General features: G+C 29.2%; 37 protein-coding genes and 2 pseudogenes (1 of these 39 cut by a window edge). 37 read left to right on the top strand and 2 right to left on the bottom strand.

Annotated features, from left to right (window positions below; all coding sequences use genetic code 11):
* The 21 genes and pseudogenes from HMPREF0078_RS02815 to HMPREF0078_RS09260 form a co-directional block, all read left to right on the top strand.
* A protein-coding gene (locus HMPREF0078_RS02815; RefSeq protein WP_004838571.1) for a DNA polymerase III subunit alpha crosses the window boundary here: on the top strand, positions 1 to 2,226 show its 3' portion. It extends 1,224 nt beyond the left edge of the window; 2,226 of the gene's 3,450 nt are visible here — the last part of the coding sequence; its start codon lies beyond the left edge, outside the window; it ends in the stop codon at positions 2,224 to 2,226.
* A gap of 10 nt (positions 2,227 to 2,236) precedes the next feature.
* A complete protein-coding gene (pfkA, locus tag HMPREF0078_RS02820; protein WP_004838572.1) occupies positions 2,237 to 3,196 on the top strand; it encodes a 6-phosphofructokinase in 960 nt (319 codons plus the stop codon).
* 20 nt (positions 3,197 to 3,216) lie between these two features.
* Positions 3,217 to 4,989, top strand: coding sequence for a pyruvate kinase (gene pyk / locus HMPREF0078_RS02825; RefSeq protein ID WP_004838573.1), 1,773 nt, complete (start codon positions 3,217 to 3,219; stop codon positions 4,987 to 4,989).
* On the top strand, positions 4,989 to 6,236 hold the full coding sequence (gene rlmD, locus HMPREF0078_RS02830) for a 23S rRNA (uracil(1939)-C(5))-methyltransferase RlmD (protein ID WP_004838574.1): 1,248 nt from the start codon (positions 4,989 to 4,991) through the stop codon (positions 6,234 to 6,236). The genes pyk and rlmD overlap by 1 nt, the downstream gene beginning before the upstream one ends.
* Before the next feature lie 571 nt (positions 6,237 to 6,807).
* Positions 6,808 to 6,939, top strand: coding sequence for an N-6 DNA methylase (locus tag HMPREF0078_RS09315; protein WP_198482181.1), 132 nt, complete (start codon positions 6,808 to 6,810; stop codon positions 6,937 to 6,939).
* Positions 6,940 to 7,068: 129 nt separating this feature from the next.
* Positions 7,069 to 8,418, top strand: a complete 1,350-nt coding sequence (locus tag HMPREF0078_RS02840) for a hypothetical protein (RefSeq protein ID WP_004838576.1) — start codon at positions 7,069 to 7,071, stop codon at positions 8,416 to 8,418.
* Positions 8,419 to 8,729: 311 nt separating this feature from the next.
* Positions 8,730 to 9,950: an ATP-binding protein gene (locus HMPREF0078_RS02845; protein WP_004838577.1), complete on the top strand. Its 1,221-nt coding sequence runs from the start codon at positions 8,730 to 8,732 to the stop codon at positions 9,948 to 9,950.
* Positions 9,951 to 10,418: 468 nt separating this feature from the next.
* Entirely contained in the window at positions 10,419 to 10,838 is a 420-nt protein-coding gene (locus HMPREF0078_RS02850) for a GNAT family N-acetyltransferase (protein ID WP_004838578.1), read from the top strand.
* A gap of 38 nt (positions 10,839 to 10,876) precedes the next feature.
* A complete protein-coding gene (locus HMPREF0078_RS02855; protein ID WP_004838579.1) occupies positions 10,877 to 11,362 on the top strand; it encodes an NUDIX hydrolase in 486 nt (161 codons plus the stop codon).
* A 115-nt stretch (positions 11,363 to 11,477) separates the two neighbouring features.
* Positions 11,478 to 12,376 (top strand): annotated as a pseudogene (locus HMPREF0078_RS09095) (Abi family protein).
* Between the two features lie 125 nt (positions 12,377 to 12,501).
* Positions 12,502 to 13,647: an AlbA family DNA-binding domain-containing protein gene (locus HMPREF0078_RS02865; protein WP_039920721.1), complete on the top strand. Its 1,146-nt coding sequence runs from the start codon at positions 12,502 to 12,504 to the stop codon at positions 13,645 to 13,647.
* Positions 13,648 to 13,710: 63 nt separating this feature from the next.
* A pseudogene (locus HMPREF0078_RS09375) lies at positions 13,711 to 13,773 on the top strand (23S rRNA methyltransferase); the annotation flags it as partial.
* A 443-nt stretch (positions 13,774 to 14,216) separates the two neighbouring features.
* On the top strand, positions 14,217 to 15,068 hold the full coding sequence (locus HMPREF0078_RS02870; RefSeq protein ID WP_004838583.1) for a hypothetical protein: 852 nt from the start codon (positions 14,217 to 14,219) through the stop codon (positions 15,066 to 15,068).
* 191 nt (positions 15,069 to 15,259) lie between these two features.
* Complete coding sequence (locus tag HMPREF0078_RS02875; RefSeq protein WP_004838584.1) at positions 15,260 to 15,778, top strand: hypothetical protein; 519 nt, start codon at positions 15,260 to 15,262, stop codon at positions 15,776 to 15,778.
* A gap of 301 nt (positions 15,779 to 16,079) precedes the next feature.
* Positions 16,080 to 16,202: a hypothetical protein gene (locus tag HMPREF0078_RS09320; RefSeq protein WP_004838585.1), complete on the top strand. Its 123-nt coding sequence runs from the start codon at positions 16,080 to 16,082 to the stop codon at positions 16,200 to 16,202.
* Positions 16,203 to 16,499: 297 nt separating this feature from the next.
* Positions 16,500 to 16,778: a peptidase gene (locus HMPREF0078_RS02880; protein WP_244261730.1), complete on the top strand. Its 279-nt coding sequence runs from the start codon at positions 16,500 to 16,502 to the stop codon at positions 16,776 to 16,778.
* A 639-nt stretch (positions 16,779 to 17,417) separates the two neighbouring features.
* Complete coding sequence (locus tag HMPREF0078_RS02885) at positions 17,418 to 18,068, top strand: response regulator transcription factor (protein WP_004838587.1); 651 nt, start codon at positions 17,418 to 17,420, stop codon at positions 18,066 to 18,068.
* A 1-nt stretch (position 18,069) separates the two neighbouring features.
* Positions 18,070 to 18,930, top strand: coding sequence for a sensor histidine kinase (locus HMPREF0078_RS02890; protein ID WP_039920441.1), 861 nt, complete (start codon positions 18,070 to 18,072; stop codon positions 18,928 to 18,930).
* Between the two features lie 52 nt (positions 18,931 to 18,982).
* A complete protein-coding gene (locus HMPREF0078_RS02895; RefSeq protein ID WP_004838589.1) occupies positions 18,983 to 19,663 on the top strand; it encodes an ABC transporter ATP-binding protein in 681 nt (226 codons plus the stop codon).
* Entirely contained in the window at positions 19,656 to 22,091 is a 2,436-nt protein-coding gene (locus HMPREF0078_RS02900) for an ABC transporter permease (RefSeq protein ID WP_039920444.1), read from the top strand. Before HMPREF0078_RS02895 ends, HMPREF0078_RS02900 begins: the two co-directional genes overlap by 8 nt.
* Before the next feature lie 67 nt (positions 22,092 to 22,158).
* On the top strand, positions 22,159 to 22,368 hold the full coding sequence (locus HMPREF0078_RS09260; RefSeq protein ID WP_004838591.1) for a hypothetical protein: 210 nt from the start codon (positions 22,159 to 22,161) through the stop codon (positions 22,366 to 22,368).
* A gap of 485 nt (positions 22,369 to 22,853) precedes the next feature.
* Here the strand turns inward: HMPREF0078_RS09260 and HMPREF0078_RS02905 are convergent, their stop codons facing one another.
* Positions 22,854 to 24,341, bottom strand: coding sequence for a helicase HerA-like domain-containing protein (locus HMPREF0078_RS02905; RefSeq protein WP_004838593.1), 1,488 nt, complete (start codon positions 24,339 to 24,341; stop codon positions 22,854 to 22,856).
* Positions 24,342 to 24,721: 380 nt separating this feature from the next.
* Here HMPREF0078_RS02905 and HMPREF0078_RS02910 point away from each other — a divergent pair, with 380 nt between their 5' ends.
* The gene (locus HMPREF0078_RS02910) at positions 24,722 to 25,222 is read left to right on the top strand and encodes a GNAT family N-acetyltransferase (RefSeq protein ID WP_004838594.1); all 501 of its coding nucleotides are present in this window, start codon (positions 24,722 to 24,724) and stop codon (positions 25,220 to 25,222) included.
* 435 nt (positions 25,223 to 25,657) lie between these two features.
* On the opposite strand, the gene HMPREF0078_RS02915 is transcribed toward HMPREF0078_RS02910, so the two are convergent.
* The gene (locus HMPREF0078_RS02915) at positions 25,658 to 26,650 is read right to left on the bottom strand and encodes a helix-turn-helix domain-containing protein (protein ID WP_039920447.1); all 993 of its coding nucleotides are present in this window, start codon (positions 26,648 to 26,650) and stop codon (positions 25,658 to 25,660) included.
* A gap of 160 nt (positions 26,651 to 26,810) precedes the next feature.
* On the opposite strand from HMPREF0078_RS02915, the gene HMPREF0078_RS02920 reads away from it, so the two are divergent.
* The 15 genes from HMPREF0078_RS02920 to HMPREF0078_RS02990 form a co-directional block, all read left to right on the top strand.
* The gene (locus HMPREF0078_RS02920) at positions 26,811 to 28,565 is read left to right on the top strand and encodes an ABC transporter ATP-binding protein (RefSeq protein WP_004838596.1); all 1,755 of its coding nucleotides are present in this window, start codon (positions 26,811 to 26,813) and stop codon (positions 28,563 to 28,565) included.
* Positions 28,549 to 30,270, top strand: a complete 1,722-nt coding sequence (locus tag HMPREF0078_RS02925; protein ID WP_039920448.1) for an ABC transporter ATP-binding protein — start codon at positions 28,549 to 28,551, stop codon at positions 30,268 to 30,270. The genes HMPREF0078_RS02920 and HMPREF0078_RS02925 overlap by 17 nt, the downstream gene beginning before the upstream one ends.
* A 10-nt stretch (positions 30,271 to 30,280) precedes the next feature.
* Positions 30,281 to 30,862 (top strand): MptD family putative ECF transporter S component, encoded by a 582-nt coding sequence (locus tag HMPREF0078_RS02930; protein WP_004838600.1) that lies wholly within the window; start codon positions 30,281 to 30,283, stop codon positions 30,860 to 30,862.
* Positions 30,862 to 31,551 carry an energy-coupling factor transporter transmembrane component T family protein gene (locus HMPREF0078_RS02935; RefSeq protein WP_004838602.1) on the top strand — a complete coding sequence of 230 codons (690 nt, stop codon included), beginning with the start codon at positions 30,862 to 30,864 and terminating at the stop codon, positions 31,549 to 31,551. The genes HMPREF0078_RS02930 and HMPREF0078_RS02935 overlap by 1 nt, the downstream gene beginning before the upstream one ends.
* The gene (locus HMPREF0078_RS02940; protein ID WP_004838603.1) at positions 31,545 to 32,909 is read left to right on the top strand and encodes an ABC transporter ATP-binding protein; all 1,365 of its coding nucleotides are present in this window, start codon (positions 31,545 to 31,547) and stop codon (positions 32,907 to 32,909) included. The genes HMPREF0078_RS02935 and HMPREF0078_RS02940 overlap by 7 nt, the downstream gene beginning before the upstream one ends.
* A 1,085-nt stretch (positions 32,910 to 33,994) precedes the next feature.
* The gene (locus tag HMPREF0078_RS02945; protein WP_004838604.1) at positions 33,995 to 34,423 is read left to right on the top strand and encodes an ArsR/SmtB family transcription factor; all 429 of its coding nucleotides are present in this window, start codon (positions 33,995 to 33,997) and stop codon (positions 34,421 to 34,423) included.
* A gap of 74 nt (positions 34,424 to 34,497) precedes the next feature.
* On the top strand, positions 34,498 to 35,742 hold the full coding sequence (locus HMPREF0078_RS02950; protein ID WP_004838605.1) for an MFS transporter: 1,245 nt from the start codon (positions 34,498 to 34,500) through the stop codon (positions 35,740 to 35,742).
* 294 nt (positions 35,743 to 36,036) lie between these two features.
* Positions 36,037 to 36,312, top strand: a complete 276-nt coding sequence (locus HMPREF0078_RS02955; protein WP_004838606.1) for a hypothetical protein — start codon at positions 36,037 to 36,039, stop codon at positions 36,310 to 36,312.
* An 86-nt stretch (positions 36,313 to 36,398) separates the two neighbouring features.
* Complete coding sequence (locus HMPREF0078_RS02960; RefSeq protein WP_004838607.1) at positions 36,399 to 36,983, top strand: LptM family lipoprotein; 585 nt, start codon at positions 36,399 to 36,401, stop codon at positions 36,981 to 36,983.
* Positions 36,984 to 37,187: 204 nt separating this feature from the next.
* On the top strand, positions 37,188 to 37,913 hold the full coding sequence (locus HMPREF0078_RS02965; RefSeq protein WP_232618485.1) for a hypothetical protein: 726 nt from the start codon (positions 37,188 to 37,190) through the stop codon (positions 37,911 to 37,913).
* A gap of 56 nt (positions 37,914 to 37,969) precedes the next feature.
* Positions 37,970 to 38,305 carry a hypothetical protein gene (locus HMPREF0078_RS02970; RefSeq protein WP_004838609.1) on the top strand — a complete coding sequence of 112 codons (336 nt, stop codon included), beginning with the start codon at positions 37,970 to 37,972 and terminating at the stop codon, positions 38,303 to 38,305.
* 323 nt (positions 38,306 to 38,628) lie between these two features.
* Positions 38,629 to 39,153, top strand: coding sequence for a hypothetical protein (locus HMPREF0078_RS02975; RefSeq protein WP_004838610.1), 525 nt, complete (start codon positions 38,629 to 38,631; stop codon positions 39,151 to 39,153).
* A 17-nt stretch (positions 39,154 to 39,170) separates the two neighbouring features.
* Positions 39,171 to 39,794 (top strand): hypothetical protein, encoded by a 624-nt coding sequence (locus HMPREF0078_RS02980; RefSeq protein ID WP_004838611.1) that lies wholly within the window; start codon positions 39,171 to 39,173, stop codon positions 39,792 to 39,794.
* A 13-nt stretch (positions 39,795 to 39,807) separates the two neighbouring features.
* Positions 39,808 to 41,217 (top strand): hypothetical protein, encoded by a 1,410-nt coding sequence (locus HMPREF0078_RS02985; RefSeq protein ID WP_004838612.1) that lies wholly within the window; start codon positions 39,808 to 39,810, stop codon positions 41,215 to 41,217.
* Between the two features lie 471 nt (positions 41,218 to 41,688).
* The coding region (locus HMPREF0078_RS02990) for an InlB B-repeat-containing protein (RefSeq protein WP_004838613.1) at positions 41,689 to 42,454 on the top strand (766 nt) is incomplete at its 3' end.

Here is a 42,454-nt window from a genome sequence, read left to right on the forward strand (position 1 = left end):
GATAAGGTAGTTGAATATGTATATGAACTTTACGGACGAGATCATGTTTCGCAAATAGTAACTTTTGGTAGGATGCAAGCAAGAAATGCAATAAGAGATGTGGGAAGGGTTATGAATATTTCCTACAATAAGGTCGATAAAATAGCAAAATTAATTCCTCAAGCAATAGGAATGACAATTGATAAGGCTCTTGATTCTACTGAAAAATTAGCTTACGAATATCAAAATGATGTTGAAACAAAAAGAATGATAGATACTGCAAGAAATATCGAAGCCTTACCAAGGCATACATCAATCCATGCAGCAGGAGTTGTTATAAGCAAGGAAATTTTAACAGATATTGTTCCTCTAGCTTTATCAAACGATCAGATAGTTACCCAATTTAATATGACAGAAATTGAAGAATTGGGTTTGTTGAAGATGGATTTTTTGGGACTTAGAAATCTTACGGTAATTCAAGATACAATAAAAGATATAAAGAAAAATAAAAATATAGAAATTGATCTTGGGGCAATTGATGAAAATGATCCAAAAGTTATAAGTCAATTTACCAAGGCTGAAACAGTTGGAATTTTTCAATTTGAATCAGCTGGTATGAGAAATTTTCTTAAAAATTTAAAACCAACAAGATTTGATGATTTGGTTGCGGCAAATTCACTTTTTAGACCAGGACCAATGGATCAAATTCCAAATTATATAAAAAACAAAATAAATCCACAAAATATATCCTACATAGATGATGCCCTAAAACCAATTCTTGAAGTAACTTATGGCATAATTGTATACCAAGAGCAAGTTATGCAAATTGTACAAAAACTTGCGGGATTTTCGCTTGGAGAGGCTGACAATCTAAGACGCGCAATGAGCAAAAAGAAAATGAGCGTAATGGAAGCAAATAGGGAAATATTTGTTCACGGCAAGAAAAATCAAAATGGAGAATACGAAGTAATAGGTTGTGTAAATAATGGAATTTCAGAAATTAATGCCAATAAGATTTATGATGAAATGATTTCTTTTGCAAAATACGCCTTTAACAAATCTCACTCAGCTGCTTATTCCTTGGTAGCTATTCAAACTGCATTTTTAAAATATTATTTTAAAGAAGAATACATGGCTAATCTATTGACTTCAATTATGGGCAACTCTTCTAAAGTTTATTTATATATTTCAGAGGCAAAAAGGCTTGGAATAAAAATTGTTCCACCAAATATAAACAAATCAAAAAGAAGATTTATAGCAAGTGAAAATGAGATAGTATTTGGTCTATCGGCTATAAAAAATGTTGGTGAAAATTTAATAGATTTAATTGTTAATTTAAGAAAAGAGAAAAATTTTAAAAGCTTTAAAGATTTTCTAGAAAGAATTGAGGCAAATGATCCAACAGTTTTAAATAAAAAAGCCTTGGAATCCCTTATAAAAGCTGGAGTTTTTGACTGTATGGGATACAAAAGATCTGAGCTTATGGCAGTCCACGAAACTGCTCTCCAATCAATTCATGATAATGAGAAAGTGAATTTAAAAGGTCAAATGAATTTGCTTGATTTTGACCAAAACAAAGAAGAAATAATAGATGATATAAAATTTCCACCAGTTAATGAATATAAAAATAAGCAAAAATTAAAATTAGAAAAGGAAGTTTTAGGTTTTTATATTTCAGATCATCCCTTAAATTCTTTAGGAAATAATTTGAAAAATTATGTGAATTTTACAACGGAAATTTTAAGTGAGCTAAGACCGGTAGATTTAGATAAATTTGACAATAAAAGTGTAAGGATGGCTGGAATTATTACAAATAAATCTGAAACCATGACAAAAAAAAGCACCTTGATGGCTTTTTGTTCTTTGGAAGATATGTCTGGCTCAATAGATATGATAATTTTTCCAAATATTTATAAAGATGTAAAAAGTATAATTGAAAATGATACACTTGTGATTGTTAGTGGAAATCTACAATCTAGTGATGATGAGTTGAAATTGATTGTATCAAATATAAAAGAAATTGATGAAAATTCTTTTAAAAATTTGTATATAAAAATGGAATATGTAAGGTATAATAAAATACGAAAAGATCTAAAGAGTAACCATGGTAGCACACCAGTGATAATTTATTTTTCTGACAAAAAAAAGACAGTCAAACTTGATAAAAGCTTGTGGATTGACCAAAATTCAGATATAATAAATTATCTGAAGTTGAAACTTGGGAAGGATAATGTTAAATTAATTTAAAGGAGAAACAATGAAAACAATAGGTATACTTACTAGTGGTGGCGATGCACCGGGAATGAATTCAGCGATTAGAGCTGCAGTAAGAACAGCCCTAAACAACGGAATGAGAGTAAAAGGAATAAGAAATGGATATGACGGGTTGATGAAAGGAGATATTTATGAAATGAATGTTTCATCAGTTGCCGATATTATCCATAAAGGTGGTACAATTCTTGGAACTGCAAGATCAACTGAATTTAAAAATGCAGAAGGTCAAAAAAGAGGAGCTCAAATCCTTAAAGATTATGGAATCGAAGGACTAATCGTAATTGGTGGAGATGGTTCTTTTAAAGGAGCAAAGGCTCTTAGTGATTTGGGAATAAAAACCATAGGAATTCCAGGAACAATTGATAATGATATGGGCTATACAGATTTTACAATAGGATTTTTTACTGCAATTGAAACAGTAACTGATGCTATTGGAAAATTAAGAGATACTTCATCATCTCACGGAAGAGCAGTTGTAATAGAAGTTATGGGACGTAATTGTGGAGATTTAGCTTTATTTTCTGGACTTGCTGGTGGAGCAGAATCAATCATAGTTCCAGAACACAAATTTTCAATTGATGAAATAGTTGAAAAAGTAAATCACGGGAGAAAAAGAGGAAAATTACACCATCTTATAGTTCTTGCCGAAGGAGTTGGCAATCCATATACTGTAGCAAAAGAAGTTGAAGAAAGAAGTGGAGTTGAAACAAAAGTTACAGTTTTAGGCCACGTTCAAAGAGGAGGCTCTCCATCTTCAGCTGATAGATTATTAGGTTCTATTATGGGTGCAACAGCAGCAGAATTATTAAACGAAGAAAAAACAAATATAGCTTTAGGCTATACAAATGGAAAAATAAATCAAGTTAGCATAGATGAAGCAGTATCAATGAATTCTGATTTTAATGAAGATCTTTACAGACTTGCTAACAAATTATCTAAATAGGAATAGATGGAGGATAAGTTATGAAACCAGATATATTAAAGAAAACCAAAATTGTATGTACAATAGGACCAGCTTCACAATCTCCAGAAGTTTTGGAGCAATTGATTAAAAATGGAATGAATGTTGCAAGATTAAATTTCTCACATGGCTCTCATGAAGAACATCTTGAAAAAATTAAAACTATAAAAAGAATAAGAAGAAAATTAAATGTTCCTTTGGGACTTATGCTTGATACAAAGGGTCCAGAAATTAGAATTGGAAAATTTGAAGAAAAAGAATATTTCTTGAAACCAGATGATATTTTTACACTAACAACTAGAAATATTGTTGGAAACAAAGATATTGTATCAGTTTCATACGAAGGCTTACCACAAGATGTAGAAAAAGGCTCAATAATTTCAGTAGATGATGGTTTAATTCAACTTGAAGTAATTGAAATTAAAGATGGAACAGAAATAGTTTGTAGAGTACAAAATAATGGAGTAATTTCTAATAACAAAGGAGTAAATCTTCCAGGAAGAGTTACAAACCTACCATCAATCACACCAAAAGATGTAGATGATATTAAATTCGGAATTGAAAACGGCATTGACATGATAGCAGCATCTTTTGTTAGAAAAAAAGAAGACATTTACGATATAAGAAAAGTCCTTGAAGATCATGGCGGAGAAGATATTTTGATTATATCAAAAATAGAATCTCAAGAAGGTGTAGATAATGCTGATGAAATAATCGAAGCGAGCGATGGAATTATGGTTGCAAGAGGAGATTTGGGTGTTGAAATAAGAACTGAGCTTATCCCTCTTGTACAAAAAGAAATAATTAGAAAATGTAATAAGGCAGCAAAACCAGTAATTACAGCTACACAAATGCTAGATTCAATGCAAAGAAATCCAAGACCTACAAGAGCAGAAACAACTGACGTTGCAAATGCAATTATAGATGGAACAGATTGTGTAATGCTTTCAGGAGAAACAGCAGCAGGAAAATATCCAGTAGAAGCTGTTAAAACTATGAGAGATATTTGTATTACAACAGAATTATCAGACGATTTCGAAGAAAATATTTATCAAACAGAAATAGATAGAAAAATTACAACAACAAACGCAATTTCAAAATCAACTTGTACAATAGCAAGTCAATTGAGAGCAAAAGCTATAATTACTTGTACAGCATCAGGAAATACAGCAAAGGCAGTTTCTAAATTTAGACCAAGAACAAATATAATTGCATGTACAATTGATGAAAAAGTTGCAAGAAGATTGTCAGTATCTTGGGGAGTTTATCCAATAATAGTAGAAAAAGCTCACGAAACAGATGAATTAATCGAAAGAGCAATAGTTGGAGCATTAAAAGAAAATTACGTACAAGAAGGAGATTTAACAGTTTTAACTGCAGGAATTCCACTAGGAGTTTCAGGAACATCAAATTTAATTAAAGTTCACGTAATAGGAGATATAATTGCAAATGGAACAGGCGTTGGAAACAAATCCGTTTCAGCAAAAGTTGTAGTTGGTTCAACAAAAGAAGAACTTGAAGGAAAATTCGAAGACGGCGATATAATCGTTGCAAAATATACCGACAAAGATATAAACGAATTTATGGAAAGATCTTCAGGAGTTATTGCAGAAAATGGAGGACTAACAAGCCATACAGCAGTTGTAGCAATCCACTTTGGAATTCCAGCAATACTTGGAGTAAAAAATATTACAAACCTATTAGAAGACGGAGATACAATAACACTTGATCCACTTGGAGGAATAATCTACAAGGGAGAAGCAAAGGTATTATAATGGAAATAAAAAATATCAAAATAATTGATATTCTACAAGACGGTAGGGCAGTTGCAAAAACAGAAAGCAAAACTGCCTTTATAGAAGGCGCAATTTACGGAGAAGTTTGCAATATAAAAGTAAATAATGAAAAAAAGAATTTCTTTGAAGCAGAAAAAACAAAAACTTTAGAGAAATCTCCCTACCTTAGAAAACCACCATGTCCATATTATTATGAATGTGGTGGTTGTTCTATTATGGATATAAATTATAAAAGTCAAATAAAATTAAAGAAAAATTTAATAAAAAATGCCCTATTAAAATCAGCAAAAATAAAAATAGATGATTTAGAAATACTAGAAGGAAAAGAATTTGGATATAGAAATAAAATTAGGTTACAAATAAATAAGAATGGGAAACTTGCCTATAATAAAAAGTATTCCAATGACCTTGTAGAAATAAAAGATTGCCTTTTAGCAAAAGATTTAATAAGAAAAAATCTAGAAAAAATAGAAGAAATCACAAAAGATATTACAAAAAAATATCCAAATAGCCTAGAAGAAATCACAATAAGAGCAAACGAAAAAGAAATACTTTTAAATATAAAAATAAAAGACGAAAAAATAATCCCATATATAAAAAATCAATACAAAAATTCAACTTATAACATAAACCTAATAAATAAAAAAGAAACAATAAATATTTCAGGCAAAAATTATCTTGTTTATAATCTTTTAGGGAAAAAATTTAAAATTACTATGAACGATTTTTACCAAGTAAATGATTATATGACAGAAAAATTATACAAAACAGCCAAAGATTTCTTGGGAGAAAATCAAAAAGTCCTAGACCTATTTTGTGGATCAGCAACAAGCTCAATCGCCATAAACGATGATCATGTTGTAGGAATAGAAATAAACAAAAATGCCATAAAAGATGCAAAAGCAAACGCAAAAGAAAATGATCTAAAAGATTATAAATTCATAGCAAAAAACGCAAACTACATAGACGATAAATTCATAAAAAAAGAAAAAATAGACGCCATAGTTCTAGACCCACCAAGACGAGGATTAGATAAAGAGATAATAAAAACCATAGCAAAAACAAAAATAAAAAAAATAGTCTACATCTCCTGTAACCCACAAACACTCGCAAGAGATATAAAAAGATTCCAAGAAAAGGGATATAAATTAGAAAAAATCAAGGGATGTGATATGTTTTCAGAGACTATGCACGTTGAGATGGTTGCATTGATTGCAAGGGACTAGTCCTGCAGCAAACAATATTGCAACGTCCATGTGAGAGGGCTCCGCAAAGCAAGGCGAAGACGTAGCTGAGCGGCTTAGCCCAGACCACTGAGGCTCTAGTATTGATGACAAGGGAATAGATACCTAAGGGTTCTGAAAGCCTTGAAATCAATAGGTTTATGAATTTTAAACTAGATAATTATATGATTATTTTTTTAGAATAAGTGTTCAAAAATATCTTTCAAATACTTACTTGTAGCAACACTATAAATATTATGAAAGGGTCGTGTCAAAACTTTGGATATTTTGTTAGATTGTGTCAACGGTATGGATGGAGATAAAGTCGGTTTGTAAGTGAAAATTTAATATATGGTATTAATAAAAAATGTGAAAAATAGTAATAAATTCAATTTGTTTTTGATGGATGGTAAAGTAATAGGACGAATTAATTGCACACTGGCTAATTGGACTGGATTAGCTTTTAAAGTGCATAGAACTCATCTATATAAATGTAAAGAGAACGGTGAAATAGTTGATGATACCCTTAAAAAAACCGGATATTTAATAGGCCTTCTTATGCTACAGGTTTTATATTGGGGATGCATTCTTATTACATGATTTATATCATTTGAAGCAATATGGTATTATGACTATAGTTTTACCTCATGGAGTATTATTTAGAGGGAATGCTGATGGAGAAATAAGAAAAAATCTGATAGAATAAAATAAATACAATTATGGAGTTGATAAGTCTATTTGGAATGAGATTCCAATTTATAAGTTACATATGATAACAAAGGGATTTGGTTTATTTGATATTATAGAGCGTATATTCTAACTAAGGAGGCGACATGTGGATTTAAGAGATTTTAGAAAGTGGTTATTGGAAAAAAAACTTCAAGAAGATGAATTATTTATAGAGTCGATAAATTGTTATAATACAAAAGCATACAGAGCAAGCTATCTTTTTTCATATTTAGCTTTTCTTAGAAAGATAACTAATGATGTATTAAAATATAATGGAATTCCTGAAAAGTATTGTCCATTTATTTCTGATGAAACCGAAAGAGAGAAAAAATGGATAAAAGAAATAGAACACTTGAATAATGATAATAAATGGGAAGATAAAATATTCGAATTGATGGAAACTGGAAGTGAAAGGAACATATTTAAAATTCAAGATAATAATAGAACCATATTACAAGATATGAAACATTTGAGAAACTCTGCTGCTCATAATAAGAATCGTAATATTTATGAAAATACAATTTTATCACTTTGGGATAATATTGTATATCTAAACGAATTGTATGTAGTTGGCGGGTCTCTAGAATTGTGGATTAGAAAATTAGATGAGATAAGTAAATATAGTAATTTATTAAAATCGGATATAACAAAACTATCTAATGAGTTATATAATGATTATTTTTTATTTCCTAATGGTTTAAAAAAGAAGGCATTCAAGGATATATCAGATAGAATGATAAAATTATTTACACCTGACTTATCTAATATTTTTAATAAAGATCAATATTCGGATGAAGTGTTAATATTGATTTTTGAAAAAATATTTTCAATAAACAATGCCGATGAATATAAATGGGTTGTTCCTAAATTAGAGGTTTGTTTAACTGTTTGCTTAAAAGAATATAGAATTAATTGTGAAGAAATTGATTATTTGGATGCGTTTAAAGATTTAGGAAATATTGAGATTTTTGATGATAAATCAGAACAAGTTATAATCGGATTTTATAACAAAATTTATAATAAGTTTAAAAAATCTAAAAATAATATCATAAATTATTTTGTTAGAACAATACATAGAAATAGAGAACTTGAATTCAAAGAATTAATAATTGATGATTATAATTTATTGAAGGATGAGACTTTAATTTCAATAATGTTACTTAAAATAAAAAAAATATATACTTATAGAAATTCAATTAATATAATAGTAAGCACCAGTACTTTTGATTACGTCTGTTTTTCAGGCTACTTATCTATTATTTCATTACTGTTTAGGATATATTCATCCATGAGTAATGAGGATTTTGAAAGTCTGGATGAGAAATTGAAAAATGGCTTGGATGATTTTATCGGTAGATGTGAATTATTGTTAGAAACTAATTATAGTGATTCAGAAAATGGAATGCTCTCAATGAAAAAGGATATTGAGGAGTTAAAAAATAGTATAATAAAATAAATTATTAGAGCATCTACTTGAGTAGATGCCTTTTTAATGTTGATTTTTAAGGAGCAATATGGACATAATTAAAAAAATAATTGGAACAATTAAATCAAGGGATAAGCCAAATGATAATATATCTGATAATAGGCATAGATATATTACAGGCATATTATCTATGCTAATAGTGATATTGCTTAACAAACTTTCGCATATTTAATTTTACGTCTAAAATAAGATTAAATAATATATTAGACTATAATTATTATTGATTTACTAATTAATCTCGTCTATAATAAGATTAAACAGTAAAATAGACGGAGGAACGCATGTATTTAAAAAGAGCAATTGAAGATAAATTAAAAGAGACTATTAAACACTATCCAGTAATCTTAGTTACTGGGCCAAGACAGGTTGGAAAGACAACTCTATTAAAGGAGATATCTAAAGATACTCATAAATATATAACTATGGATGATTTGATGCAAAGAAAATTGTTAGATGAAGATTCAAACTTATTTTTTAAAAACAATTCTAGTGCTTTATTATTAGACGAAATTCAATATGTTCCTGACGCGTTTCAAGCAATAAAGCTTAAAGTGGATGATCATGGAAAGCAGGGATACTATTTATTAACAGGTTCGCAATCTTTTTCTTTGATGGAGCATGTGTCTGAAAGTTTGGCGGGGAGAATAGCAATTTTCCAATTGCAAGGTTTATCTTTAAGAGAAATCTTTAAGGCTGAGTTTAATAAGTGTTTTATTCCTAATGAAGAATATTTTTCAGAGAGAGAAAAATCTTTAAGTGTATGTGAAGATATTTGGTCATATATTCACAGAGGATATATGCCTAAATTAAACATCAATGAGGATATAGATTGGAATATTTACTATCAATCATATGTGCAAACCTATATCGAAAGAGATGTAAGGCAGATTACTAAAGTAGGTGACGAGAAAACTTTTATGGATTTTATGATTTCAATAGCATCTCGTTCGGGTGAATTATTAAACTATAATGCCATAGCTAAAGACATAGGGGTAAGTTTGGATACAGTAAAAAGATGGACTTCAATACTAGAAACGTCTGGTATTATTTATTTACTTTATCCATACTCTAATAATCATTTGAAAAGGGCCATAAAAACTCCAAAGGTATATTTTATGGATACAGGGTTATTATGCTATTTAACTAGGTGGTTAACCAAAGAAACTCTTCAATTCGGTGCGGCTGCAGGCAATGTATTTGAAACTTTCGTAATATCTGAAATAATTAAAAGTTATTATAATGCCGGAATATCTAAACCAAGCTTATATTTTTATAGAGATAGAGATCAGAAAGAAATAGACTTAATTATTGAGCATGGAAAAGACTTGTACCCTATAGAGATTAAAATGACTGGAAAGCCTGAAGCGAAAATGGCAAAGAATTTTTCTATATTAAAAAATTTATCGAATATGAATGTTAAGGCAGGAGTAATTCTGTGTCAATATGATAAAAAAATATGGCTAAAAGATGATTTGATTTCAGTACCTATTGAGTATTTATAGTAAAATCTTTTAAAAAAATGTATGGGAATTAAAATTGAAACGTTGAATGCTATATTAGTAATAAAATTAATTGAAGGAATAGAGATAAATTGAATTACCATAATAGTTGAATTTAAGTAAGGAATAAAAATAGAAGTAAAATAAATTAAAGACTCTACATATAAGTAGGGTCTTTTTTTGTGTATAATAAAGTTAATAATTTTGTTTATGATGATGTGGGTTTAGATTATGGAGCAAAATATGATTACTTTGACATGTTTTCGAATACGACATCAACGTAAAAAAGTCCCATGATATGTTTGCCAATACGAGGAAAATATAAAAAAATCAATGATATGTTTACCAAAACGTAAAAATGGACTTTTTACTCATAGTGTTGACTCGAGGCATGTGGAGATGATAGTATTGATGTCCAAAAAGTAAGAATTTGAATTTATAATATAATAGGAGTTTATCTGGAGGTTATGAATGGATTACAAGGAAATATACGCTTCACAAATTGATATTTTGTGGGAACTTCAAAAGCAATATAAAGCAGAAATAGGAGAGGATATACCGAATGATATATCCAAGAAACGTCTGAAAGATGCAATCAGCAAAGGGGAAATATTATTTTTCGGAGCATGGGAAGGTGATGCATTGGTAGGCTGCTGTTCAATAACAGTTGGTTTTTCAACTTTTGACTATATGCCAAGTGGAATATTTGAAGATTTTTTCATATGTCCTGACTTTCGTCATAAAGGAATAGCACGTCAGCTAGTCCAATTTGCATATAGGTCAAGTGCTATAAGTTCAATGACTGTTGCTTGTGCACAATGCGATATAAAAATGTATAAATCACTTGGATTTTCAATTCAGCTTGGAAACCTGTTTGCATTTGAACCATAAGTTACAGTCGTTAGATAAAAAATATAAAGGAGAAAACTATGGAGCATAATTGCGCTATTATTAATGATAAAAAAGCATTTAGATATAGAGCGGCAGCCATCATAGTCGAAGAGGGCTCTGTGCTACTTGCAAGAAATGATGAGGACGACTATTACTACTCAGTAGGAGGTGCAGTCCAAATGGGCGAGACATCAGAAGAAGCCGTGAAGAGAGAAGTATTTGAAGAGACAGGTGTTAATTACAAGGTAGACCACCTTGCCGTCATACACGAGAATTTCTTCATAGGCAGCTCCTGCATAGAAGGAGTAGACTTCCATGAGCTTACCATCTACTACATGATGAAGCCTATGGGAAAAAGAAATTTTACGAGTCAAAGTACTACAGAGACAGGTGCTAAAGAGACAATGCATTGGGTGCCTATAGATGAGCTTGATAAGTGCAAGGCATATCCGACATTTATGAAAGAATATCTTAATTCGGAGCATAGTGGCATAGAGCATATAATTGCAGATGAAAGATATTAATGAAGCTCACCATTATGGCAAGAGCTTGTCCCATAAATATTATTTCATTAAAATTGACAAATAACCGCCAATGATATATTATTATAATTAACAGTACCCGACACGCCTCTTAACAATGCGGACCAAGTCGGGTTTTTTTATTATAAGTAGTAATAGCGTGAAGAAATCTCATCAAGCTCCCATAGATGTAAACGAGCAAATAGAAAATTTAATATCTTTAGATTTACAAATAGAAGATAAAGATTATGCAAAAATTGTGCTTAACAGAGTATCCTATTATAGGATTGTAAAGGCTTATAGTATAACTTTAAAAGAAAATGGGAAGTACATAGAAGCAACTACTTTTGAAAATATAGTTGATCTATATTTATTTGATATGGAACTTAGACATATTCTGTTTTCGTTGATAGAACATATAGAAGTTTATTTAAGAGCTGCAATCACTAATTACTTTTCATTAAAATATGGGAATTTTGGATATAAAGATTTAAGTAACTATAAGAAAAAGAATTTTCAGAAGAGTACCCTAAAGGAATTACAAAGAAAAATAAAAAGAAATAAGAAATCACCATTTATACATAACTTCGAAAAAATTATGAAGGCAGAGAGATTCCATTCTATGCTGCAATAGAGGTAGCAAGTTTTGGCACACTTTCTAAAATGTACAAGAATATGGAGAATGAAAATAAGAAAGAAATTGCCAAAGAATTCGAGGTTGATTATATTTATTTAGAATCTTGGATTGAGAACTTGTCTTATGTCAGAAATATATGTGCTCATTATGGCAGATTGTACGGAGCTAAATTAACCAAGACTCCAAAGTTGTATAAAGAATATTTAAACCAAGGAATATCTAATAACACCATTTTCGCTAGTATTATTAATTTGAAGATACTGGCTAATCAAGAGTATTATGAGAAATTTTATAGTGACTTATTAGAAATAATTAATAAATATGGATCAGTAGAATTAAAGCACTTAGGATTTATAGAGAAATGGGAAAGCATTCTTTAATGATTTCAGAATAAACCAAAAGAATAATTACTGAAAAGCAGCTCCAAGTGAGCTGTTTTTTACATAATATAGGATGGTATAATAAAATCAGCAAAAATAGTAATGGAGGTGATTTTTTGACAGGTATGGAAAAAATTATAGATTTAATTAACTTAAAACAAGAAGGTAGTTATTGGGATTTTAAGAAAGAATGGTATAAATCTGAAAACAAAGACAAACAAGATTTACTCCATGATATTATTTGTATGTCTAATAATTTGGAAAGTAAGGATGCAATTATAATAATTGGAGTCGATGAAGATGACAACTATAACATTAGGGATGTAAGTGAAGATGAAGGAAGAAGAAATACCCAAAACATAGTTGATTTTCTAAAAGACAAAAAATTTGCGGGTGGTTTAAGACCAACGGTATATGTAAAAAGCTATCAAATATTAGGTAAAACAATTGATGTAATAGTGATATTGAATGACAATAACACACCATATTATTTGACAGATAAGTTTCAGGGAATTAGGGCGAATTATATTTACACGAGAATTCAAGATACTAACACACCTATAGATAGATCAGCAGATTTAGATAAAGTTGAATATTTGTGGAAAAAACGATTTGGATTAACTCAAACAGTTTTAGACAGATTTGAGATTTATCTTGAGGATTATGAAAATTGGAATGATGGTCCATATGGTGAAATGCAAAAGTACTACAAGTATTTTCCAGAGTTCACTATCGAATATAAGAGTGATAGAGATGAAAGAGATGGGTATGAATATTATCTTTTTTCTCAAACAGATTCAAGACCACATTGGTATGATATAAAATTTAAATATCATCAGACATTATTGAAAGAATTAGGTGGGGTTGCTTTAGATGGAGGTAGGTACTTCACGCCTTGCCCTGAAATAGATGGAATTACATTAGACAAAAACAAAAGCTTTAGTTGGGATTTTTCATATAGATATTTTACGAAAGGAACTTTTTTTTACAAATTAAATCAGTTTTTCTTTTATCAAGAATCCTTCAGTGATAAGTTCTCTAGACAGGAATTCTTTGAAGTAGTACTATTATTTGAATCGGAAGAAGAGCGTATTGAATTTAAAGAATTTGTTAGGAATAATTGGTATAATAGAAAAAAATATTTAAAAAATGTACACATGCCAAATATTCCGAATTTTCCACAGTACAAAGAGGGGGCATTTGTTGAAGAATATGAAAATGCATTAGTTCTCAATAAAATGTTAGAAGAATTTAGAAATAGTGCAGAATAAATATGTTCCCACATACGAGGCTTTTGAAAAGTTTCAAAATTTATCCATACTGACCACTCAAGGCACGTGGAGACTGTAGCACTTTTGTCTAAACTTGATGTCGATAAACATATAAGTGTTAAAATATAGCTGGATTTGACAAGTGCTGAAATTAAAGCAAAATATAAGCAAATCAAAAAGATGTACTGTTTGGATGATAGAAGTACAGAATGAACAAAAAAATTACTAGCATTTATGATATATGTAGAAGATAAAATCAAGTAATATTGTTTGACGAAGAAATAAATCAACAATTTATTTATTTTGAAAAAGTGAGTGGATTATTGGAGAAATTTGTTTATTTTGCAATTATCATTATGACAATAATTACAAGAGAGTATACAAAGTCTTTAACTCGACGCGGATGAATTTAATGACCTATAACATATTAAGGGTATTGATCGTAGCATTTTTAATTAGATATATTTTTTGTATAGCATAAAAATAATATGTGGTAAAACTATAGTGATGGTCTGTTTGATGAAAGTACCATAAAAAGTAATATTTTAATTCCCCAACGGAGGAGGAAAATGCAAATGTTTAAGCGTGGCATAGGAATTGTAGCAATATTTATAATGATATTATGTTTAGGGGGGTGCAGAATGAGTGCGAATTACACAAACAATACGGAAACAAAGGACCAGAATGTGGTTTTAACCGACCAGCAGAAAGAGATATTAACAAAGGAAGAACTTCCGCTTGATTACAGCCAACTTACCGGCAAACAAAAGATTTATCTTAGTATGGCGGACTATATGCTGACATATGTAAATGAGAAATATGCGCCGTATGGAGTGCATTTTACATATATTGCCTATCATCATCCGGAACTGCTGGATAAGGAAGCGCGCATATTGATTGTTCCCGACGGATATGACCCGGAAATTGATACGGTTGAAGTGTCGAAAAAGGATGGAAATTATGAGGACGACTATTTGGATTTTGCAGTACGAATTGAATTTGAAAAGTTGCTTAATAAACATTTTGCGGAGTTTTTGCCGGAAGAACAGTTTCGTGTGTATGTATCGAGTCTTGATGTTGGAGATGTGAAGACGGAAGAACTTACAAAATTGAATGAAGATTTTTTAATGCAGCACACTATTTCAAGGATAGGGGCTTACATCCTTATCTCGGATGAGATTTGTAAAACGGATGATGAACTGATGAAATTTACGACAGAGTTTTTTACGTGGATGAAAGAAAATAAGTTTTATGGCGGTCCGTGGGTGGAAGTGTGTAGAAACGAAAGATTTACATCTTCTGAACATAAGGATTTTTCGGAGGTAAGGGAAGGAAGAATAGCATTTGCGCTTGGAACTGTTCGCAAAGGTCAAGAATTTGATATTGAAATACGTGGCAGTGTTGAGCAAGGAGGAAAATAACAATGAATGGTAACGTATTAACAGATGAAGAATTGATGCTGTTAGAGCAAAATAGAAAGCTATAATCAGAGGAAAGTTAACACTGATAAATTTCTAAAAATTTTCTTAAAATAATCAATAATTCAAATTCCAGTTTGTAGAACTCAGTAAAACAAATTCTGATTGATGTGGCAATAAAGGAGTGAAATAAAATGATTTACGAACCCGAAAATCTAAAAAATAAAAGAGCAATATATGAAAAAAGAGATAAATGGCTTATCCGATTGGCCTTGCTATTTTGGGCGGTACTGCTATTTATTTATGTGAACATAGCTCCCTATGTAAAATCAACAATTGGCTTTTTAGGCGTTATCGTTGGTGGTGTTGTTATTACTATTGTTTATTTCTTTACTGTATTCTTTGTTTTAATGCTTAGAGGACGTCAATTCAGAAAACTGAATAATGATATTGTAAAAGAATATCAAGAAAACAAAAACGGAGAAATCTTTTTAGAAAAACTTCTTGCAATGGATATGAATCCTAAAGATATGAAAGATGAAATGATATGGTATCTTAATATTGCAACTGCATTTAATGTATTAGGTAAACGAAATGAATGTATTGCTTTATATAAACAATTAGAAGAAGTTGCAACAGAAAAAGAGAAAGAATATATTCAAAATAGCATCAAATTTGTGCAAGAACAATCAGAAAAAGACGATACTCATTAAGAGTCACAATAAAATTAAGAAAGACAGAAGATAGTCAGATGTTTTGTACTATTCCCCATGTTATTTTTATTGTAATATCAAGGCTCATTCAATCGTGGTAAAATAAATGGTTTTTCTATACTTTAAAACGCTTGAGAGTGTGGTATTGATGCCAATGAAATAGAATAACAAGATATAAAAGTGTTGAAACAGGTGGCTTTTAGGATGTTTTAAAGAAATCTTAAAAGCTATTTTTCTATTATATCTAAAGAAATATTTATGCGAGTCCCAGAAGAAAATGATAGACGAGCTAATATGGTAAGTGGCAAAGGAAAGAGAAGAATTAATTCAAGCAAATACACACTTTCAAGTATTGTCTACAGCTCTAAATGCAGGGATATCTAAAAGCATTAAATTAAAAGAAATAATAAAAAAGAATATTTAAAAAGCCATCACGAGTGATGGAAGTAGCCAGATAGAAGAAATAGAAGAAATCACAATAAGAGCAAACGAAAAAAGAAATACTTTTAAATATAAAAATAAAAGACGAAAAAATTATCTCATATATAAAAAATCAATACAAAGATTCAACTTACAACATTAACCTAATAAATAAAAAAGAAAAAATAAATATTTCAGGCAAAGATTATCTCATATATAATTTATTAGGAAAAAAATTCAAAATATCTATGAACGAATTTTACCAAGTTCGAGAAAAATGTTGAAGTATCCAACTGAACTTATGCCTGAAATTGTTAGTGGTACAAAAAATGAAAATGCAGCCTATGTGTTTTCTGATTTTTATATAAGCAATGAAGATATTGAAGATAGTGAATTATCATCAATATTTGAAACATTTGCAAAGGGCGGAATTTATAAAGATTGTTGTTTTGGGAACTCATGTACACATGCACTGGTTAGACAAAAAAAGCTTATGAATAGAAATATTGAAAAATCAGAAGGGATAACTTTCATTGTAGGAAAATTAAAAGAGCCATATATAGTGCAAGTAATAGGTTAAATAAATGATGAATTGCAAATAATATTGCGACACCTAAACCAAACTAAGTTCGTGCATAAATAAATCAAATGGAGTTGGGTCTGTAAATAATTTTGTGTATCAACCTAAATCCTGACATGATATGTACCCTCTTTACTGGACAAACCAGTAAGGAGGGTATTTTTATGAAATATATCTATGAGTTTAAAAAGAACTGTATAGAATTATACAAACAAGGTAATGGTCTGATACACATAGAAGTATCAACAAATATTACTTCCGTAACTACATAAGAAGATGGAATAATTTAGTAGAAACACATGGAATTGAGGTATTAAAGCATGAATCTCATATATATATATATCCATAAATTTTGTAATTGTTAACCTATGAATAAAGTTGTCCAGGATTGATACCGATTTCAATTGCTACAGACCTTATTGTTTTCCTGCTAGCACTTTGCTTACTATTCCTAATTTCTCATCAGTTGTCCACTTGATATTATTTCCATGTTTTAAAATTTCTGGACCATGAAGTTCTTCTCAAAGAGATAGTAGGTCTTTTTTATTAATTTTATATTACAATTAATTTTGATTAATTTACTATCTTATTAATGGTATACTGTGAATATGACTATTAAAATTTATTAAGAGGATAAGAATGAAAAATATTTTAATCATAGAAGATAATAAAGAGATAGCGTTACAAATGGAAAAGTATTTGCTTAATAATGGTTATGAGGTAGAGATTGCATCATCTTTTTACGAAGCAAGCTATAAGATGAATGTAGACATGGATGTGGCACTTCTTGATATAAATCTACCAGATAAAGAAGGTCAACATTTGATAGAAAGTTTAAAAGATAAGGACATAAGAGTTATTGTAACAACTGTAAAAAATGATGAAGATTTTATAATTGATGCCCTAGATCAAGGAGCAGATGACTATTTAACTAAACCATTTTCCCTTGCCATATTAAGGGCAAGAATTGATGCAGTTTTAAGGACAATACCTATAAGTCAAGACAAAAAAATTACTCACAAGGATATCAAAATAGATTTAAATGATTCAAAAGTTTATTTTAAAAATAATCAAATAGACCTAACTCCACTTGAATATGAAATATTACTGTTATTTATCAAAAATCCCCACAGGGTTTTCACAAGAAACCAACTTTTAGAAATGTTTTGGGAAGATAGGGATAAATTTGTAAATGACAATACTCTCACATCAACTATTAAGAGAATAAGAGAAAAAATTGATAGAGAAGTTATTACTACTGTCAGAGGAATTGGATACAGGATGGATTGAGATGCTATATATATTTTGGATAATAAGTCTGGGGCTTCTTTATTATTTTTTAGAAAAAAGAAAGAAAAATAGGATAAATGAGCTTATAGATTTAATAGAAAACATGAAAAATCAAAATTATAAAATCCCAATGAAGCAAGATGATTTTTCAATTTTGGAAGATAAAATTTATAAGCTTTTTATAGAAATAGTAGAAGCCAAGGAAACCACAAGCAAAAATAGCGAAAAGCAAATAGAATACCTAGAAGACATCGCTCATCAAATCAAAACTCCTATCACATCTATGCTTTTTTCCATAGAAAATTTGGAGATGGACTTTCCAGATATTGAGGATATAGAGATTTTAAAAAGACAATTATTAAGATTAAACTCTCTATCAGATATTTTGCTCAAACTATCTAGCCTTGATGCAAACAAAGAACTTATGAAAAATGAAGATGTTCGTCTTGATGAGTTGATCTTTTATTCTCTAGATACTCTTAATTTAAAAAAATCTGTAAGAATAATAATAGATGATAGTCTAAAGGAAAATATAATTTGCGGAGATTTTTATTGGCTGGCAGAAGCTATCATAAACATTCTTAAAAATGCAGATAATAGAAAATCTTGCGATAAAATAACAATTTCATCTGAAAAAAATCCCCTCTATACATCTTTAATTATTGAGGACAATGGCGGAGGAATAGAAAAAGAGAATATGAAAAAAATCTTTAAACGATTCTATAAAACGCCCGACTCAAATGGTTTTGGAATTGGTCTTGCTATGGCGAAAACAATTGTCGAAAAAAACAACGGAGAAATTTCTGTTTCAAATATTGATGTTGGAGCAAGATTTGAAATAAAATTCTACAATGTCACCTAAAAATCACTTTACTTTTATATGCTTACCTTGACATAAGAAAAAGGAGGCAAGTATGGAAATATTAAAAGTAGAAAATTTAAGAAAAGAATACGGCGAGGGTAATTCTAAGGTCATTGCCTTAGACGGTGTTAACCTTGAAATTGAAAGAGGCGAATTTGTCGCTATTGTAGGACCGAGTGGGTCTGGTAAATCAACCCTCCTACATATCATAGGAGGAGTAGATAGTCCAAATTCTGGAAAAGTTTACATAGATGGTAACGATATATCAAAGTATTCTTCAAAAGAATTAGCATACTTTAGAAGAAGAAAAGTCGGACTAATTTATCAATTTTATAATTTAATTCCCAACTTAACAGTTCGTCATAACATAGAACTTCCATTAAAACTTGATAAAAGGAAAATCAATCAAGATGAATTTTCAGATATAGTAAAAAAACTGGGTATAGAAAGTAAACTTGACTCTTTTCCAAGTGAGCTTTCAGGAGGTCAGCAGCAAAGAGTTGCCATAGCTAGAAGTCTTATCTACAATCCATCTATAATATTAGCAGATGAACCAACAGGTAATTTGGACAGGAAAAATTCTAAGGAAATGATAGAAATCTTTAAATACTTCAATAAAACCTTAAAACAGACGATTATCCTAATCACCCATGACGAAGAAATTGCCTTACAAGCAAATCGCATTATTACAATAGTAGATGGAAAAATTGTAGGAGATGAAAAACATGAATAAGAAGAATTTTCCTATTTTCATCTCATTATTTATTGTAAGTTTGTTTTTCACCGTAATTTTTTATTACGGATATACAAATATGAAGGCTAACTATGGTTATTACATGGCTTCAAGCTTTTATCATGGGGAGATTAAAGAAGAACTCTCAATTGAAGACGTTGAAAAATTAAAGTCCTCTGAAGATATAGATTTGGTCGGAAAAATGTCTCTTAATCCTGACAATGGAAGGCTTGCTGACGATTTAGTCGTTGTCAACTACCAAGACCAAGCAATCAATAAGATGAGAGAGTATTCAAGACTTGTTGACGGCAGATTTGCTGAAAAGGAAGATGAAATTGTAATATCTGAAAGCCTCGTAGAGAAAAATAAACTTAAAATAGGCGATAAGCTAGAACTTGATTTAGGCAAAAGGTTTTTAGATGGCGAAGAGATAGGTCCCACAAGTGCAAATACTGACAGAGAAAAATTTGAGAGCCAAGGCTCTAAAAGCTTTACTTTAGTCGGTGTTTATGGAGATGTCTACAACAAGTACAGCAAACTAAGTTTTGCTCTAGGGCTACAAGACAAAATGACCACTTTCAAGACTTTTATAAAGTTTCATTCATTTGAAGAAGCTTACAAAAATAGAGCTAAAATACGAAATGAAATAAATAAGAGACTTGGTAAAGATGTTCATTTAGAATTTTCTAAAAGTCTTATAAACTATTATGGATTAGAAAACGAACTCTTACAAAATATAATGAAAAAGTCTGTTACTATTCTATCAGTACTTGGATGTATAGTAATCTTTGTGTTTTTTATAAAAAACATATTTTGGGTTTGGGGGCTTAGGAAGATAAGAGAGCTTTCCATTTACAAGTCTATAGGATCTACCAATGGACAAATTTATCTCTTACTTCTAAAAGAAGGACTTGTTACAACTGCAATTCCAATACTTTTAGGACATATTGCAGGCTTTATCTTTATGTATCGTTTGTATAAAAACATAACAGAAGGTGTAGGGGTAAGTGCCTTTGAAGGAGTAAAATTTAATCCCTTATTAAGTTTAGCAATAATTTTGGTTTCTTTTATTATTGTAGCACTAGCCATTAAATCCCCTGCGAAAAAGATTTCTAAAATAAATATTATAGACGGCATAAGAGGGAATATAGATTTTTCAAAATCAAAGAAGAAAAGAGCCAAAGATTTTTGGAAGGAATTAAAACTTAACAACTTAGCTTCAATAAAATCACAGAGATATATTTCCGCTATAGGGATAATCATTATTTCAGTATTTATAATCACCATAGGCATCTCAACATACTACAGAGATTTTTCTCATTACGATGATGGCTATAATTTTTCCGTGGATTATTTTAGTGAAAAGAATCAAGTCCCAAAAATATTAAAAGAAATTGTCGATAAAATTCCTAACGAGAAGTCTTATATTTCAAAAGATAAATATGTTCAAGTAGAAAATACTAACGAATTCTCAAAGGAAGCAAAAGCAGCTGGATTAGATGAGGAAGCGAAAAAGAATATAAAAAAATATAAGGCAAAGGGTATGGATGGATTTATCATCGCCTTGGAAGAAAAAGACTTAAAAGAACTTGGAGGAAAGAAGGGTGAATTTGTCCTCTATAATACAATTCAAGAAGATTCTTCTATTCCAATAGCAAAGGCAAAGAGAATTTCATATTTTGGAAACCCACAAACTTTAGACATTAACTTTGAAAATGATTATAATAAGACTATTAAAATTTCAAAGACAATAACAGATTTGGGAAAATATAAGTCAAGAACAATGCCATTTGATGTAAAAGTTTATACAGATTTTGACACTTATTTTAAACTTATGGAAGAATCAGGTGATGAGAAATATACAGAATATGCCTATACTTTAAATATGAAAGTAAAAGATTCTGATACCAAAGATGTAAAAGAATATGTAGAGGCCATGATAGGAGAACAAATTTCACCTGATGATAGATTTAATATCAAAATAGGTGAAGAAATCGCAAAAAATGAATATAAGGAAGTAAAAAGTTTCATAAAATTTGTAATAGGAATAGCATCGATCATCTTTGTACTAAATATCACCAATGGCTACTCATCCATTAATTTAAGTCTAATGAGCAGAAAAAAAGAAATCGGAAGTCTTTATTCTTGTGGTATGGATGTAGATGAGTTAAAGAACATCTATCAAAAGGAATTTATTGAAGAACAGGTAAAATCCTTTATAATTTCTATTATGGTGAGCTTAGGAGTTATGTTTATAATATCGATAATCGCTTCTGATTTAAGAATGAGTACTTTAATAAAATATTATGACTACAAAAGCTTCCTAGGATTCTCACTAGTCGTCTATGGTATTAACCTAATCATCTATAACTTCTCCTTAAAGAGAATATTAGACAGACCGACTATAGATTTAATTCGAACAATATAATTTCAAAAAAAGAGGATTATATGAAGAAAAAATCAGTAATAAATTATATGTAGTTGGAATCGCAATTTTGGTGATTTATTACCTACTTCCAGTAGATATATTTGAAAACTATACAAACCTAAAACCAACTGGACTCACATCAATATTTGTCTGCCCAATTATTGGACTAATAGGTTTAATATTTGGCGTAAAGGTAAAGGACAGATTATTTATAGTGTTGAATATTATGTTAACCTTATTACTGCCTATAGCCATGTTTGTAGGTCATCTAATATAAGTAATGTAACTAAAACAAGAAAATAATAACCTAAACAGCTCTTTTATGGGCTGTTTTTTCTGTGCTTAAGAATGATATAATAGATCATAAGATGAATACTAATTGGACACATATCCACATACGAGGCTTTTGAAAAAAATTAAATTTTATCCATACTGTCTGCTCAACCCATGTGGAGAGTGTAGTGTTTGTATCAAAACTTAAAGAAAAATAATTGTAAAAACCAAGTAGTACTGAGATTTTTAGGAAATCTTGAAAATTTTTCATTTGGTTATTTAATGATTTTCAGAAATTTACCCACGGATAGGTCAACCGAGAAATCGCTAGGGTTGAGTTTCTGATAGATATCGATGAGTTGTGGCTGTGAGATAGATATTGCAGAAATTTCAAAATTGAGATGAAAAAATTATTATTAGAAAATATCAAACACATTTAAGAATTAAGAAAATATATTAAGACAGGACTTTGGTCCTGCCTCTTTTATATTATCTTCTTTTTTTCATGGAACCAAGGAGGCCTCTTGCGATTTCACGACCAATGGTTCTCGTAATGGTGCCGAGCATGGAGTCGATGCCCTTATCGAAGTAAGTCTTTTGACTGCGCTTGGATTTTTGTGCTTTTTCGAATTCTTTTTTTTGAGTATCAAGTTCTTTCTGTCTTTCGGCTTCTGATTTTTCTTTTTCAGCTTTCAACTTTTCTCTTTCAATTCTTTCTAAAAGAATTTCGTAGGCGGATTCTCTGTCAATTGCTTCTTTGTACTTTGTATAAAGTGGAGAAGAATTAACTAAGACTCTATACTCCTCATCGGTTAGTGTTGAAAAGGATGAGCGGGGCGGAAGGATTAGTGCCTTGTCTGCCACAGTTGGTGCACCACTTTCATCGGCAAATGAAACCAATGCTTCTCCGGTCCTAAGATTTATGATTTCTTCCTTTATATCCATTGATTCATCTTGTCTAAATGTGTTTGCAACAGCGTTTATCGCCTTTAGTTCCTTTGGAGAATAAGCTCTTAGTTGATGTACGATTCTGTTGGAAAGTTGTGATGAAACGGATTCTGGTATGTCGAGAGGATTTTGTGTGATGAAGAAGACGCCCACCCCTTTACTGCGCACAAGACGAACGACTTGGATAATCTTGTCTTGTAAAACTTTTGGCGTGTTGTTAAAAAGTAAATGCGCTTCGTCAAAGAAAAATACAAGCTTAGGTTTGTCCAAATCTCCAAGTTCTGGGAAGTTTTCATAGATTTCTGAAAGTAAGTATAGGAGAAGCATGGAGTAGAGAAGTGGATTTGAGATCAATTTTGTAGCATTTAAAATATTTACAACACCCTTACCACTTGGATCTGTTCTAATAAAATCGCCGATGTCTATCGCAGGTTCTCCAAAGAATAAATCTCCGCCAGCATCTTCAATAAACAAAAGCTTTCTAGAAATTGCAGAGAGACTTTGACTAGCCACATTGCCGTAGGTCCTACTAATCTCGTCCTTATTTTCACCGACAAAATTTATCATCTGTTTAAGATCCTTTAAATCGATTAATAGAAGACCCTCGCTGTCGGCAACCTTGAAAATAATATTTAAAACCCCAGCCTGAGTATCGTTTAGGTCTAAAATATTTGCGAGCATAAGAGGACCCATCTCAGAAACAGTAACCCTAAGTGGAATTCCTTTTTCGCCGTAGATATCCCACATATTTACAGGATAATTCTTAAAATCAAAATTAGAAATACCAAGTTCTTCAAGCCTTGAATTTAATTTATCATTCATCTCGCCAGGCTTAGAAATATTTGCAAGATCACCCTTCACATCCGCAAGAATGGTCGGAACTCCAGCGTCAGAGAGACCTTCCGTAAGCACCTTTAGAGTGACAGTTTTTCCAGTTCCAGTAGCTCCGCTGATCAGTCCGTGTCGATTTATTTTATTTAAAAGAATATAATTTTCCGTATTCCCATTGCCAATCAAAATTTTGTCCATGAGAGCCTCCTTTCATAATTAATTTCATTATAACATAATAAATTAATATATAGACGAAAACCTGAACATAAATATATCCTGAAAAAGATGTAAAAGAGTTATCTTTTATTCATTTCACAAGTAAAAAATTTCAAAATACAGGAAATGAAGATGAAAGATTACCTAGTTTAAGAAGATGAGAAAGAATATATAATTACATCGTGGGCACTCGGTATTATAAATATTGATTAGGTTATATAATCATTGATTTGTGCTAAAATAATTTTAGCCTCATCCAGATTCTCAATTCCAAGCATCCAGATAAGAGTATTTTAATTTGCTTGTTGTGGAATTGACGAGAAGATAATTTTCATTTAAAGAGGAAGAATTCAAGGTGCAAAATGTTAACTATAAAAAATATGAGTAAAACTTATAATGTTGAAAAACTTACAGAAAATGATATTGAAACCATATACAGATTATGCCAAGGCAATAAGTTATATTATCGTTACTGCCATGCAGAGATAAGTAGAGAACAAATCTTAAGTGACCTTTACTTAAGACCTGAAGGAGTAAATGAAGATAATAAATATTATTTGGGATTTTTCAAAAATGAACTTTTAGTTGCTGTTTTAGATATTTTAGATGGTTATCCAGACGAAGAAACCTGTTTTATTGGATTTTTTATGGTAAATATTTTATACCAAGGCCAAGGTATAGGAACTGAAATTATTGGAAGTATTCTAGCTTATGTTAAAAAAATAGGCAAAGCAAAAGTCCGCCTAGGCATTGACAAAGGAAATCCTCAGTCAAAAGCTTTTTGGAAAAAGAATGGCTTTAAACTTATCAAAGAAGTAGAAAGTTCAGGCGGAACAATTTTACTTGCAGAAAAAATACTTTAGTAGGTATTAATTAATTTAGATAAATATATATTATTTTTTTATAGTACTAAGTTTATGTCAAGTCCATAATGTTGTGTAAAATTTACTAGCACAATATTATGGACTTTACTTTCTTATTAAAATAAAAAATTAACAAAATATTAATAGAATTATAATATAGATTTGAAAACATTTTGAAATTATATTGTTTAGGAGTGGAAAATTAAAAATATGGTTAAAATTTCTTTTAAAAGAAAAGTTTGTATCTGTAAATAATTTTGTGTGTCAACCTAAATCCTGACATTGATGTGTACCCATAAAACTGGACACAAAATTATTTACAGCCCCTCTTCGGACTTCCTTAATTTTTTTATCCATTTTTTAAATCAAATTTATTCAGACCATACAAATATATAAAATCATATAAAATAAATGCATATAAATAGAAAAATTAGTTTAATCACAATAATCGCATTTTAAATTGTGATGTTTGCAAGCTAAATTACGGACTTCACTAGGAAGTTTTCCCTTGTATCTTTTGTAATAGATGGAAAATTTGCTATGGGATGTGTATCCAACAGATTCAGCAATTTCTTTTATAGGAAGATCCGTATTAAACAAAAGGGTTTCAGCTACATTCATTCTTTTTCTTTGGGTGTATTCTGTAATGCTTTGACCATATTTTTCTTTGAACAAATTTTTTAATTTTGTTCCGCTCATTTTAGATATTTTTTCAAGGGTTTCTTGATTTACATTCATGGCGAAATGATCATCCAAGAATCTTACTACATCTTCAAGTGCTTTATTATCATCAGATTCAATTTTATATTTTTTTCTATTTAAGTATGTGTCAATCACTATACTTATCCACTCATTTGCCTTTGCATTAAAGAAAAATTCTGCAGCGGGGGTATCCATCTTACAATTTAATATTTCCATTGCCACTTTTTCTAAGGATTTTGTAAGAATAATTTGATTCGTTTCAAGTAAAGATGAATAAAATGATTCTGGGTTAATATTAATAGATGATAGATGTTTTTCTAAGAGCTCTCTTTTAAATCCAATAGATACGGCAAGATAATAGCAGTTCTCATGTAATAAAAATACAAAATCATCTCTTATATTATCAAAATCAAGAGTGCATAAGGAGTTTGCAGTTAAAGTTTGATAAGGACTAAATCTCTCCCCGTTTGCACTGACAATGTAACTTGAATAAATTGAAACATAGTCTGCCATACTATAGGTATTATTTTGAATCACTTCCTCTCTGATATAAAAATCGTGTACATCAATAATGAAGCCATCTCCTTCATAAAACCAATATAGACCATCTGCATAAGTTGAATCCTCTTTTTTCCAACAAAAAGTGTGACCTGCACTTGAATACTTTTTATTGTTTTTACATTCATCTACTTTCATATAATCTTTTACAAAATCATAGTAACTCATAATCCACATATCCCTTTTAGACAATATTCCAATTAGCTTTATTAATTCAAAACTATTGTATTATTAATTATAGCCGATGTATAATAGAAAAGCAATGATAGTTATTATCAACTAAGAAAATTTATATCTAAAAGGAACATCAAAGAAAGGAGATATGATTATGAAGATTTACAAAAAACTATTTGCTTATGTACAGAATAAAAAATATCTTGGGGTTTTAGCTATAGTTTTTTCTGCTATATCTGCTGCACTTACAGTATATGGATATTATTTAATCTACAAATTTCTAGATAAGTTAATAATTAATTCAAATTTATCAGGTGCAGAGAGCTTAGCATTAAAATCTGTTATTACACTAACAAGTGGAGCGATATTTTATTTTGTTTCAGGAATGTTTTCTCACGTATTGGGATTTAGGCTTGAAACAAATTTAAGAAAAAGGGGGATTGATGGCTTAGAGAAAGCAAGTTTTAGGTTCTTTGATTTAAATCCATCTGGTCAAATAAGAAAGATCATAGATGATAATGCCGCACAAACACATCAGGTTGTAGCTCACATGATACCCGATAGTTCTCAGGCAATAGTTACACCTATACTTGTACTTGCACTTGGCTTTATAGTAAGTATAAGAGTTGGCATAACTTTGCTTGCTCTTACAATAATCGGCGGATTAATTTTAGGGGCAATGATGGGCGAGCAAAAATTTATGAAGATATACCAAGAAGCCCTATCTAAACTAAGTGCTGAAACTGTTGAATACGTTAGAGGAATGCAAGTGGTAAAAATATTTAGAGCAAATGTGGAGTCATTTAAAAGCTTTTACAAGGCGATAAAAGATTATTCAAAGTATGCTTATGATTATTCACTATCTTGTAAAAAACCTTATGTTTTGTATCAATGGTTATTTTTTGGTTTAATTGCAATTTTAATTATTCCTATAGTTTATTTTATGACTAGCTTAGGCAGCGCCAAGGTGATTTTACTTGAGCTTATTATGATTTTATTTTTATCAGGAGTTCTCTTTGTTTCATTTATGAGGATGATGTGGTACGCTATGTACATTTCTCAAGGCAATTATGCAGTAGATACTTTAGAGGCTCTTTACAAGGATATGCAAAAAGACAAATTGGTCCATGGCAATGTCAATAATTTTAAAAACTATAATATAGAATTTGACAATGTTAGCTTTGCTTACAATGATAAGGCTGTCATTGAAAATTTATCCTTTAAATTAGAAGAAGGAAAGTCCTATGCACTAGTCGGTTCATCTGGATCAGGCAAATCAACGGTAGCAAAACTTATATCAGGTTTTTACAATGTTAATGAAGGAAGCATAAAGATAGGCGGGATGCCAATAAGTGAATATTCTGACCAAGCCTTAATTAAAGCTATCTCCTTTGTTTTTCAAGATTCAAAATTATTCAAGAAGAGCATTTATGAAAATGTTGCTTTAGCAAATAAAGAAGCTACAAAAGATGACGTTATGAGAGCCTTAAAATTAGCTGGATGTAATCTAATATTAGACAAATTTCCAGAAAGAGAAAATACAGTCATAGGCTCAAAAGGCGTTTATTTATCTGGTGGAGAAAAACAAAGAATTGCAATTGCCAGAGCAATTTTAAAGGATTCCAAAATTATTATTATGGACGAGGCATCAGCATCCATTGACCCAGATAACGAGTTTGAACTTCAAAAAGCTTTCAAAAATCTTATGAAAGATAAAACAGTTATCATGATTGCCCACAGGCTGTCTACAATTAAAGATCTTGATGAAATACTTGTTATGGATAAGGGGAAAATCATAGAAAGAGGTTCTGACGAAGAATTAATGTCAAAAGATACAAGGTACAAGAGATTGCAAGAGATGTTTAACAGTGCGAATGAATGGAGGGTTTCAAATGAAGGAGTTTTATAAAAAAAGATTTGCTCTTACAGATAAAGGAGCAAGAAATTTAAGTAAAGCAACACTGGCTTCATTTTTCGTTTATTGTATAAACATGCTTCCAGCGATATTACTAATGATTTTTGCTCAGGAAGTTTTGGAAAATATTGGCAAAAGCAAGGGATTTTATATAGTATTCTCAGCCTTGACTTTGCTAGCAATGTATATTTTGCTTTCTATCGAATACGATAAATTATATAGCACAACCTACCAAGAAAGTGCAGATTTAAGAATAAGGACAGCGAAGAATTTATCAAAACTACCTCTGTCATACTTTTCTAAACATGATATTTCAGACCTAGCGCAAACAATCATGTCTGATATTGAAGGAATAGAACATGCAATGAGCCATTCAATACCAAAAGTGGGCGGTATGGCACTATTCTTCCCACTAATATCCATCATGATGCTAGTGGGCAATGTCAAGATGGGTTTAGCTGTAATTGTTCCATCTCTTTTAAGCTTTATATTTATACCCTTATCTAAAAAATATCAGGTTAAGGGACAGAAAAGATATTATGATATTCTAAGAGAAAACTCAGAAAGCTTTCAAGAAAACATCGAAATGCAAATGGAGATTAAAGCCTACGGCTTATCAGAGGAAATGAAAGAAAAGCTGTATGAAAAAATGGATAAAAGTGAAAAAGTGCACTTAAAGACAGAATTAGTAAATATTTTAGCTATGTCTATATCTGCAATATTTAGCTTTATTTCCCTTGCTGTAGTAATATTTGTTGGCGTAAATCTAATTATTAATAAAGAGATAAGTGCTCTCTACCTTGTAGGATATTTACTAGCAGCTATGAAGATAAAAGACTCTCTAGATGCATCTAAAGAAGGAATGATTGAGATATTTTATTTATCGCCAAAAATTGAAAGGCTAAAAGAAATTCAAAATCAAGATTTACAAGAAGGCGATGACTATAATTTGAAAAAATTTGATATTGATCTAAAAAATGTTGAATTTACTTACAAGAAAGATGCAAAAGTTTTAAATGGTGTAAGCTTTAAAGCTAAACAGGGAGAAGTTACCGCTTTGGTAGGTGCAAGCGGATGCGGTAAAACAACTATATTGAAACTTATATCAAGACTTTATGATTATGATGAAGGACAAATATTAATCGATGGCAAAGATATAAAAGAAATATCAACAGAATCACTTTTTGACAAGGTATCAATAGTTTTCCAAGATGTAGTTCTCTTTAATCAAAGCGTTATGGAAAATATTAGAATCGGTAAGCAAGATGCAAGTGACGAAGAAGTTAAAAGAGCAGCAAAACTTGCAAACTGCACAGATTTTATAGAAAAAATGGATAAGGGTTTCGATACAGTTATCGGTGAAAACGGTGCTGAGCTATCAGGTGGAGAAAGACAAAGGTTATCAATAGCCAGAGCCTTCTTAAAAGATGCACCGATATTGATCTTAGATGAGATAGCAGCAAGTCTTGATGTTGACAACGAGAAAAAAATTCAAGAGTCTTTAAATAATTTGATTAAAGATAAAACAGTTGTCATCATTTCACATAGAATGAAATCCATAGAAAATGCTGACAAGATAGTAGTTCTTGAAAATGGAAAAGTAGAAAGCGAAGGCAAACATGAAGAGCTTTTACAAAAATCAAAAGTTTACAAAAATTTAATAGAAAAGACAAAAATGGCAGAAGAATTTATTTATTAGGAGGTTTAAAATGGATAATAAAAAATTAAAAGTCAAAGATTTAGTAAGCATTGGTGTTTTTGGAGTAATTTATTTTGCCTTGATGTTTGGAGTTGGTATGATGGGAATGATTCCAATATTGTTCTTAATATACCCAACAGTTTTGGGTATAATTGCAGGAACTGTTGTTATGTTATTTATGGCTAAGGTTCAAAAGCCATGGGCACTATTTATATTCGGTATGATATCTCCACTTGTGATGTTTGCTGCTGGACATACCTACGTAGTTGTAGTTCTATCGCTTATCGTTATGATAATAGCAGAGTTAATTAGAAAAATTGGAAACTATAAGTCATTTAAATATAATATGATATCTTATGCCATTTTTAGCACATGGATTTGTAGTTCTATGATGCAAATGCTTTTAGCAAAAGAAGTATATGTAGAACATTGCAAGATGATGGGGGATGACTATGTAGTAGCCTTGGAAAAACTAATAACATATCCTCATATGGCTTTAGTAGCTTTAGGAGCAATTGTAGGGGGATTTATTGGAGCATATATAGGCAAGGCTTTATTGAAAAAACACTTTGAAAAAGCAGGCATTGTATAATGCCTACTTTTTCTTCAAATGCTCCCTTTAATCCCAATCCCATCAGTAAGATATTAGTCGTATTTATCGCAGGCTTAACTGTTATGCATAGCATAAACATCCGTTTTGAGCTAGCGATTGTTTGTCTTATTGGTATTTTGCTTTATTTGAATGGATACAAAAAAACACTTTTCAAATGGATAATTTTATGTATAGTGCTATATTCTTTGCCTAATTTTATGACTTTATCTACATTAAACCCAATACTTAAGATGTTTTTAAGTATACCTATTGTCTTTAGAATGTTTTTATTGCCATTTATGGCGGCAAGCTTCATGATTAAGACTTCTGATGTAGGTACAATAATTTCATCGATGGATAAGCTTAAGATTTCAAAGAATGTATCCATACCTATTGCGGTTATGTTTAGATTTTTCCCATCTTTTAGGGAGGAGAAGAAAAACATCAAAATGGCTATGAGAGTAAGAGGAATAAATTTTAAAAACCCAGTCAAATATCTTGAATATGTTTCTGTGCCACTACTAATTATATCTTCGAACATAGCAGATGACATTGCAAAAGCGGCGGAAACAAAGGCAATAGAAAATCCAATTGCTAAGACTAGATATATCCGTGTAAAGATACAGCTAATTGATTTTGTTTATGTTTTACCAGTTGCTGGATTTATTGTGGGAGGCTTAATATGGTAGAAATAAAAAATTTAAGGCTTGATTATGGTGAAGAAAAGATATTAGAAGATATATCTTTATCAATAGCTGTAGGAGAATGTGTACTCTTTACAGGTAAAAGTGGAAGTGGGAAATCATCTTTAATAAACTCTATTAATGGATTAGCTGTAAGGTATGATAATGCGAAAATAAGTGGGGAAATAATTATTGATGGTAAAAATATAAAAGATTTGGAACTTTATCAAATCTCAATGCTTGTCTCAACTGTTTTTCAAAATCCTAAGACGTATTTCTTTAATATAAATACGACATTAGAATTATTGTTTTATTTGGAAAATATTGGTCTTGCAAGAGAAGGGATGGACAATCGTTTAAAGGACATGCTTGAAATATTTCCGATAAAAAATCTTTTGAATAGAAATATATTTAATCTATCCGGCGGTGAGAAACAAATACTTTGCATTGCCGCTTCTTATATAGCGGGCACAAAGATCATAGTTATGGATGAACCTTCTTCAAATTTGGATATTAAAAGCATAAGTGTTTTGACAAAGATGCTAAATATATTAAAAGAAAAGGGAATAAGCATAATTGTAGCTGAGCATAGAATCTATTATTTAATGGATATAGTTGACCGTGTATTTTTGATAGATAAGGGTAAACTTAAAGAAACTTATACTAGAAGTGAATTTTTAAAGTTTGATAAAAATGAATTGAACGCTTTAAGTTTAAGGGATAAAGAATTAAGCAAATTAGAAGTTCCTTATTTAAAAGACGGTGGAGAATATCAGATAAAAAATCTTAGCTACAAATTTACTGATTATGAGTGCTTAAGTATAAAAGACATCTCATTTAAGCTTGGAAAAATTTATGGCATAATAGGATACAACGGACTAGGAAAATCAACGCTCTTAAGATGTTTAATAGGTCTTGAGAAAAAATCGAAAGAAGAAATTTATTTTAAAGGAGAGAAGCTATCTAAAAAAGGAAGACTCAAAAACTCTTCACTTGTTATGCAAGACGTAAATCATCAATTATTCACAGATGAAGTATTCAAAGAACTTAGCCTTGGAGTAAAGAATTTTGATGAAGAAAAGGCGAAAATCATCTTAAAAGATTTAGGCTTAGACGAATTTAGAGAAAGGCATCCAATGAGTTTGTCAGGAGGGCAAAAGCAAAGACTAGCAATAGCATCTGTTATGTGTAAGGATTCTCCATTTGTTTATTTCGACGAACCTACAAGCGGTATGGATTATTCTAATATGGAAAAAATATCTGAGCTAATAAAAAAATATAGAAATAAGGATAAAATAATTTTTATTGTATCCCATGATATAGAATTTTTAAATGAAGTGGCAGATGAGATTTTTAAATTGTAAAAGAAAGTCGGGTCTGTAAATGATTAAATATTGTTTCCAGTTTTATGGGTACAATTCAAAAAGCAAGTGCTATGTCAATTTTTTCTTAAGTTAATATGCACTTACTGTTCTTACTAATATACAAAATATAGATATATAATGGAAAATATAAGAGGAAAAAGGATGTAGTTATGAGCTGTCCTACCATAAAATTTAGACCTAAAAACTAACTTGAGAAGGTCGGTTTTTATGGCAAAATATAGGACAGAATTTAAAATTAAAGTAGTAAAAAATATTAAGAATCTAGAAACTCATATAAATATTATATACCTAATAAAATTTTAATAAGAAGATGGAGCAATGACTTTAAAAAAGGGAATTAAAGGACTAAAATCTAAAAGAAAACAAAAATAACAAATTATAATCATTAGCAAAATTAACTATTGAAGAAGTTAATTTATTAAATGAAGAACAATTAAAAGAAAAGATAAAGAAATTATATTTAAATCCATACTTAGATATGTATAACAGTGAAATATTAAGCTATGAAATATAAAAACAACCAAAACTAAAACTAATTTACCAGTAGAAAATAGAAAGAAGAATGCATCATAAAAAATTTTATAGGTAGAAAAAAACTAATACCATAGCTAGTTTATTTTTAACTCTGCTATTAGGTACAACTTTATGGGTTTACCTTATATAAATTATTTTCACTGTTTTGTTATTAAGAGAACTATGATATAAAGACAAGAATTTTAATATTATAAAAAATTATTAATTTATGCATAGATTGTATATTTTTGATGAAAATAAATGATAGATATTGGAAAAAATTTAAATAAAAATTATTCTATTAATATATAAGTTTAAATTTGCTGATTAGTGAATATTGTACTAAGATAATTTACTTAATATTATGGACTCTATCTGAATATTTATCTACTAATAAATTATTTAAAATCTTAATAGGAATTTGAAAATAACTCTTGAATTTTAGGAATCAAAGGGTTATTTTTCTGGTTATAAATATTTAACGTTAAAAAATATTTGACTGTTTAGTAAATTTAAGTTACAATAAAGAAAATAAGATATGGAGGTGTAGTTTGAAAGAAGTTCATATTTTAAATTCATTGGAAGAAATTAATATTGTAAGCGATCCTATAAGGCTTAAAATAATTATGACTTTAGGAACTATCCCAAAAAATGCCCAAGATTTATCAGATGCTCTTGGGGTTAGTAGATCAAAAATTCACTATCACTTAAAAATTTTAGAACAAAATAAAATTATAGAAGTAGTTGATACGGAACTTATTAATGGCATCACTCAAAAATATTTTTTGCCTGTGGCCAAGGCTTTTATTCCTAATAGTGAAATATTTAATAAAAACGTAGAAGAGAAGGTATTTTCTTTTAAAATTTCTGGCAAATCTTATGAATCATTTGAAAAAGAATTAAATGATTTAATAAAAAAATATAGTGAAGATGAAGATACCCAAGAAAGTTTTCAAGTACAAATTTATAAATTATCTTAAAACCAGTAAGTTAATCCTTACTGGTAAAAAAATACACAACTGTCAAATTTATTAAAACGTTAAATATAAGGAGAATGTTAAAAATGATTAAAAATAAAGATTTTTATGTCCTGCTCTTAGGACGACTAATAACAAATTTTGGAGATAGCCTATATGCGATTGTATCAACTCTTCTAGTTTACAAAATGAGTGGATCTACAATTTATTCAGGTATTACTCTTTTTCTTACCTCATCAACAGCAATAGTTCAGTTACTATTAAGCCCAATTTTGGATAAAATTAATATGAAAAAGTTTTTAATTTTATCTCAATTTTTTCAAGCAGTCTTGATTTTAATTATTCCATTTTTGTATAAATTTGGAAAACTAAGTGTCTATCATATTATGATAATAATGCCAATAATTTCATTAATTAATCAACTTGTTTATCCAGGTCAAATATCTCTACTTCCAAAAATTTTATCTGAAAAAGAACTTGTTACAGGAAATTCTTTGATGACTATGGCTTACCAAGGATCAAATGCGATTTTTGATACTCTTGCAGGTTTTATAATATCACTGTGTGGTTTTATGACAGCTTTTTTTGCTGATTCTATAAGTTTTATTTTTATTGGGATTTTATTTTGTTTTTTATCAAAAAAACTTAGCCATTCCCAAAAAAGAGAAGAAAAACTGGAAGAAAATCTAATAGAAAATCACTTTAAATCTCTTAAAGATGGGCTTAATTTATTTAAAGATTCAAGGATTTTTGCCCTAGTTTTTGGAATAGTTTTTATTAACTTTTCAGCTACATCAATAAGTTCAGTTTTACCAGCTTTTGCACAAAATGAAATATTTTATAGTTTAATGCTTGCAGGAATGGGAGCAGGTCTTTTACTTGGGTCTTTATTTGCAGGATTTCCAAAACTAAAAGAAATATCTTTAGGAAAATTATACATTTATGGAATGATGGTTGTAGCTGTAGCATGGATGCTTTTTTCTAATTTTGAAAATAATATAAAAATAGGAGTAGTTTTGTATGGGCTTGGTTGGTTTGTTGTAGGTATTGTAAATGTTTATGCTCAAACCATGGTTCAAATAATAGTTCCAAGCGAAAAAATCGGCTCTGCAATGGGGGCTATGGTTGGAATTTCTACTTTTATGGCGCCCTTAGGAGCCTTATTTGGTGGATTTTTAGGAGAATATTTATCAAGTTCAAAGGCTATATTTATTGGATCTTTCATTATATTTTTAGTAGCTATCTTTTGGGCATTAAATGAAAATATTAGAAAATTACCATCAGTTAGTGAATTTAACAAAGTTTTAGAAAAAATTAATTAAAAGCAAGGCCTTATTTTCATACTGATATAATGACATTCTATTTACTATGAGCGAATTAAATAATATAATAAATCGAAAGAGATAAGAACGTGGCTACAACTAATTTAAACAGAAGGGCAGATAAATATATAAAAAAGTAGCTTATAAAATTTACTAATAGGTTTAAAAAATCTAAATATTTGCAAAAACAAGAAAAAATGAGTATGTAAGGATAATTGGCTCTATGTTTTTTGAATAGGGTATGGAAGTAAATATGCCAATGAGAAGAAAAAATAGAAAGTTAAGGAGAAAGTTATGTGGTTAATTTTTGGAATAAGTGCCATAATATTTGCAGTATTAAATGTGATGGCAACAATAAAAAATAAAAATGCACAAGGATATAGATTTTTGAGTTTGTCTTTAACAGCTTTAACAGTATGTGCATTATATTTTGATGGAGCTAGTCGTGTAATCAAAGAAGACTGGGTTGCTCTTATGGACATTATGCCTACAATGAGTAAAGCATTATGGGTTCTAGTTATATTGTCTATAGCTATAAACTCTGTATCTATTTTAAAAAGAAACGACTAAAGGAAAATTAATTTTAAACCAATAATGATTTTACAAAAAATAATATTTTGAAATTTTGGATTAACGATAAAAAATAAGGATAAAATATGAAAAAAATTATACTAGGATTGGTAACTGCTATATTAATATCTCTATTTAGTGGCTGTGGTCTAAAAAGAGATGAAGATAATCCTTTGTCAGGAAAAGATACTGACCAAAGAATTCTTATGTGTTTGAATAAAGCTTATCCAGAACAGAATTTTAAAGTTGTCAAATCATTTGATAGACAAAAAAATGAGGGAATGTTTGAAGATGATAAGGGTATAAAGTTTAAGGTTAGGGATTTGATATATGATAATATATACCACTTTGCCTGCAGAGATGAATATCTTGCTACGATTTTGAAAAAAGAAGATTTTTTTGATAAAGCAAAACAAATTATAGAAGATAAATACGGTCAAAAATTTATATATGATGAAAGCGTTATGGCTATAGAAATTATTTATGATGCTAATAACAAAATAACGACAGATAAGATAAGTCAAATGATTATTGAGGTTTTAAATATAGCAAAGACTCCAAAACTTATATATCCAGATAACCAAGAATTTTCAACAGGAGTTGTCAATTATTACACATTGCCAGCTCTAGGTGTCCTTCAATGTTATCTTGAAAAAAATCAAATTGGATAAACAGAGTTATTTTATTTTTCTGATAGTTCTATTGATAAGTCTTTGATTAAAGAAAAAATAGATAAATTGTATGAATCTGTGGATGAGTAAATAGAAGAATAATCTATATTTTAGATAGAAAAGCTGTAAATAAAAAAATATATTCGAAAGGAAGTATTTATAATGGGACTTGATGTATATGCTGGGACCTTAATTCGCTATTATATGAATAATTGGAAAACTGTTATTCAACAATTTGCTGAAGATAATGGATTGAAATATGAAACTATAAGAGTTCAAGATGAAAATGGAGAAGATGACGAAGAGCTTTCTTTAGAAGAAACTAAAGAAATTGTTCTTGGATGGAAAGAAGCTATTGAAAAAGGTTTAGAAATAAATTCTAAATCGATATGGAATGAGGATTACGATACTACTCCTTATTATACAGACAAGCCAGATTGGGATGCTTTAAACGCATTATTACTTTATATTGCTTCAAAATATACTCACAAAGACTTGCCAAAAACAATGGAAAAAAATATTGATATTTATAAACATCCCATTGTATTAGAATTTCTTCAAACAAAAGATTTTCGCCTATCCTTATTTGATGGAAATGGTTGGTGGCTACCTATTGATAGGGACATAATGTTTGATTACTATTTGCCAAATTCAGAAAAAAGTGTTTTAGCAACAAGCCGTTTGCTTCTTGATGAATTGAATGTATATAATAATTTTGAATGGAAGGCTGATAGAGATACTATAATATCATGGAGCAAAACAGAAGGCTACCCTGTTGATAAAATTTATAGCAAAGAAAAAGGATTAGAAAAAGTTTGTGAAAAGCAAATTTATTATACAGAGTCTCTAGCAAAATTTGCCTTTTCTATTTTGTGGCAAGCAGCAGAATTTTCGCTTGAACATGGAGTTGTTATAATTTTTGATTATTAAATTTATAAATTTATTTTGTAGAAATTTTAATATAGATAAAAAAGGAGATCTTAAAAATGGGATTCTTTAATAAATTAAAATTTAATAAAAACCACAAATTATTAGATGAAAAATTTCCATTTTACGATAATCCAAATACGGCTGTAATTACTTGTTCTCATATAATAGATAAAGAAAATCCTATTTTATATGTAAGTCATGACGCCAATGATGGAATGTGGCAATTTTTATGTGGAAAAGAACACGAAATAGAAGATTCTAAAATAATATCTTTAAAAGAAATGTATGAAATAGATAAGTCAATAGGCATTTTAAAAAATATGGCTTGCGGTTATTATGCACAAAGAAAAAATAAAGATGAAGAATGGATAATAAAAAAACATAATAATTAAATCTTTAGATGAAATTAGTTTAGATTTAAAAATATTAAATAGCTTTCAATAATTTTGACAATATAAAAACTCATTCTAAATTACATGCAACAAATTTGGTTTTAAATAAGTTATGTGGTATTTAGTGTGAGTTTTTTATTTTTTGAATTTTTATATAGTGTATAAATATAAAAAAATAAAAAGAAAAATATTAAAATTATCTATTTAATAATGCTAAGTATCAATTGTTTTTAAAAATATAATTTCTCTATATTAAAAATGTGTTGAATATTTTTTTTTTTTTTGATAATATATATTCATAAATAAGCGAAAGGAGAAAATTTATGAACGCTAAAGATGGGAGACTACCAAAGCAGTTGGGGGATTTTGGAGAATCTCTAGTTGCATTTTTACTTGGAAATATTAAAGGTCATAGGGTAGCGATAGTAGATCATGAAGGTGCAGATATAATAGCGACTGATAGATTAGATAGTAAGTTAAGATATGCAATATCAGTAAAAAGTAGAAGATTTAAAAAGGATGATGCTTCAATTGTATTTGATTTATATAACCAAAATAAATTAAGAACTTTTGCAAGAGAATTTGATATGATTCCTGTTGTTGCATTTGTATTAATAGATGGCGAGTGCCAATGTTGCGATATTTATATTTTAAAACTTGATGATTTTAAACAATTAGCTGATGACTCAGATTTTTGTGGTATAGGAAATCGTTCTGAGGGTTTAACAATATTAAATACCACTACAAAAAATAAGAATAATATTCAAAATAGTGAAAAAATTGATTATACAAGATTAGAATTTAGTAATTTAACAACTGATTTTTTTGGTAAGAAAGGAACTTTATAGTAAAAAAGGAGAATAAAATGGCATCACGAGAAGAAGCGTATAAATATATTTATAAGGATAAAAGATTAAGCGATGATATAGTAGCTGACATATTATATGAATATTTAGTTCAAGGTTATACACAAAATGAATTGGAAGAAAAATATTTTCCATCTAATAGAACTGTTAGCTATACTGTTTCATATATTCAACAAGCTGCTGGACTTAAAGGCAGAAATGCTGGAAAATATAATGGCGAAATAAGTTATAGCGAAATGCAACAATATGCTAAATTGCTTAGAACTAAAGGGTTAGGTTTTAAAGAATTTCTTGGTGGAAATTCTACGAACAATATAATTTCTGATAGTCATTCAAATTATAAAGGTTATTCTTCAAATAATAGTAATTATGGTGCTAATTCAAATTATAAAAATTATTCTTCAAATAGCAAGAACTATAGTAATAGCTCAAATTCTAATGATTATTCTAATGAAAATGACTTTTTTACTAAAAATGAAGGTTTATTAATTTTTTTTGCAAAAATTTTACCAATTCTAATAGGAATATTTATAACTGTTCGTTCATATAAAAGATATTCTTTATTAGGTCTGATATTTGGTGTTTTTTTGGTATATTCAGGAGTTAAAGGACTAAAAAAATAATAGGTGTAATAAAATGGCATTTGGTTTAGAAAAAGATTTTTTAAAAATTCCTAAAGAAGAAAAAATTGATATTTTATATAAATATTTAGTTGAAGGAAAATCAGGTTCACAGATAGCTGAAGAATTATATCAAAATAAAAATTATGCATGGAAAGTATCTGCTGTAAAACAAGGATATAATTTTAATGGAAGAAATTTTAGAGGCAAGTATAAGATTTCTGTAAAAAAAATAGAAGAAATCATTAAAAAATATCCAGAAGGAGTTTTTGATAAAAATATAAATCTAGAGGAAGAATTAATTTCAGAAGATTGGAATAAAGAAGAATTGGACAATAAAGAATTCAAAGATGAAGAAACTATAGATAATTTTGATAGTGGATTATCAAAATATATAAAAAAAGACGAAATTGATATTTCTATTTTTAATGGCATGGAATTAAATTTTTCTGATTATTGGAAATATAATCCAGATAATCCAGAAGCTGATCATCATGATTCGGATTTTAGAATAGTTAATGATGAGATAAATTCACTTTTAAGAGAAAATGTTACTTTAAGTATGGAGCAAAAGTATTTATTTGTTTATCTATTTTATAGTCGCATATATTTTGATCGCGAATATATATATTTTATTTTTGGAATTAAAAATAAAAAGAATTTGGTACTAGAATCTTATAAAGGAAAATATTTCTGTGATACACACAATGTAGAGTCTTTGTTTAATTTTGTACTTTGGATTGCTAATTCAAATATGGATGAAGATTTGAAGTTAGCAATAAAAGATGAAGAAAACATGTCTTATATTGAAAGTATAAACGATACTAACATAGTTGAAAATAATTATAAAAAGAAACTTTATGATAAAACTGTTTCTAAGAAGATAGGAGCCTATTTAGAATTACTAACTGTATTAACAAAAAGTACAAATAGTGATGGGAAAATGGTATGTAAAAATTTATTTAAGGTTACTAGAGCAATTGATAAATTATTAAAAAGAGGAATACCTGGTTATGCAATTGAGAGTATTATTTACCCTCTATATAGTTTATTAATTACTGGTCAAAACTTTATAAAAATAGATATAATAAATCAAGAATATAAAAAGAATAAATATGATATTTATGATTTTGGAGATTTATTAGATTTTTATATTGAAGAATATTATAATGAAGGAACTTTAATAGATAGTTTGGTTGAAACTCATTTGATTGCCCTTGATTTAGCAGAAGATGCTAGACCTTACATTAAAAAAATTATAGAATCATCAATACCTTCACTTCGTAATGATTGGATATATATGTTTAAAGATGAGCATAATATTGGTAGAAAAAATCTTGAAGAAGTAGAGGAATATTTTGACTATAAGTTTACGAGGAAATTCATATTGGAACTTCAAGAAATATTTAATGAAAAAAGCAAATAAAATATCGGTAAAATATGAATAAATTATAAATTTAATAAAGTTGATAACTGTTTTAATGGCTTTAGGATTTTTTAATCTTAAAGCCATTTTATATTTTTGGATAATACAAATAAGAATAAAGTGTAAATTATAAAAAATGGATTTAAAAGAAAATTTAAAACTTAGACCTTATTAATCTATATTTTTATACAAAAAAGGAAAATAAAAATTTAAGAAGTACCATTCTAAATTCTGATATAGACTTAGGAATGGTACTTTTTTTGTAAGAAAACTTTAATTTTATAACCTAGAAATATTTTTATGTTATTTTTAGAAATTTTAAATAAGATTATAATTAAAGTGATATTTTTCTATTTTCTTTTTTGAAAAAAGATGATAAAATTATTTTTAATAATATATCTAATTATTCAAGTAAAATAATCTGAGTTTTTAGATAAGCATTATTGAAAAATTTTTTTAAGGAGGTTTTTTATGAAAAAAACTAATTGGAAAGGACGTTTTTTTAGTATTTTATTAGCTTTTGCATTGTTATTGCCAACAATATTATCTACAAGTGTAAAAGCGGCGCCTGAAAATGACAAAAATGATGGACAAATTAAGCATGTAACTGAAATTTCATTTACAATTTACAATTATGCAATAGGTAAAGATTCAAATTCTATCCAAGTTAATTGTCAAACTGATGGAGTAAGACCAACAAATTATGAAATTTTGGTATACGATAAGGACAAAGATGAATTTGTACAAGTTAAGGGAAAGTTGCAAAAAGATATTCAGTATAGGCTAAAAATCAATTTTTCGCCAAAAGATGGATATGATTTTGAAGGATTGACTAAGGAAAAAATAACATTGGGAGCTATTGGCTCATCAATTAAATATAATGCAAATAAAAAAGAAGCATTATTTGATATGCCAGTGCTTGAAGATTCTAAAATGTTAACATTTGAAACCAATGGTGGAAGTAAAATTGCTTCAATAATTGCATCAAAAGATAGCATAATTAACCTTGAACAATATAAATCTACAAAAGATGGTTTTACATTTGATGGTTGGTATAAGGATAAAGAGCTTAAAGAAAAAATCACTCAAGTAAAACTTAGTGAAGATATGACAGTTTATGCTAAGTGGGTAGCAAAACAACAACCACCAAAACCGGTAAATTATTTTACCTTAACATTTGATACTGATAAAGGAGAAGAAATAAAACCAATAACAAAAGAAGAAAATACAATAATTG

Source organism: Anaerococcus vaginalis ATCC 51170, from assembly GCF_000163295.1.
Classification (GTDB): domain Bacteria; phylum Bacillota; class Clostridia; order Tissierellales; family Peptoniphilaceae; genus Anaerococcus; species Anaerococcus vaginalis.

Bases quoted from the DNA above. Each gene is read 5' to 3' on its own strand.
- HMPREF0078_RS02975 (WP_004838610.1), top strand. From the start codon at position 38,629: ATGAACGCTAAAGATGGGAGACTACCAAAGCAGTTGGGGGATTTTGGA.
- HMPREF0078_RS02985 (WP_004838612.1), top strand. From the start codon at position 39,808: ATGGCATTTGGTTTAGAAAAAGATTTTTTAAAAATTCCTAAAGAAGAA.
- HMPREF0078_RS02980 (WP_004838611.1), top strand. From the start codon at position 39,171: ATGGCATCACGAGAAGAAGCGTATAAATATATTTATAAGGATAAAAGA.
- HMPREF0078_RS02950 (WP_004838605.1), top strand. From the start codon at position 34,498: ATGTTAAAAATGATTAAAAATAAAGATTTTTATGTCCTGCTCTTAGGA.
- HMPREF0078_RS02930 (WP_004838600.1), top strand. From the start codon at position 30,281: ATGGATAATAAAAAATTAAAAGTCAAAGATTTAGTAAGCATTGGTGTT.
- HMPREF0078_RS02960 (WP_004838607.1), top strand. From the start codon at position 36,399: ATGAAAAAAATTATACTAGGATTGGTAACTGCTATATTAATATCTCTA.
- HMPREF0078_RS02845 (WP_004838577.1), top strand. From the start codon at position 8,730: ATGTATTTAAAAAGAGCAATTGAAGATAAATTAAAAGAGACTATTAAA.
- HMPREF0078_RS02900 (WP_039920444.1), top strand. From the start codon at position 19,656: ATGAATAAGAAGAATTTTCCTATTTTCATCTCATTATTTATTGTAAGT.
- HMPREF0078_RS02855 (WP_004838579.1), top strand. From the start codon at position 10,877: ATGGAGCATAATTGCGCTATTATTAATGATAAAAAAGCATTTAGATAT.
- HMPREF0078_RS02870 (WP_004838583.1), top strand. From the start codon at position 14,217: ATGCAAATGTTTAAGCGTGGCATAGGAATTGTAGCAATATTTATAATG.
- HMPREF0078_RS02895 (WP_004838589.1), top strand. From the start codon at position 18,983: ATGGAAATATTAAAAGTAGAAAATTTAAGAAAAGAATACGGCGAGGGT.
- HMPREF0078_RS02865 (WP_039920721.1), top strand. From the start codon at position 12,502: ATGGAAAAAATTATAGATTTAATTAACTTAAAACAAGAAGGTAGTTAT.
- HMPREF0078_RS02915 (WP_039920447.1), bottom strand. From the start codon at position 26,650: ATGAGTTACTATGATTTTGTAAAAGATTATATGAAAGTAGATGAATGT.
- HMPREF0078_RS02925 (WP_039920448.1), top strand. From the start codon at position 28,549: ATGAAGGAGTTTTATAAAAAAAGATTTGCTCTTACAGATAAAGGAGCA.
- HMPREF0078_RS02875 (WP_004838584.1), top strand. From the start codon at position 15,260: ATGATTTACGAACCCGAAAATCTAAAAAATAAAAGAGCAATATATGAA.
- HMPREF0078_RS02910 (WP_004838594.1), top strand. From the start codon at position 24,722: ATGTTAACTATAAAAAATATGAGTAAAACTTATAATGTTGAAAAACTT.
- HMPREF0078_RS02920 (WP_004838596.1), top strand. From the start codon at position 26,811: ATGAAGATTTACAAAAAACTATTTGCTTATGTACAGAATAAAAAATAT.
- HMPREF0078_RS02850 (WP_004838578.1), top strand. From the start codon at position 10,419: ATGGATTACAAGGAAATATACGCTTCACAAATTGATATTTTGTGGGAA.
- pyk (WP_004838573.1), top strand. From the start codon at position 3,217: ATGAAACCAGATATATTAAAGAAAACCAAAATTGTATGTACAATAGGA.
- HMPREF0078_RS02885 (WP_004838587.1), top strand. From the start codon at position 17,418: ATGAAAAATATTTTAATCATAGAAGATAATAAAGAGATAGCGTTACAA.
- HMPREF0078_RS02940 (WP_004838603.1), top strand. From the start codon at position 31,545: ATGGTAGAAATAAAAAATTTAAGGCTTGATTATGGTGAAGAAAAGATA.
- HMPREF0078_RS02905 (WP_004838593.1), bottom strand. From the start codon at position 24,341: ATGGACAAAATTTTGATTGGCAATGGGAATACGGAAAATTATATTCTT.
- HMPREF0078_RS02955 (WP_004838606.1), top strand. From the start codon at position 36,037: ATGTGGTTAATTTTTGGAATAAGTGCCATAATATTTGCAGTATTAAAT.
- HMPREF0078_RS02935 (WP_004838602.1), top strand. From the start codon at position 30,862: ATGCCTACTTTTTCTTCAAATGCTCCCTTTAATCCCAATCCCATCAGT.
- HMPREF0078_RS02890 (WP_039920441.1), top strand. From the start codon at position 18,070: ATGCTATATATATTTTGGATAATAAGTCTGGGGCTTCTTTATTATTTT.
- HMPREF0078_RS02880 (WP_244261730.1), top strand. From the start codon at position 16,500: ATGCCTGAAATTGTTAGTGGTACAAAAAATGAAAATGCAGCCTATGTG.
- HMPREF0078_RS02970 (WP_004838609.1), top strand. From the start codon at position 37,970: ATGGGATTCTTTAATAAATTAAAATTTAATAAAAACCACAAATTATTA.
- HMPREF0078_RS02965 (WP_232618485.1), top strand. From the start codon at position 37,188: ATGAATAATTGGAAAACTGTTATTCAACAATTTGCTGAAGATAATGGA.
- rlmD (WP_004838574.1), top strand. From the start codon at position 4,989: ATGGAAATAAAAAATATCAAAATAATTGATATTCTACAAGACGGTAGG.
- pfkA (WP_004838572.1), top strand. From the start codon at position 2,237: ATGAAAACAATAGGTATACTTACTAGTGGTGGCGATGCACCGGGAATG.